This window comes from Gimesia aquarii, from assembly GCF_007748195.1.
In the GTDB taxonomy this organism is placed as follows: domain Bacteria; phylum Planctomycetota; class Planctomycetia; order Planctomycetales; family Planctomycetaceae; genus Gimesia; species Gimesia aquarii.
Map to the genome: position 1 here is coordinate 5,681,858 of NZ_CP037920.1, position 57,671 is coordinate 5,739,528.

46 protein-coding genes (1 of these 46 cut by a window edge) are annotated in these 57,671 nt (G+C 44.4%); 22 read left to right on the forward strand and 24 right to left on the reverse strand.

Going from position 1 to position 57,671, the window contains the following annotated elements:
• Positions 1-112: 112 nt before the first annotated feature.
• Both V144x_RS21670 and V144x_RS21675 read right to left on the reverse strand, forming a co-directional pair.
• On the reverse strand, positions 113-1,303 hold the full coding sequence (locus tag V144x_RS21670; RefSeq protein ID WP_144988083.1) for a hypothetical protein: 1,191 nt from the start codon (positions 1,301-1,303) through the stop codon (positions 113-115).
• Positions 1,293-2,474 carry a hypothetical protein gene (locus V144x_RS21675; protein ID WP_144988084.1) on the reverse strand — a complete coding sequence of 394 codons (1,182 nt, stop codon included), beginning with the start codon at positions 2,472-2,474 and terminating at the stop codon, positions 1,293-1,295. Before V144x_RS21675 ends, V144x_RS21670 begins: the two co-directional genes overlap by 11 nt.
• Positions 2,475-2,828: 354 nt before the next feature.
• Here V144x_RS21675 and V144x_RS21680 point away from each other — a divergent pair, with 354 nt between their 5' ends.
• Complete coding sequence (locus V144x_RS21680; protein WP_144988086.1) at positions 2,829-3,062, forward strand: hypothetical protein; 234 nt, start codon at positions 2,829-2,831, stop codon at positions 3,060-3,062.
• Between the two features lie 88 nt (positions 3,063-3,150).
• Entirely contained in the window at positions 3,151-3,294 is a 144-nt protein-coding gene (locus tag V144x_RS29055) for a transposase (protein ID WP_390620820.1), read from the forward strand.
• Positions 3,295-3,690: 396 nt separating this feature from the next.
• Here V144x_RS29055 and V144x_RS21690 read toward each other — a convergent pair whose 3' ends face one another.
• Positions 3,691-3,957 carry a hypothetical protein gene (locus tag V144x_RS21690; protein WP_144988088.1) on the reverse strand — a complete coding sequence of 89 codons (267 nt, stop codon included), beginning with the start codon at positions 3,955-3,957 and terminating at the stop codon, positions 3,691-3,693.
• A 504-nt stretch (positions 3,958-4,461) separates the two neighbouring features.
• Between V144x_RS21690 and V144x_RS21695 the strand changes: the two genes are divergently transcribed.
• Positions 4,462-5,499 carry a fatty acid desaturase family protein gene (locus V144x_RS21695; RefSeq protein ID WP_144988090.1) on the forward strand — a complete coding sequence of 346 codons (1,038 nt, stop codon included), beginning with the start codon at positions 4,462-4,464 and terminating at the stop codon, positions 5,497-5,499.
• A 34-nt stretch (positions 5,500-5,533) separates the two neighbouring features.
• Here V144x_RS21695 and gcvT read toward each other — a convergent pair whose 3' ends face one another.
• From gcvT to V144x_RS21725, 6 genes are all read right to left on the reverse strand, one after another.
• Positions 5,534-6,631 carry a glycine cleavage system aminomethyltransferase GcvT gene (gene gcvT / locus V144x_RS21700; RefSeq protein WP_144988092.1) on the reverse strand — a complete coding sequence of 366 codons (1,098 nt, stop codon included), beginning with the start codon at positions 6,629-6,631 and terminating at the stop codon, positions 5,534-5,536.
• Positions 6,632-6,850: 219 nt separating this feature from the next.
• Complete coding sequence (locus V144x_RS21705) at positions 6,851-7,612, reverse strand: succinate dehydrogenase/fumarate reductase iron-sulfur subunit (RefSeq protein ID WP_144988094.1); 762 nt, start codon at positions 7,610-7,612, stop codon at positions 6,851-6,853.
• Positions 7,612-9,543: a fumarate reductase/succinate dehydrogenase flavoprotein subunit gene (locus V144x_RS21710; RefSeq protein ID WP_144988097.1), complete on the reverse strand. Its 1,932-nt coding sequence runs from the start codon at positions 9,541-9,543 to the stop codon at positions 7,612-7,614. The genes V144x_RS21705 and V144x_RS21710 overlap by 1 nt, the downstream gene beginning before the upstream one ends.
• A gap of 71 nt (positions 9,544-9,614) precedes the next feature.
• Positions 9,615-10,358 (reverse strand): succinate dehydrogenase cytochrome b subunit, encoded by a 744-nt coding sequence (locus V144x_RS21715; RefSeq protein WP_144988099.1) that lies wholly within the window; start codon positions 10,356-10,358, stop codon positions 9,615-9,617.
• Between the two features lie 329 nt (positions 10,359-10,687).
• Positions 10,688-12,970, reverse strand: coding sequence for a ribonuclease R (gene rnr / locus V144x_RS21720; protein WP_144988101.1), 2,283 nt, complete (start codon positions 12,968-12,970; stop codon positions 10,688-10,690).
• A gap of 4 nt (positions 12,971-12,974) precedes the next feature.
• A complete protein-coding gene (locus tag V144x_RS21725) occupies positions 12,975-13,946 on the reverse strand; it encodes a 3'-5' exoribonuclease YhaM family protein (RefSeq protein ID WP_144988103.1) in 972 nt (323 codons plus the stop codon).
• Between the two features lie 389 nt (positions 13,947-14,335).
• Between V144x_RS21725 and V144x_RS21730 the strand changes: the two genes are divergently transcribed.
• Positions 14,336-16,090 carry a proline--tRNA ligase gene (locus tag V144x_RS21730; protein WP_144988105.1) on the forward strand — a complete coding sequence of 585 codons (1,755 nt, stop codon included), beginning with the start codon at positions 14,336-14,338 and terminating at the stop codon, positions 16,088-16,090.
• A gap of 35 nt (positions 16,091-16,125) precedes the next feature.
• On the opposite strand, the gene V144x_RS21735 is transcribed toward V144x_RS21730, so the two are convergent.
• The 4 genes from V144x_RS21735 to V144x_RS21750 are packed head-to-tail and all read right to left on the reverse strand — an operon-like array spanning position 16,126 to position 20,037.
• The gene (locus V144x_RS21735) at positions 16,126-16,458 is read right to left on the reverse strand and encodes a hypothetical protein (RefSeq protein WP_144988108.1); all 333 of its coding nucleotides are present in this window, start codon (positions 16,456-16,458) and stop codon (positions 16,126-16,128) included.
• Between the two features lie 34 nt (positions 16,459-16,492).
• Entirely contained in the window at positions 16,493-17,332 is an 840-nt protein-coding gene (locus tag V144x_RS21740) for a nitrate reductase cytochrome c-type subunit (protein WP_197998570.1), read from the reverse strand.
• Between the two features lie 16 nt (positions 17,333-17,348).
• Positions 17,349-19,757: a molybdopterin-dependent oxidoreductase gene (locus tag V144x_RS21745; protein ID WP_144988112.1), complete on the reverse strand. Its 2,409-nt coding sequence runs from the start codon at positions 19,755-19,757 to the stop codon at positions 17,349-17,351.
• A gap of 7 nt (positions 19,758-19,764) precedes the next feature.
• On the reverse strand, positions 19,765-20,037 hold the full coding sequence (locus V144x_RS21750; RefSeq protein ID WP_197998571.1) for a chaperone NapD: 273 nt from the start codon (positions 20,035-20,037) through the stop codon (positions 19,765-19,767).
• Positions 20,038-20,217: 180 nt separating this feature from the next.
• Here V144x_RS21750 and V144x_RS21755 point away from each other — a divergent pair, with 180 nt between their 5' ends.
• From V144x_RS21755 to V144x_RS21790, 9 genes are all read left to right on the forward strand, one after another.
• On the forward strand, positions 20,218-20,847 hold the full coding sequence (locus tag V144x_RS21755) for a cytochrome c3 family protein (RefSeq protein ID WP_144988116.1): 630 nt from the start codon (positions 20,218-20,220) through the stop codon (positions 20,845-20,847).
• On the forward strand, positions 20,840-21,778 hold the full coding sequence (locus V144x_RS21760) for a 4Fe-4S dicluster domain-containing protein (RefSeq protein ID WP_144988118.1): 939 nt from the start codon (positions 20,840-20,842) through the stop codon (positions 21,776-21,778). Before V144x_RS21755 ends, V144x_RS21760 begins: the two co-directional genes overlap by 8 nt.
• Positions 21,779-21,848: 70 nt before the next feature.
• A complete protein-coding gene (gene dsrP, locus V144x_RS21765) occupies positions 21,849-23,174 on the forward strand; it encodes a sulfate reduction electron transfer complex DsrMKJOP subunit DsrP (RefSeq protein ID WP_197998572.1) in 1,326 nt (441 codons plus the stop codon).
• On the forward strand, positions 23,174-23,602 hold the full coding sequence (locus tag V144x_RS21770) for an RrF2 family transcriptional regulator (protein WP_144988122.1): 429 nt from the start codon (positions 23,174-23,176) through the stop codon (positions 23,600-23,602). The genes dsrP and V144x_RS21770 overlap by 1 nt, the downstream gene beginning before the upstream one ends.
• A gap of 343 nt (positions 23,603-23,945) precedes the next feature.
• Positions 23,946-24,239, forward strand: a complete 294-nt coding sequence (locus V144x_RS21775; RefSeq protein WP_144988124.1) for a hypothetical protein — start codon at positions 23,946-23,948, stop codon at positions 24,237-24,239.
• A gap of 218 nt (positions 24,240-24,457) precedes the next feature.
• Positions 24,458-25,087 (forward strand): type I restriction endonuclease, encoded by a 630-nt coding sequence (locus tag V144x_RS28505; RefSeq protein WP_197998573.1) that lies wholly within the window; start codon positions 24,458-24,460, stop codon positions 25,085-25,087.
• Positions 25,088-25,303: 216 nt separating this feature from the next.
• A complete protein-coding gene (locus V144x_RS28510; protein WP_197998574.1) occupies positions 25,304-25,555 on the forward strand; it encodes a hypothetical protein in 252 nt (83 codons plus the stop codon).
• A gap of 215 nt (positions 25,556-25,770) precedes the next feature.
• Complete coding sequence (locus V144x_RS21785) at positions 25,771-26,772, forward strand: hypothetical protein (RefSeq protein ID WP_144988126.1); 1,002 nt, start codon at positions 25,771-25,773, stop codon at positions 26,770-26,772.
• A 961-nt stretch (positions 26,773-27,733) separates the two neighbouring features.
• Positions 27,734-28,180: a hypothetical protein gene (locus V144x_RS21790; protein ID WP_144988128.1), complete on the forward strand. Its 447-nt coding sequence runs from the start codon at positions 27,734-27,736 to the stop codon at positions 28,178-28,180.
• A gap of 235 nt (positions 28,181-28,415) precedes the next feature.
• Here V144x_RS21790 and V144x_RS21795 read toward each other — a convergent pair whose 3' ends face one another.
• The 5 genes from V144x_RS21795 to V144x_RS21815 all read right to left on the reverse strand — a co-directional run bounded on the left by V144x_RS21795 (position 28,416) and on the right by V144x_RS21815 (position 33,851).
• On the reverse strand, positions 28,416-29,084 hold the full coding sequence (locus tag V144x_RS21795) for a 3-keto-disaccharide hydrolase (RefSeq protein ID WP_144988130.1): 669 nt from the start codon (positions 29,082-29,084) through the stop codon (positions 28,416-28,418).
• Between the two features lie 106 nt (positions 29,085-29,190).
• A complete protein-coding gene (locus tag V144x_RS21800) occupies positions 29,191-30,657 on the reverse strand; it encodes a sulfatase family protein (RefSeq protein ID WP_144988132.1) in 1,467 nt (488 codons plus the stop codon).
• A gap of 166 nt (positions 30,658-30,823) precedes the next feature.
• Entirely contained in the window at positions 30,824-31,339 is a 516-nt protein-coding gene (locus V144x_RS21805) for a tetratricopeptide repeat protein (RefSeq protein ID WP_144988134.1), read from the reverse strand.
• 430 nt (positions 31,340-31,769) lie between these two features.
• Positions 31,770-32,930 carry a DUF6655 family protein gene (locus tag V144x_RS21810; RefSeq protein WP_144988136.1) on the reverse strand — a complete coding sequence of 387 codons (1,161 nt, stop codon included), beginning with the start codon at positions 32,928-32,930 and terminating at the stop codon, positions 31,770-31,772.
• Positions 32,931-33,389: 459 nt separating this feature from the next.
• Entirely contained in the window at positions 33,390-33,851 is a 462-nt protein-coding gene (locus tag V144x_RS21815; protein WP_144988138.1) for a hypothetical protein, read from the reverse strand.
• A gap of 415 nt (positions 33,852-34,266) precedes the next feature.
• Here V144x_RS21815 and V144x_RS21820 point away from each other — a divergent pair, with 415 nt between their 5' ends.
• Positions 34,267-35,898, forward strand: coding sequence for a sulfatase family protein (locus V144x_RS21820; RefSeq protein WP_232102600.1), 1,632 nt, complete (start codon positions 34,267-34,269; stop codon positions 35,896-35,898).
• A 38-nt stretch (positions 35,899-35,936) separates the two neighbouring features.
• Here V144x_RS21820 and V144x_RS21825 read toward each other — a convergent pair whose 3' ends face one another.
• Complete coding sequence (locus V144x_RS21825) at positions 35,937-36,782, reverse strand: hypothetical protein (RefSeq protein WP_144988140.1); 846 nt, start codon at positions 36,780-36,782, stop codon at positions 35,937-35,939.
• Between the two features lie 285 nt (positions 36,783-37,067).
• Between V144x_RS21825 and V144x_RS21830 the strand changes: the two genes are divergently transcribed.
• The 8 genes from V144x_RS21830 (at position 37,068) to alaS (ending at position 50,194) form a co-directional block, all read left to right on the forward strand.
• Entirely contained in the window at positions 37,068-38,189 is a 1,122-nt protein-coding gene (locus V144x_RS21830) for an MraY family glycosyltransferase (protein ID WP_232102601.1), read from the forward strand.
• Positions 38,186-40,600, forward strand: a complete 2,415-nt coding sequence (locus V144x_RS21835; protein WP_197998575.1) for an O-antigen ligase family protein — start codon at positions 38,186-38,188, stop codon at positions 40,598-40,600. The genes V144x_RS21830 and V144x_RS21835 overlap by 4 nt, the downstream gene beginning before the upstream one ends.
• Positions 40,601-40,725: 125 nt before the next feature.
• Complete coding sequence (locus V144x_RS21840; protein ID WP_144988146.1) at positions 40,726-41,985, forward strand: DUF1573 domain-containing protein; 1,260 nt, start codon at positions 40,726-40,728, stop codon at positions 41,983-41,985.
• A 190-nt stretch (positions 41,986-42,175) separates the two neighbouring features.
• Positions 42,176-43,819, forward strand: a complete 1,644-nt coding sequence (locus V144x_RS21845; protein WP_144988148.1) for a multiheme c-type cytochrome — start codon at positions 42,176-42,178, stop codon at positions 43,817-43,819.
• A gap of 1 nt (position 43,820) precedes the next feature.
• Positions 43,821-44,372: a class IV adenylate cyclase gene (gene cyaB, locus V144x_RS21850; RefSeq protein ID WP_144988150.1), complete on the forward strand. Its 552-nt coding sequence runs from the start codon at positions 43,821-43,823 to the stop codon at positions 44,370-44,372.
• Positions 44,373-44,676: 304 nt separating this feature from the next.
• Positions 44,677-45,747, forward strand: coding sequence for a recombinase RecA (recA, locus tag V144x_RS21855; RefSeq protein WP_144988152.1), 1,071 nt, complete (start codon positions 44,677-44,679; stop codon positions 45,745-45,747).
• 203 nt (positions 45,748-45,950) lie between these two features.
• Positions 45,951-47,555, forward strand: coding sequence for a trypsin-like peptidase domain-containing protein (locus V144x_RS21860; protein WP_144988154.1), 1,605 nt, complete (start codon positions 45,951-45,953; stop codon positions 47,553-47,555).
• Between the two features lie 11 nt (positions 47,556-47,566).
• Positions 47,567-50,194, forward strand: a complete 2,628-nt coding sequence (gene alaS / locus V144x_RS21865; protein WP_144988156.1) for an alanine--tRNA ligase — start codon at positions 47,567-47,569, stop codon at positions 50,192-50,194.
• Between the two features lie 20 nt (positions 50,195-50,214).
• On the opposite strand, the gene V144x_RS21870 is transcribed toward alaS, so the two are convergent.
• From V144x_RS21870 to mnmG, 5 genes are all read right to left on the reverse strand, one after another.
• Positions 50,215-51,240, reverse strand: a complete 1,026-nt coding sequence (locus V144x_RS21870; RefSeq protein ID WP_144988158.1) for a dihydrodipicolinate synthase family protein — start codon at positions 51,238-51,240, stop codon at positions 50,215-50,217.
• Between the two features lie 90 nt (positions 51,241-51,330).
• Positions 51,331-53,493 (reverse strand): Na+/H+ antiporter NhaC family protein, encoded by a 2,163-nt coding sequence (locus tag V144x_RS21875; RefSeq protein WP_144988160.1) that lies wholly within the window; start codon positions 53,491-53,493, stop codon positions 51,331-51,333.
• A gap of 184 nt (positions 53,494-53,677) precedes the next feature.
• Complete coding sequence (locus V144x_RS21880) at positions 53,678-54,922, reverse strand: sensor histidine kinase (protein WP_197998576.1); 1,245 nt, start codon at positions 54,920-54,922, stop codon at positions 53,678-53,680.
• Positions 54,923-55,003: 81 nt separating this feature from the next.
• Positions 55,004-55,588, reverse strand: coding sequence for a response regulator (locus V144x_RS21885; RefSeq protein ID WP_144988164.1), 585 nt, complete (start codon positions 55,586-55,588; stop codon positions 55,004-55,006).
• Positions 55,589-56,141: 553 nt separating this feature from the next.
• Positions 56,142-57,671, reverse strand: the 3' portion of a protein-coding gene (gene mnmG / locus V144x_RS21890; protein WP_144988166.1) for a tRNA uridine-5-carboxymethylaminomethyl(34) synthesis enzyme MnmG. The gene runs 303 nt beyond the window's last position; only the last 1,530 of its 1,833 coding nucleotides appear in the window; the start codon falls outside the window, past its right edge; the stop codon is at positions 56,142-56,144.

Here is a 57,671-nt window from a genome sequence, read left to right on the forward strand (position 1 = left end):
GTTAACCCCAAAAGTAATATCGGCAGGTATTTATTAAATTTCATAACTGTCCTTTTTCGCTTAAATTATTTTAGTTATAGAGGCTGAATCTACGTGATGATAAATTAAAAAACTATGTTGTTTTTTTTCTGTACATCATAATCCCAATAATAATGAATACGAAGAGGATGTTTCCAATGATAAGTATCAATACCATCGAGGAACGATCATTTTCTAAATTAACTGGCTGAGCACGTGAAGCCGGTTTTTCTTTTTTACCAAACCCTGGTTGCTCAGAAAATTTTTGTATATCGGAAATTGGTTTTTGAGCACTGGCCATAGGAGGTCTCTTGCCACCCTTTGAAAGAGGAAGATAAGATTCCGCATTCTCAAATTTGACGACGTTGACTCCAGCAGGAACAGCGATCTGAAATATTTCTGGGCTTAATTTGGGATTTATCTCAATGTGACTAAACAGAAACAAATCCAAAACTTTGATCGTCGGGGAGTTTTTGAAATAACTTGCATCCGCAATTATTCGCGGTACCGGGACGCCTTTGGGTGAAACTATTTCATTTGACTGAATTTTTTCAGACCGGTAGTCACCATTTAGAGATCGTCTTGCATAGTAATATACAAACCCTGTTTCTTTATTATATTTTAGAAGCCTCGTTTTGGATTTCATCGTACAAAAATTCAATTGTGGGCAGCTATAGTCAACATTTCCTTTGAAAGTTGAAGATGGTACCTGGTAGAGATAGTTTGAACGATTGGCAGAGATCAGTCCGGAATAGGACCCGTGGACATTTGCTTGTTTCTGACCCTCATAGTAATCTGATTCTTGACCATTGTTGCGAACTACTGTATATGTTTTACCCTGTATTACATCTTCTATACGTAAGGAATCCGCAGACATTACAATAGAAAATGGTCTCCAATATCCCCCTGAAGGAGTTGTGATATTAAGCTTTGATTTTAAGTTTTCTAAGGTGATCTCATTTTTATCAATAAATGGGATCATTTGATTCTGGACCAACTCTTCAAATTCAGTATGAGTAAAAACAGTTCCTTTCTGTTCGAAAAGACCGACAAACCTGAACCCTTTCAGCTCAAATGATGTTACTGAAGAATCCCAAGTCTTCCAAAGAGTTTCTAAGTGTTTGAGTTCAGCCTCTGCTTTATTGCCAGATTCGTTCTGTTCAACAGCCTCTGCATTTTGGTTTAGTAAAAAAACAAAAGTCAGGATTAATAAGAAATGGTAAATTCCGGTAGAAGGTTTCTGCTCTTTCTCATTTTCTGAACGCTCAAAAAGACTATTTCTCATCTTTGATTACCTTTGCAAAATAGCTAATTCTTGTGGAGTGATATTTTTGATTCTCAGGGGTAATCGTAAATGTTCCGGTATAGGTTCCCGGCTTATCTCCACTGAACTTTGTAGTAAGAATAATCTGCTGGCTTGGTTCATTGGTGTTTTTTTTGAATTTAAGCACTCCAGGACCATCCTGTTTTCCAGTTGCAAAAAAGAATGGCTCTTTATCAAACGTAGAAATGAGGATTGATCTGGATTTTGGAGTATCCGGATTCACAATGCCAAAATTGATCGAGCGTATTGTATCGAGTTGGCTTGCATCTTTAATGGATACAGGAATTCGCAGATTTGGTGATTTATTAAGAGCCGATGACGCAGTGCCGGATGGCGTTGACATTTGAACATATAGACTCTCTGTTTCATATTGAATTTGATTTAGTTTAGCAAGCTGCTTCAGCGTAAACAAAACTTTGTATTCGTGACGAAAAAAACGGGTAGAGATCATCTTGGAGTTACCTTGAGGGACGATTTCTATATCAAGGTCATCCTTTAGAATATCAGAGGGATTTGCAATTAAAGCATTCTTAGGGTCTTCTATTGGAGTAGTCACATACATGAGAGCTGAAGACTCATTTGCAAGTCGTTTTTTGGAGTTTATTACAAACTCAACTTCTTGAATATTTGTGCTAAAATTCTTATAGACACCAAATTTCGAGAACATTTTTTTTTGCAGAAGAACTTTCTCTTTGGATGGTTCTTTCGCGATCAACTCAAAAGATCTATTAATTGTTTGTGGTGAGGACGGAAGTCTTGTCTTCAGTCCAATCACCAACGATGTTCTGGTATTTAGTGAAATACCTTCGTTGACTTTTAATAATTCCCCTTTGGCTAAAAATGAAATACATCCGCAGCTCGGAGACGCAACGGAAACCTCGATTTCATTTGATGAATTATTCGTCACACGAAATTCCTGGATACGTTCCAGATTAAATCCCTCTCTTCTTAGATCCGATTCTAGAAATTCATTCTTTGATGGAATTTTTGTAATGTCAATTTGCAAGTTAGTTGGGAAATCAGATTTTACTTGGGGCTTATTCGAAGTTCTCTGTGACTTAAGCGAGAAGAATAAAATGAACTGCAAAATCATAAGTACACTAAGCAAGGCTACAATTAGATTAGATCGCATCTGCGTCTGTTTCCAAAGTTTAAGTGTTTATCTGACAGTATTGAATGCATGACCACTTTCTGTTGATTGTAATAGTCTACAAATTATAACTCAACCTTTCTTAAAGTATTTAAATTAAAATAGTAATTTATTTTAACACCTAGCAATGACGTGATACACCGATCGCCATGTCAAGACATCTCCTTAAAACTCTAAAATAAGTGTTCAGATTATTTGTGTTCTAATCACTTAGTAAAGGAGACAAACCCATGTGGCACATTGGTATCGATCTTCATCGGAGAACGGTTATCATGTCGACGTTCAATGATTTTGGAGAAGCTGTCTCTGCTGTGACAATCGAGTGCAGGAATACCATTGCTATTCTTTGATTTTCTGCAACTACTCAAACCGTTCCGGGCGGTTGTGAAGCCTGCTGCGAACTCTCGCTGGATATATAATTTACTCCCTGAGGAAGGAACTATCCTGTTGGCCCATCCAGCGAAATTATGCTTGATGATTCAACGACGAGCCAAAACAAATCGTCTGGATTGTCAACTCCTGGCAAACCTATTACGGATTAACCAGATCACACCCTTAAATCCTCCCTAGACGATTATCAGCAACTGGAAGAACTACGGGGATCCTTTTCTTCAAGTAGAAGCATTACTTAATATTCACGGATATATACATTACGGCTCTGGTCATTGTCGCCGAACTGGGGAAGATCGAACGATTTCGCTCTGCGAAACAAGTAAGGGCTTATGCAGGATTGACATCGAAAGTGAATCAATCGGGAGGTCGCTGTTATTATGGTTCCATTACCAGGCAAGGACCTCCCTGATTACGTTGGGGTCTTACCGATGTAGCGATTCATGTGATCCGGCGCGATGCCCCCTTGAAAAAGTTCTATAACCGAATTCGTAAACGATCTGGAGCCGAGAAAGCTTGGATTGATGGAGATTTTATATAATAGGTCCAATCAGTTTTGTGGTCGGAAAGAAATACAGGGATGGTGGCTATCGCTTTAATTAAAGGAGGATTAACTAACTCTCCGAGCGTCTGTGGATAGATGCCAAATCTTTTAGCACATTTAGTATGAATCGGCATCAAGTAACGTATGGACTATTTGTTTGGAATTGTGTCACTTCCTTTGCTTGATTATCAAATGTTCTCCTCGTCAAAAGGATGTTAAAAACCTTCGTTAAGATTGGAAAAGTTTTTGAAAATCAATACACCATTAATGGATGGATCCCGATTCAAGGTCTTTGACAAGTTCTGCCAAAACCGCGGGGTCTTCCGACGTAAGAATATGATCAATCCGCGAGGCAGGAATTTCCAAACGTTCCATGATGTCACGGGCTTTGTCCCAAAGCTTTGCTTTTTTCTTGCCCTCTGCCAAATAGAGATTTGTGCACAACTCGGCTAATTTTTGCTGGTCGATCGATTCGCGGTTATCATAGTAGCGTTTGATCACATCTTTTTGATAATTTGAATATTCTGCCATCTGAGAGGATTCACTCCTGAGCTTGTTTTACGAATTTATAAGGGAATATTGTAGTATCTCCCTGCCAAATATGGATAATGAAGATTTTTATCGGTTTGAAAGACCACTTTGCTGACTAAAATCTATGCTAAGTCTCAACTATTTAATAACTATGAATCTGGTCGAAATAGCAATATTTTTAAAGAAATTATTACTAAATCTTGCAATAATTTAAGAACTCGAAATCCTTGCAATCAACTTAAAACTCCTATTGTATATATTAACCCCAAATCATCCGACTTAAAAAAATAATGCTACTAACGATCTGAGGTTACAAGACTTAGTACAGCAATGAGTCAAAAAGGCCGAAAAATCAGATAAGTTGACTCTCAAAAATAGTCTGAGTACATTTTATCTGAGATAAGATAGAGTAATAATATCAGCTATGAGTTGCCTCTATCAGGTAAAACACAGAATAAAATACTAGAAAAAGTGCTAGCAGTTTAAAAAGACCGGAGCTACAACGTGTCCGTCACACAATTCACTGAGCAGGAATTAAAGGATCTTGAAGAAAAATCCACTATCCCACGATTTTTATTCTTACCGTTGGGAGCTGTTGGACTTTGGTGCATAGCAGCTTACTGGCCCAATAATGCGATCGGCTGGCAAGTATTCTGGACACTCTTTACTTCTTATTGTCTCTTCTGCTGGACCAGTTGCTTTCATGAATGCTCGCACCACACACTTTCTGGATCTAAAAATGCAAGTATCTGGTTAGGTCGTTTTCTGGGAACAGCGATGTTTGTGCCTTATTCGATCTACAGAGAAAGTCATATTCGCCATCACGCCTACTTAAATAAACCGAGTGACTGGGAACTATGGCCGTACTCAGACCCCAATACGTCACTCCGCTTTCGAAGAGTCTTTATCTGGTTCGATCTCTTCCTTGGCCTTTTCATGGCACCCTACATTTATGGACGTATTTTCTGGCATAAAGACTCACCGATCAAAGATCCGAAATTACGAAGGGCCATCCGCTATGAGTATTCGTTTATAGTACTGTTCTGGGGATCGATTATTGGGGCCTGTGCCTATTATGGCACGCTTTGGGACTTAGCACGTGTCTGGTTCCTGCCCCACTATCTGGCGGGAATTTATCAAAATACACGTAAGTTTACCGAGCATTTGGGAATGAGCAGCTACGACCCTATGTTGGGAACACGAACTGTCGTTGGCTCGAATATCATTACCAAGTTATGTACGTATTTTAATTTTGACATTTTTGTACATGGTCCCCACCATCGTCATCCCAGAATTGCTCACAACTTACTTCTGCAAAAAATGGATGACTATCAGGAACAAAACCCGGACGTCAAATATCCCGTCTTCACGACCTACTGGGGCGCGATTCTCGACATGGCTCCCTCGTTTATTTCCAACCCGGGAGTTGGCATGAATGCGGGCGCCCCGCCACCGGCCAAAGAGAAAAAACAGATCGACAACTTCGTGCAGGACGTGGCACAGGAAGTCCTGGCAGATACTGACCATGTCAGTAAAAAGTGATCCTGAATTGTTTGTATTAGGACTCACTCATTTATTAGGTGTCGCGTTGATAGAATGGTAACGCAGCTACTTTCACAGGATATCGTTTCCCACGAATATCAGCTTCCAGCGTCTGACCTGCTTCTGCAAATGACGGCTTCACATAAGCCATTCCAATGGGGGCTTCGAGCGTGGGAGAAAAAGACCCCGATGTGACTGTTCCCACTTGTTGATCCCCCTGAAACAAGGGAGAGCCTTCCCGGGCAGCACGTTTTCCGTCCAATATAATACCCACACGGATCTCTTTGTCGTCGCGTGCTTTTGCTGCAATTAAAGCTTCTTTGCCAATGAAATCAGCGCCCTTCAGCTTCACAGCAAAGTTCAGACCAGCGGTAAACGGATCAATTTGCTCGTTCAACTCATGGCCATATAAAGGCATTGCCGCTTCCAGTCGCAGTGTGTCCCGACACCCTAATCCCGTGGGAACCAAACCAACCGCCTGCCCATCAGCAATCAACCGCTCCCAGAGTGTAACAGCATGCGTTTGATCAAGCACGACTTCGAAACCGTCTTCGCCCGTGTAACCGGTTCGGCTCACCAGGGCATCCACACCCAAAACTTTGGTTTCGATTCCGAAATAATATTTGATCTCGCTTAGATTCGCGTCTGTGATCGGATTAAGCACATTCAGTGATTCCGGCCCCTGTAAGGCCAGCATGAACTTTTCAGTGGTTTGGTCTTCAACTTGAACATCAAACCCCAAGCGCTGTTGTTCAATCCAATCCACGATCTTCAATCGATTTGAAGCGTTAACTACCAGCATATAAAAATTGGAAAACCGGTAAACAAGCACATCATCCAGAATTCCGCCTGATTCATTTGTCACCAGTGAATAGCGAATCTGACCTGGTTTAAGAGATTCTACATTGTTCGTCAGTAATGTATCCAGAAAACGACAGGCATCCGGGCCTGTAAAAAAAAGCCGTCCCATATGGGCAATATCAAAGAGACCTGCTGTTTTTCGTACGGCATGATGTTCTTCGGTAATGTTGGAATACAATAAAGGCATGTCCCAACCTGCAAAATCAACCATGCGGCCACCATGCTCAACATGCCATGCATGACAGGCAGTGAATAACAATGAATCAGACAAGGGACTTCTCTCTTTTATCTCGGTTGAAAACAGATTTTTTGATCAAAATAGAATCAATTATTTTTTTGAAACGAGGCTGGTCTATTTTGAAAGCTTATGTTCCAACACGCAATCATCAGACAGCGGGAATCCCAAAATTTCAGAACTCTTCGCGCATTAAAAAAGCGAGGTCATAAACAGAATGCCTCGCTTTCATGAGTTGATATTGAACTGGGCCGGCTATTCTTTGGAGCAAAGCTGAGCCCGCAGATACTCTCGGTTGAGCCGGGCAATATTCGAAACAGAAATTTCAGCAGGACAAGCAGCCTGGCATTCTTCTGTATTCGTGCAGTTTCCGAAGCCTTCCAAATCCATCTGTGTCACCATATTCTGTACGCGTGACGCACGTTCCGGTTTGCCCTGAGGCAGTGTTGACAAATGCGATACTTTCGCAGAAACAAACAACATTGCGGCTGCATTCTTACAGGCCGCCACACAGGCGCCACAACCAATACAGGCAGCCGCATCCATGGCTGTTTCCTGAACTGTTTCAGGAACCAGGACCGCGTTTGCATCAGGCGCATTACCGGTATTTGCAGAAATGAATCCGCCCTTCTCAATAATGCGATCAAAGGCACTTCGATCCACGACCAGATCGCGTACTACCGGAAATGCCTGCGCGCGCCATGGTTCGATGACAATCGTATCACCATTTTTGAAGCGACGCATATGTAATTGACAGGTTGTCGTACCAGAATCTGGCCCGTGTGCCTGGCCGTTGATCATCAGGCTGCACATACCACAGATGCCTTCGCGGCAATCGTGATCAAAGGCAATCATTTCTTCGCCTTTTTCATTCAACTGCTCATTCAGGACATCCAGCATTTCCAGAAATGACATGTGTGTGGAAATCTCTTTCAATTGGTATTCCACATAGCGTCCCGGTGCATTCGCTCCCTCCTGCCGCCATACTTTGAGCGTTAGATCCAGTGTCTCGCTCATTATTTATAACTCCTCGTAGCCAGAGGTACTTCGACAAATTCCAAATGCTCGCGATGTTCGACAGGGTCGTTTCCAACTCCAGTGAACTCCCAGGCAGACACATGACAAAAATTGTCATCATCCCGTAACGCTTCGTTTTCTTTGGTCTGATGTTCCTCGCGGAAATGCCCGCCACACGATTCTTCCCGAACGAGTGCATCACGAACCATCAGCTCGCCAAATTCGAGGAAGTCAGCCAGTCGACCTGCGTGTTCCAGGTTCTGGTTAAGCTGTTCGCCCTGCCCCAATACTTTGATACTGGACCAGAACTCATCTCTCAGATCACGAATTTTACCCATTGCAGATTCCAGTCCCTGTTTCTCACGCGACATGCCACAATAGTCCCAGAGAATGTGTCCCAATTCCCTGTGGATGCTGTCTGAAGAACGCGTCCCCTGCACACCCAAAATTTTGGCATTGCGATCCTGGGCATTCGCCATCGCTTCTGAAAATGCTTCGTCTTCAGTGGAAACATCAGGCAAACTCTGAGAGCCAAGAAAGTGACCGGTAGTATAAGGAGCGACAAAATACCCATCCGCCAATCCTTGCATCAGTGCCGATGCGCCTAAGCGATTCGCGCCATGGTCCGAGAAATTGGCCTCTCCCAGTACGAACAACCCAGGAATGGTACTTTGCAGGTGATAATCAACCCATAAGCCTCCCATTGTGTAATGGACGGCAGGATAAATTCTCATCGGCACCTGATAAGGATCTTCGCCGGTAATCTTTTCATACATATGGAACAGGTTGCCATACTTTGCTTCGATTACATGTCTGCCATCACGGGCGATCGCGTCACGAAAATCAAGATAGACGGCCTGCCCTGTTGTCCCTACTCCAAAACCAGAGTCGCAACGTTCTTTCGCAGCTCGAGAAGCAACATCTCGTGGTACTAAGTTTCCGAACGCAGGATAACGACGCTCCAGGTAGTAGTCGCGCTCGTTTTCGGGAATTTCAATTCCGCGACGCTTATCATCCTGTGCCTGAGGAACCCAGACACGGCCATCATTTCGGAGGCTTTCACTCATCAGGGTCAGTTTGGACTGATAATCACCACTGACGGGAATACAAGTCGGATGGATCTGCGTGTAACAGGGGTTGGCAAAATAAGCGCCCCGTTTATGACAACGCCAGGCTGCCGTCACATTGGAACCTTTGGCATTCGTGGAAAGATAAAAGGCATTTCCATAGCCTCCCGTGCAAAGCAAAACACAATCCGCAGAATATTTCTCGAATTCCCCGGTGATCAGGTTCCGAACGATGATCCCACGTGCGACACCATCTACAACGACCAGATCCAGCATTTCCCGTCGCGGAAATAGTTTGACACGTCCTGTCCCCACTTGTCGCATTAATGCGCTATAGGCTCCCAGTAACAATTGCTGTCCGGTCTGACCACGGGCATAAAAAGTACGTGATACCTGAGCCCCACCGAATGAACGGTTCGTCAGTAATCCACCATAATCACGTGCAAACGGAACCCCCTGAGCGGTACATTGATCGATAATGTTATTGCTCACCTGAGCCAGACGATGTACATTCGCCTCACGGCTGCGGAAGTCTCCCCCTTTGACAGTGTCGTAAAACAAACGCCAGACACTGTCGCCATCATTCGGATAGTTTTTAGCGGCGTTGATTCCCCCTTGGGCGGCAATACTGTGCGCACGCCGCGGAGAATCCTGGAAACAGAATGACTGAACCTGATATCCCAGTTCAGCCAGGGAAGCAGCGGCCGAAGCCCCTGCCAAACCGGTTCCCACAACGATAATTTTGTGCTTCCGTTTATTGGCTGGATTCACCAGCTTCATTTCCTGTTTACAACGGTCCCATTTCTCAGCCATAGGCCCTTCAGGAACACGAGAATTCAGAACCGTAGTAGCCGCCTCGGCCATGATGTTAACCTTCAAAACGGAAACAGTTTAACAATTGCGTTTTCTGCAACAATGAATGAAACCAGAAACAATTAACGAATGAAATATCCCCAGATCGGTAGACTCACAAAACCAGCGGCAATGACAAACGCGAATATGATCGCCAGCTTTTTAATCCAGGGCATGTATTTGGGATGATTCAGCCCCAGTGACTGAAAGGCACTCCAGAATCCATGTGAGAGATGAAAACCAAGCACGATGGTTCCCACAATATAAAACGGAGCGCTCAGACTACTACCGAGTACTTGAATAATAATGTCATAAGGTTTTGCATCCGTATAATCGACAGTGGGATTCGCTTGCAATTTCATATCGATCATATGGATGACTAAAAATCCGAGAATGATTGAACCGGAAATAAACATCCAGGAACTGGTTTCCCCCATCGGAGTCCTGCTAAAGAGGGAAGGCTTTTCCTGAATCTTCGTTTGAGTCTCCCGATAACTGATGTGCCGCGCCCGTTGATTGTCGCGGGTTAACTTAAAAGCCAATGCAATGTGAACGAACAACAACAGAAATAAGCCTGTTTCTGCCACAGGTAACAGCATCATACTGTGTAATTCTTTTGCGTATGCGTTGTATTCCTTTGCACCAACATAGACCAGTAAATTTCCCGCTAAATGCACGACCAGAAAGCCACACAGCAAAAGTCCGGTGATGCCCATCACGAACTTTTGGCCAATGGAGGAGGAAAGAAGAGTCATGATCCACTTAGTGGCCGATCTTCCGCTTCCCGGAGAAGAGGACTGCTGTTGTTCTGCCAGTTTCGTCACCATAATTCAGCTTTCACCCGGTTACCCTAAGGCGATCCCGCAAATAATGTTGTGAAATAAAATTTCGTTAAAGCGGTGGCTTCTTCAGCCCCACATTTGAACTTCTTTGCTTCTTTAAAGACAGGTGTTTCAATTCGTAATACAACTTAAGTTATTATATTTCTTTACCTTGGAACATCAATCTTCACCCGATTATAAACTACATCCCTTTTTGAAATTTCAAGGACTTCATCCAGATTGATCACAAAAAAGTCTCTTCACATTAATATTATACGCTGCTACTTATCATCGGACAGTCAGCAAATGATCTCCGCTCTCATTGTTCTTTACTGCTATTTTCTTTTTTTCTTTTTGCCTCGTTGTGATTTCAGCTTGCGGCTGTTCTTTTTTGTATTTCCTTTTACTTTTGAAAAGGACTTGGACGACTTCCCTCCTCGTTGTGAAGCACCGTTCTTTGCGGGTTTCCCCGCTTTTTTCGAGTTCGGCAGACGAAAGTCCAGTTCGCGACGGTCCAGATCAATCTTTTCAACTTCGACAGTCAATAAATCACCGATTCGATATTCCTGTCCTGTTCGTTCACCGACAATACTGAATTTAGCAGAGTCGACGTTAAAGTAGTCATGCTTTCCCAGTCGGCTGATATGTAACAGCCCTTCAACTGGTACATCCGTCCCTCTGCAAAACAGACCAAAAGTTTCGACTCCTGTGATCATCGTATTGAGAGTTTTAATTTCATTATCGATCATCCAAGTAAGTAGTTTTACTTTCGTCAGCTCTCGTTCTGCCGCTTCTGCCCGTCGTTCCCGCAAGGAAAGTTCCTGACCTAACTGCCTTAATCCTTGTGGACTTTGTCCTTTGCCCTTCTCGGGTCGTTCTATAATTTCGTCGATCATCCGATGAATGGTTAAGTCGGGATAGCGACGAATGGGACTGGTAAAATGACAATAATGATCTACTGCCAGTGCATAGTGACCTAACTCTTCGTCTGTGTACTCAGCCTGCTTTAAGCTACGAAGCAAAGCATAATTAATCGCCTGTTCAACGGGTGTGCCATGCACCTGCTCAACGATCTTCTGAAGGTCCTTACGACTTTGCGCCTTTTTCAAAGTGTACCCCAGGGCATTCACGAAGTCTGCAAATGCCAACTGGCGAGGCAACTCAGGAGAGGGATGCACGCGTCTCAGAAATCGAAGTCCGCGGTCATTGAAGGCTTCTGCCACCGCAATATTTGCTGCCAGCATAAACTCTTCGATGATCTGGTGGCTTTCATCATGTTCACGCTCAACCGCACCACTCACGCGGTGTTTGGCATCAAATGTAAGCCTGACCTCCGAAAGATGTAACTCCAACGCCCCCGCTGAAAATCGGCGTCCACGCAGGATCATAGCCAAATGATGCATATTTTTCAGCAAACTACGAACGGGAGTGGAAACGTTACCGCCTTCCTGATCACGCCCTTGTACGATTGGCATGACCTGTTCATAGGCAAAACGCTGAGTGACTTTAATAACCGAATTTGCAAATTCCGTATGTACGGGAATTCCCTCTGCCGTGAATTCGATCAACGCAGATTTGGTAAACCGTACCTGCCCCTCCTGCAAACTCGCTAATCCATTCGAGATGACTTCTGGCAACATCGGAATGACTCGTCCAGGCAAATAGACACTAGTGCCACGATTTTTCGCTTCACGGTCCAGAGTAGAACCTTCTTTGACAAAATGAGCCACATCTGCAATATGAACTCCTAACAGCCAATGACCTCGTTCGTCTCGGCTTAAAGAAATCGCGTCATCAAAATCCCGCGCGTCTACAGGATCGATTGTGACAATGGTCTCTTTTGTCAAATCTCGTCGATCACCCCATTTTTTTTCATCAAACAAACTGGCTTGTTCGCGGGCCGCTTCGAGTACTTCCTCTGGAAAATCCATTGGAATCCCAAATTCATAAATAATCGAAAGTAGATCAACGCCCGGTTTACCATGGGGACCAAGTACTTTCGAAATCACACCCTGGCCAAGATAATTCTTCGAGGGAAACCGCAGGATATCGATCACTACTTTATCATCTGAGCGCACCCCTTTGGCCCCCGGGTCACCCACGTGAATCGGAGAATTAAAGATTTTGCCATCAACGTGGACATAACCTTCTCCTTGAGCCTCAAAATACGTTCCCACAAATGTGGTCGAAGCCCGCTCGATGATCTCTACCACCCGGCCACAAATCTGGCCACCACTTCGCCTGCGATTGACAACGGTAGCGTAGACTTCATCTCCCGTTTGAGCATCACCCAAATCACGTTCGGAGATATAAAGATCTCCCGCGTGACGTTGATCGTGGGCAATATCATCGGGCTTATGATGGGGAATCAGGTATCCCGCACCGGAATTGGTTTTCTTGATCGTGCCCGCGATCCATCCTTCTTTCTTAACAGGACGGATTAAGCCGGAATCAGAAACCAGAATATCCTTTCTGGCACGCAGACTCTCCATGGCCTGCTCAAATTCCGCAGCCGTTGATTTGGAGCCTCCCACTTTTTTGAGTAGCGATTTTTCACGCACAGGTGTGTAACCGGGCCTGGTAACGTAATCGAGAATTTTCTTCTCAAAATCGGGCATCACCTTAATCCTCGGTCATTCCCTTAAATAATTTTCGCTGCAAGCGGGGCGAATAAGGGGTCCAGCTTGATGTCGAATTCAGATCATCATCAATAAATCGTGCGAACTCATTTACCTTGGCGTCTAAATTATCAAGATGGTGTAATGCCACTGCTTCGGGGGTCATCGGCAAGCGAGCACTGCCAAACTCATAGGTACCATGATGACTGACGATCATATGTTTCAGTCGAAGTTCCGCCTCCCGCGGAAACGATTCTCCCGTCATTTCCTGATAGGCATTCACCTTTTCCGTCAACATCTCCACGCCGATGATCAAATGACCTAATAGCTGTCCTTCATCGGTATACACGAATTCGTTTTCATAACCGAGTTCACGTACTTTTCCGATATCATGTAAGAAAATCCCCGCTAACAGGAGACTGAGATCAACTTTGGGATATAAATCGGCCATTCGCTGAGCAGTTTCCATCAGATTAACGACGTGCTCAATCAAGCCACCATGATAAGCATGGTGAGTTTTGACCCCGGCAGGTGCTTTGCAAAATTCTTCCATGAGCGTTTCATCAACGAGAAAACACTCCATTAAAGTCCGAATCTCATTATTATCGATGCCCAGTAAGATCTCACGCAGTTGAGCCAATAGCTTTTGCACATCCTGTGAGGCTTGAGGTTGAAATTCAGCCGGATCCAGGTTTTCTGCAGGTACAGGTTCGATATAGGTTAAGATCACCTGTAACGCGCCTTGAAAAAGATGCACCTTCCCCTTCACCTGCACATAGTTGCCTGCCTGAAAATGCTGCATGCGTTCTTCAAGAACATTCCACATGCGGGCATTCACAACTCCTGTACAATCTCTTAAATCTGCTGACAAAAAAAGGCTGGCATTGCGATTTGCACGTAACTGCTTATCAACTAACAGGTAAACTTCATTTACCGTATCACCATCCTTCAATTGATTTATATATTGACGAGACATCTCGAATCGGCTTTCAGAATCACACAAAAAAACGCTGTTATCGATCTTAAGTTTCTCTAAGAATCACAATAGAAAGATCTTAAGCCGTTCGATTCTGCTCAACAAGTCCGGCACCTGTCCGTTCTGAAAGTCTGTCCTATTTGCTTTTCGTGGCTTTGCTTTAAATCCGAAGAACAGACTCAGCTGATTCGATGAAAATCAAACAAGTCAATTATGAGCACAGACTTAGGTCAATTTGAATAATTTCCTTCGCACTGAAGCCGAACCTTTTGAATACGATTCTGTTCTGCTAGAATACGCGGCCATCCACAAGGATGGTGTCCTAACAATTAACTTAAACAAATAATATTCACGTAAACACATTCAAATAAAACACTTAAGGAAATAACGTGCGCTGGACGAATACCCTGATCCCCACCATCAAAGAAGTGCCCGCCGATGCAGAAATCCCCAGTCATCAACTAATGTTGCGGGCGGGACTGATTCGTCAATTGATGGCGGGTGCGTACTCCTATCTCCCGCTCGGCTGGAAAGCAGTGCAAAAAGCGGCCCAGATTGTCCGGGAAGAAATGGACGCAGCCGGCGCCGCGGAACTTCATATGCCTGCGCTGCAACCACTGGGGTTGTTCGAACGCACCCAGCGCAAAGATGCCTTTGGCTCCGTGTTGATTCAGTTCGACGTTCCACGAGGGAATCGACTCATTCCCATGGCATTGGGTCCCACCCATGAAGAAGTCGTCACCGAGTTGATGAGTCATTGTATCAGCAGTTATAAACAGCTGCCTTTGACCGTGTATCAAATTCAGACGAAATTCCGCAATGAGGAGCGGCCTCGCTTCGGTGTTTTGCGCACGAGCGAATTTTTGATGAAAGACGCCTACAGTTTCAGTTCCTCAGTAGAGCAACTCGATGAAATCTACGACCGCATGTATCGCGCTTATTGCCGGATTTTTGCGCGTTGTGGATTGAAATATATACCAGTTGAAGCAGAAAGTGGCCCCATCGGTGGTGATGCCTCGCACGAATTCATGATTCCCGCGGATAACGGTGAAGACTCGATCGTTTACTGTGAAGCTTCAGGATATGCAGCGAACCTGGAACGCGCAGATACGGGTCGTACCACTCCTGATATCAAAGTCTCTCAAAATGCGGCAGCGGTGGAAAAGAAAGCCACACCGGAAGCTACCAGTATTGAACAGGTCAGCAAATTTTTGGGATGCGAACCATCTCAAATGATCAAAACGCTGATTTATCTTGCAGATGACGAACCGGTTGCCGTCCTGATTCGCGGAGATCATGAAGCCAACGAAGGTAAAATTCGACGTGCTTTGGAAGCCGAATCAGTAGAACTGGCCGACGATGCAACCGTTCAAAAAGTCACAAACGCTCCCACAGGGTTCGCCGGGCCTGTAGGTATTCAGTGTAAAATTATCGCGGATCACGACATCCCTGTGATTGAAAACGCCGTCACGGGCGCCAACGAAAAAGATGCGCATTTATTGAATGTCAATGTCGGTCGAGACTATGAACTGGAAACCACGTATGACCTGCGGAATGCGGAAGCTGGCGACCCCTGCCCCAAAAGTGGTGAGCCACTCAGTATCGTGCACGGCATTGAAGTTGGTCATGTCTTTAAGTTGGGCACAAAATATACCGAAGCGCTCGATGCAGAGTTTCTGGATGAAAAAGAAAAACGGCATCCGATTATCATGGGCTGTTATGGTATCGGCGTGAACCGCATTGTCGCTGGTCTGGCGGAAACGCGACACGATGAGAACGGCCTGATCTGGCCTCTCTCCATTGCCCCTTACGAAGTGCTCGTCATTCCACTGAATACCAAAGACGACGAAGTCATGCAGACCGCGGAACGTTATTACGAAGAACTCAAAGCCGCAGGCGTGGATGTGCTGTTTGATGATCGTAATGCGCGGGCGGGAGTCAAATTCAAGGATGCCGACCTGATTGGAATTCCCTATCGAGTGGTCATTGGTGGTAAAGGTCTCAAGAACGGTGAAATCGAAACCAAATGGCGGACTGCGGAAAACGCAGAAATGATCGCCCTTGATGCTGGCATTACACCCATCCTCGAAGCCCTTGAAGCTCGTAAAGCCGAGGAATATCAAGCCGCCAATGTTCCTGAGTAAGATTGGCTTCTTTTCTGATAACGAAATTGGCGGTTTCAATCTTCCTGAATGGGATGTTGACACCGCACGATTTTATAGTCACTCGCTAATTTAAAGACCGTATCAGTCCAGTCAAAACCGTTGTGATGATATCGAATCTGAACTCCACGGACTGCCCCTTTTCGAAACGTAGTAAAGGCATGATCCAGCTTCAGTTGAGATTCATCGGCATACAACGTTTCGCCCCCTTTCGTCTGAACCGCTTGAATCTGAGTACAATTTTTTAAATCGCTGATATAATCGGCAAACTGTTTCTCTCCAAAAATGATCTCACGCATTTCAGGAATCGGAGGCCCTTCTTCAAAGATATGGTGCGTAGATGAGTCCATGCCATGCCTTTTTCATTGTAAATGGAGACAGATGCTATTGTTTTGTTATGGATGATTGTTGATTCATTTCATGACTTTTACCGGTGCGACGATGCAGTTTCACAAAGGAATGTTGATCCAATACGGCTGAGGGAGCATGACATTGCAAACAGTTCGTGAACCAGGGATGTGTGGTTCTTAATCCAGGGCGTGTGAGCAATCCGTGACAGCTCATACAATCTTCCCGCATAAAAGTCGCATGTGGTACGCTTGGCGGAGCAGTCGGATGTGCACGTAAACCAGGTCCCGGGCGCGCAACTCCCACAAACTGGTTTGGAGTATTCAACGGCGCAGCTTCGAAAGGACCGTCACTCCGCATTTCGACATGGCATTGCACGCAATTGTTAAAACGAGGGTGACTCATCTTACTTGCCGTTCGCTTACCAATCCGAACTCCCTCACCATGACAAACCAGACATTTTTCTGCACGAACATCATCAACAAGATGCGGGATCGTCGGGGGAGCACCTTCAAAGGCCCGTGTTTTTACTCGATCCAGAATTGCCATGTTTTTCATTTCTGGCTTTTTAATGACAGGATCAAAAATCCCAGGTTTTTGTTGCTTTAACTGCGAAAAGTGCATTGCCAGTTTGGGGTTCATCTTGAAGTCTGCAGTAGCGATATCAGAGTAGGAAACGACAAGAGGAACTGTTTCCTGATTATTTGATCGTTGATTCTGCGCAGGTCGTTCTTTCCAGGAAGCACGCATTGGGACCTGCTCTTCAGAAATACCTAAGAGGAAACCGACGAAGGCGCACCCCGTCAGGAAGACACCAGCCAGTAAAGGAAATCGTCGGTTAATCCAATCTGGAGTGGAACGTTCTTGCTCATTCATCGGTTCGATCATTTCCTTAACCAACCTTACTGATCCGCACAGCACATTTTTTGTAATCGGGTTGTTTACTGATCGGACAATGTGCTTCCAAAGTAAGCTGATTGATGAGCCGTTTTTCATCAAAGAAGGGAACGAATAAATGACCCGCGGGACAGCTTCCCCGCCCATCGATCCAGGCATTCAACTCCAACACTCCTCGACGCGTTTCAAGCTTGACCCGATCTCCCGTGCGAATTCCCAGCTTTTGAGCATCGTCTTTATTGATTTCCACATAGGCACTCGGCATCGCCTTGCGAAGCGGTGGCACTCGCATCGTCATGGTCCCCGTATGCCAGTGTTCTAAAACCCGGCCTGTATCCAACCAGAAGGGATATTCGTCGTCGGGTACTTCTGGTGGAGGAACATAGGGACGGAAAAAGATCATTGCCCTGTCGTCTCCCGTAGTCGAATGATAGAACTGGAACTTTTTCCCCTGTTCCACAAACGGATCGGATCCTTCCACAAACCGGTAAGCGGTATCCTTCCAGACTCCGTGTTTGTCCTGTGTCACCGGCCAGCGCATGCCGCGTGCCTTGACGAGTTCCTGATACGGGGCCACATGTTTGTGCTTGATTTCAGTGAACTGACGGTATTCTTCAAAGAGAAGTTCATCAACGTTGTAGTCGTAATACTTTTCCCAATCCCAGACAGGAACGGTCTTTCCCTTTTTATCTTTAAAGTGAAACAGGAATGAACCATCTTTTTTCTTCATCCCTTCGAAGCCATCCAGGAACAAACGGTGTGCCACTGCCAGTGTCTGCCAGCAGTCATCACGGGCCTCACCGGGTGGCTGGACCATCTTGAACCACTGTTGAGTGCGACGTTCCGAATTTCCAAAAACGCCATTTTTTTCAACCCACATCGCTGAAGGCAGAATCAGATCAGCTAACTTTGTGGTTGCTGTCGGGTAGACATCGGAAACAATGAGGAATTTGTCTTTCTGTTTTTCTTTCTCGTCAAATAGCTTATGCAAGTTGGGAAGAGTTTGACCTGGATTGGTCACCTGGACCCAAATCGTATCGAGCGAGTCTTTTTCTGCTGATGGCGAACAGAACTTTTCCCACATCTTCACCGCATGGTAACCGGGTTTGGGATTGATTCGACCTGGAGGCAGATCCCACAGTTTCTCTGCCTTGGCCGCGTGTTCGGGCTTGGCGACTAGCAAACCTCCAGGCAAGGCATGTGCCAGCGTCCCCACTTCACGGACTGTTCCGCACGCGGAGGGTTGCCCCGTCAGACTTTGAGGACCATCGCCGGGTTTTCCCCAATGACCACTTAATAAATGAACGGCATGCACGAGATTATTAATCGCAGTGCCCTGCGTGTGCTGGTTCATGCCCATACACCACAAACTCGTAATCTTAATATCCGGATTCCCGAATAATTCTCCCAACCAGACCAGCTCTTCTACAGAGAGACCACTGAGCTTAGAAACTTTCTCCGGAGTATATTCTGCAACGAGGGACTTATACTCATCAAATGTGATTGGCACTCCCTTCAGTGAAGCAGGACCTTCAGGACCACGGAAATTACAATATTTCTCGACAAACTCGCGCGAATAGGTTTTGTTTGCTATTAATTGATTGGCGATGCAATTCGCAATCGCCATGTCTGACTGGGGCTGCATCATCAACACATGGTCGGCCATCTGGCTCGTGCGGGTCCATCTGGTCGTCATGTCAACCAGAGAAATTTTATCGCCACGTATTTTGCGATCCATATATCTGCTGAAGAGAATCGGATGCATTTCAGAAAGATTGTTGCCCCACAATATCACACAATCCGCATGATCTAAATCACTGAAACCATTATAAGGTTCGTCTACTCCATACGTGCCGATGTATCCCGTCACCGCCGATGCCATACAAAGCCGGGCATTCGGGTCGATCATATTATTGGCAATTCCGGCCTTGATGAATTTGTTCGCGACATAGCCTTCCGGAATGGTCCATTGCCCTGAACCATAGATGGCAAACTTTTCCGGCGCTTTTCGGATGCGATCAGAAATAAGTTGAATCGCTTTGTTCCAGGAAATCGACTCCAATTTACCATTCACCCGAAGTTGGGGTTGGGTTAAGCGATCTACTCCATAGAGAATCATGCCGACATGGTAGCCTTTGACACAAAGCAGCCCTTTGTTGACGTCTGCCTTGCGGTCTCCTGTGATCGCGACAACTTTGCCATCCTTAACGCCAACTTGCACATGACATCCCGTTCCACAAAACCGACAGGGGGCTTTGTTCCACTCTACATCTTGTAAGACAGGTAGTGCGTCACCCCCCGGAGGCGTCGAAGACGACTTTGCGACTCCGGTAGCCAGGACTGTTGCTGCCGCCATCGCAGTTGACTTGAGAAAATAACGTCGGTCTGCCTGCTGATTCTTCATGAAACAGTCACTCCTGAGGTTCCACTTCTTGAGATGTAACGGGATTCAAATCTTCAAAACTGACAAAGGCGACTTCCACTTTGAGCACACCCGGTAATTGGGCGATTCTCTGAAACCATTCTCGTGAGTCGAATTCATCCTCAGCTTCGAGAACTATCGGGATTTTCGAACCATGCCTGTGCCCGACTTCAACGCAAGGAATCTGTGCAAGAGATTCTTCAACGAAGCTGTTTTCAGCGACATCATTAACGAGTGTGATCACCATACTGCTAATATTCATCCTGAGATACTCTCTTCTGAAAACCCGTTTGTTGCGTAAAGTTATCGACATCTTCTTCATAATTCAAGAAATAAAACTCTTTAATTCTTGAATTAGTTTGATAATTCCTATATCCTCAGCCGACACAAGAGTTAAACGGTGGTTTTTGACTGGGTCCAAAGCGAAGAAAAGGAGTTTCAGATGAAAATTTCGGCTGGAAAAATGCTCTTCTTCGTGGGGCTGATCATCATTTCCGCCATTGCCGCACAAATGTATGCAAGCGTGAAACAAAGGGAACGAATAGTAAGTCCTCCCCAAGCTGAATACTCAACTCTGTTTCCTGTGAAGATCAATGCTCCCAAGCCGTTGGCAGAGATTGCGACAGATCAGAAAGATGCGAAGGGGAATGCGATTCTCGTTTCCTGTCAATCTTGTCACAGCGTGCGCAGTCCGAATCCCCAAAATGGCTCAGCCGGGCCTCTGATTTCTTTTCACCAAGACCTGGATTTTGTGCACGGAAAACTTGTTTGTATTTCGTGTCATAATCCGGAAGGATACTATGCCGACTTTCGACTGGCCTCCGGAGAGAGCATCAATCCAGAGAACGTGATGACGCTCTGTGCTCAGTGCCATGGACCACAATTTCGTGATTATCAAAATGGGTCCCATGGCGGAATGACAGGACATTGGGATTTACGAAAAGGGCCGCGGCAACGAAATCATTGCGTCGACTGTCACGACCCGCACAAGCCTGCCTTCCCTCTGTTTCGCCCTGTTGCTGGACCGAATGATCGTTTTACTCCCCATCAGACAAAGGGAACACATGAGTGATTCAAACGCTTCGTTGCCAATTATTGACAATCCCGGAGTGAATCGACGCAGGTTTCTGAAAACCGCAGGGGCTACATTAGGCTTAGCCGCCTGGGCTGCAGCGATGAAACCGCTTTTGGATCTGACTCCTGAAGTCAATGCCGATGAGTTTTTACAAAAACATTACCGCGAACTGACCCCTGAGCAAAAAGCAGTCGTATTCAAACGACTCGAAGAAGAGGCAAAAGCAGAATACGACGTGGATGTCACCATCTCTGACCCACCGCCAATGGAAAACGTGCTCTTTGGATATGCCCTGAATTTGAGTGTTTGTATTGGGTGTAGAAAGTGTGCGGAAGCATGTCATATCGAGAACAATCACGATCGCGCGTCCAATAATTCTTATATCTGCGTCTTTGAGATGGAAAAGGGAGGCATTGATTTTGAAAAAGGAAATGCCACCTACGACCATCCGGTTCCTGCACCTGGTAAATATTACATGCCGGTGCAGTGCCAGCAATGTGAAAATGCACCTTGCGTCACCGCTTGTCCGATTGAAGCAACCTGGAAAGAAAAGGATGGAATTGTTGTCGTCGATTACAACTGGTGTATTGGTTGCCGCTATTGCGAGGCAGCATGTCCCTATCACGCGCGCCGCTTTAATTGGGAAAAGCCAGAAATTCCTGCAGAAGAAGTAAATCCGGACCAGTCCTATCTTTCGAATCGAATTCGACCGCAGGGTGTGATGGAGAAATGCACATTCTGTCTGCACCGAACACGTGAAGGTCGATTACCCGCCTGTCTGGAGGCGTGCCCCACAGGCGCCCGCGTGTTCGGAAATCTGCTGGATCCTGACTCTGAAATCCGCTGGGTCATTGAAAATAAACGAACATTTGTGCTCAAAGAAGAGCTGGGTACCAAACCCCGTTTTTTCTATTACTTCGATGAATAAAGCCACTAACAAACAAAGCATGAAAACATCATGAATTTGATCTCGATAAAACAGAATGGGAGTTCCTACAGTGGTTGAGGCTCAAATTCCATCCCCCCCTGCTCCACAAAAAAACTCAGCCGTATTGAGCTATCTTGGTTTTCTCCGGCGTGCCACCGGAGTTGCCACTGATGGGGAATGGTACTTTTATGTCTGGATGATTGTCTTATCGGGCATCGCACTAGTTGGAGCAAACGCCTGGGCACAACAGGTTCGCGATGGAATGATCGTGACAAACATGTCGGATCATGTGAGTTGGGGACTCTATATCGCAAATTTCACATTTTGTGTCGGCCTTGCAGCAGGAGGCGTCATGATGGTGATTCCCGCCTACCTCTATGATGATGAAGAGATGCATCAGGTTGTCATCATCGGCGAAGCAGTGGCCATCGCTGCGATTTTAATGAGTACATTGAGTGTGGTGGTCGATTTAGGGCGTCCCGATCGCTTTTGGCATTTGATACCAGGAATCGGTAAGTTTAACTGGCCTCTTTCGATGCTGACGTGGGATATTATCGTCCTTAACGGATACCTGCTGATCAATTTACATATCGTCGGGTATCTCCTCTATATGCGATACCTGGGCCGTAAGCCGAACCCCAAATGGTATATCCCCTTTGTATTCCTTTCCATATTCTGGGCCATCAGCATCCATACCATTACCGCATTTTTATATTGCGGTTTGGGGGGCCGCCCTTTCTGGAATACGGCGCTACTTGCGCCCCGTTTTCTGGCCTCTGCCTTTGTCAGCGGACCGGCATTCATTATCTTGTCGATGCGTGTGATGCGTCTGCTGACCGATTTTCATTTTTCGCCCAAACCTGCCAACACATTGATTCGAATTATCCGTGTGTCGATGTGTGTGAATTTGCTGATGTTATTCAGCGAAGTGTTCACACTCTTTTATACTGGTGGTTCTCATGCTTCCTCGGCCCAATATCTCTTTTTCGGATCACATGGAGCGAACGGGCTTGTTCCCTGGATGTGGGCCTCCATCGTTTTAAATATCGTTGGTGCCATCCTCTTTTTCACTCCTGCAGCCCTTCGAAGAGAGAACACCAGAATTGTGGCCTGCCTGTTTTGTATCGTTGGAATCTGGATTGAGAAAGGTATGGGTTTGATTATCCCCGGATTTATTCCATCAACGCTTCATGAAGTTGTAGAATATTCTCCCAGTCTCATAGAATGGAAAGTCACCGCCGGAATCTGGGCGTTTGGACTTCTCATTCTTACCTTGATTTTAAAGCTGATTGCCTCTGTTTTTTCTTATGACTTATCCAGGAAAATTTCAATGAAGCAAAACGTCGTTCCGGAAGAAACTCCTGCTACTACATCCATGCCGGTCGAGACAACGTAATGACACCATACGGAAAAACTGCACAAAACGCGATTGCCGCAATGAGCTTGATGGCAGAGGTCTATCATGATGATCCACCTGTCCGCCTGAGTTCCTTGCAGATTGCAGAGGAACGAAAGCTGATGAAACCCGTTGTCGCGAAAGTATTAACCGTACTTTCACAAGCCGGACTGGTGACGGGATCTCCCGGCCCCAACGGAGGATACCGCTTAACAAAGTCACCCGATTTAATCTCACTCTTCGATATCTGCATTCAATTTGATCGGCTTGAGGAATCATTGAATTGTCCCTTCGGAAAGGAATGGTGCGGAAACGGACCCCAGTGCCCGCTACATGACGAGCTTAAAGCACTCCGTGAAAACACGAATCGATTTCTTCAAGAGAATACGCTCGCCCTCTTCCGGACAAACAAAGAAGAGGTATCGTAAAAGCCGAAGAATATTGAGCCGCCAACGTTCCAGCTTGAGGTTTTTACTACCACGAAATTCACGAAAAAGCACGAACAACAGTGACGCTGCCGAGATCACTCATGTCGAGTTTCTAAATCGAATGCTGCTGCTTTTTGAATACTCTTTCATTCTTATATGGAATCAAACGTTGGTCTCTCTTGCCACTTTTTACGTTGTGATCGCTTACAATTTCTCTGCAAAACCAATCTGAAAACAAGAACATTATTGACATGGGAATACCACGTGCCATAATGTTTATTTACACTATGTTATTTAATGAAAATCTAATTGCTTGTGTATTTAATACTTCGGAGAGATCACATTGGAAGGCATCGGTACATTTGTAATAACACTAGTTGGTGGTCTTGTCATGTACGCCATCATTAATTGGGTAGTAAAAGAACCAGGTCGTCAGCTTCAAAGAAAATTCATCAAACTTGGTGACCTTCGCGGAAAGCACAAAGACGAGATAGTTCAAGTGGTGGGGCCACCTCAAAGTATTTCAGCGGTTGATGAATCGACGATTCTTTTACAATGGACGGCGACAGGTTATCTCATTGCACTGATCTTTGAAGCAGATATTTGTAAAGGCATCAACCAAGAAATTGCCACTTAAAACTGATTTGGTGATATTCTTGAGACGATCACTGAGTAGTTCGAAAGCGAGTATTATGCAAACAGTCGGTCTGATGATTAAACCATTGGCATTGCTCTCTAGACATCCCTTACTTCGATTCTTCCAGAACTCCCTCACTGCGTCTTAGTTGATGCGGCAAGTGAAATAAATAGCAGGCAGATAAGTAACTTTATTCTTGCTCTACAACAGGAGGAACAATGGATCTGACTGACCGTATGAAAGACATTGCTTCAAGAATCCCCAAGCAGATGGATTACACTCAGACTGAAGAAGCAACCAAGAATGCATTCATCATGCCCTTCATTAGTGCGCTGGGTTACGATGTGTTTAACCCTCTCGAAGTCATTCCGGAATATACTTCTGATATCGGAACCAAAAAGGGCGAGAAAGTCGACTACGCGATCAAGAAAGATGATGAGATCATTATCTTAGTCGAGTGTAAATGGTCTGGGGCCGATTTACATAAACAACATGCGTCACAGCTTTACCGTTATTTTTCCGTCACATCAGCACGGTTTGCCATTCTGACAAATGGAATTGAATACGAGTTTTATTCAGACATTGATGAAACAAACAAAATGGACTCCAAGCCATTCTTTGTATTCAATATGCTCCAGTTTGAAGATCATCATATCAACGAACTCAAGAAATTCACGAAGTCAGCTTTTTCTCTGGAAGATATCCTCACAACAGCGAGTACACTGAAATACGCCGGTGCAATTAAGAAAATTTTGCAGGAAGAACTCAAAAATCCTTCAGAAGCATTTGTCCGCTTTATCACGAATCAGGTTTATGATGGTCGTTTGACTCAGCCTGTCATTGAGTAGTTTACAAAGATTGTCAAAGACGCACGTAGTCAATTTATCAATGAGCGCATTAATGAGCGCCTCAAAACAGCCCTGTCTGCCAATCAGTCTGAAGCCACAACTGAAGAAGCCTCAGAATCAGAAGAAACAGACGAGAGCCCTTCTGAAAGAAATGGCGTTGAAACTACTCAGGATGAAACAGACGGTTTTAACGTCGTCAAAGCGATTCTCCGTGAAGTGGTTGACGTTTCCCGTGTCACAATACGAGACACCAAAAGCTATTGCGGCATCCTGCTCGACGACAACAACCGCAAACCGATCTGCCGACTTCGCTTTAATACTTCACAGAAATATCTGGGAGTCTTTTCAAACAAAAACGAAGAGCGTGTTGAGCTTGATAGCATTGATGACATTTTTAAATATGCGGATCGCGTCAAGGCTGTGATTTCAGAGTATGAGGGAAATAGTGGCAATGGGGTTCAAGAGTAGTTGATTCACCCTCGTATTTAGTATCTTTATTTAATAGGAATCTTAGTATTCAAATACATTCTTTGAATACTAAAAGGTTAGATGAAAAATAAATGATTTTGCACTGATAATTTTTAAAAGGCACTCTGGCTTAATCACGTAATGCACAATGATCAAAAATTATTAGATTTATAATTTATTACAAATGGTGGATGGATTGCAAAAGGAAATTTATTTTGGGTTGGAAAAGTACACTAAGAAGCATTGAATCTGGAGTTCGGCGTATAGAACGAGAATCGAGAAAACATCAACGTGAACTCGAAAAACAACGTCAACAAATAGAAAAGATGCAAGAGTTGGAACGGGCTCAGTATGAGGTTGAGTTATATGAGAACTATGTTGAACTTTTACTATCTGTTCATAAAGAATGCGGTCCTATTTGGGATTGGGAGAAGCTCCGTTCCGCAGAATCTCCTTTAAAGCCAAAAAGATCGAACGCCAATCAAAACGCTGCACAAGCTAAACTTTATAGATTTAAACCTACAGTATTAGACAAAGTATTTAAGCGTAATAAAAAGAAGCGAGCAGCTTTAGAACTAGCCGTCGAAGTGGCAAAAAAAACGGATGTTCGTGAATATAAAAAAGCACTCAAAGCTTATGAAAATGAGTTTGCAAATTGGAAAGCAATTTGCAAATTAGCGGAAGATGTTCTCGCTGGAAATACAAAGGCTTATATTGAATCCATTCACAAAACAAATCCATTTAACGATATCACAGAACTTGGATCATCTATTAAGTTTCATGCAAAGAGTAGTTCCTGTATTGAAGCCATATTATGCGTGAAAAGCGAAGAAATAATACCAACCGAAACTAAGAGCTTACTTAAAAGTGGCAAGGTATCAATAAAAAAGATGCCCGTAACTAAGTACTATGAATTATATCAAGATTATGTTTGTGGCTGTATTCTGCGAGTAGCAAGAGAACTCTTTGCATTATTACCAGTAGAATTCGTAATTGTTACTGCCGTGGCTGATTTACTTAATACTCAGACTGGCCACATGGATGAACAGCCTATAAGTTCTGTCGGGATACCTAGGGTAACTTTCGAGAAACTTAATTTTGATATGCTCGATCCTTCAGATTCTATGGGCAATTTCCTTCATAAAATGAATTTCCAAAAGACAAAAGGATTCAAAGCAGTAGATAAAATATCGCTAACAGAAATTCAAAAATCTTGATTAGAAAATCACAAAGCTTAGTAAAACACTGGAAGTATACCATCGCCTGACTTGTCTGATGGTGCTATTACACGAGGTTCGTGATTAAAGTGAGCGGCACGGCGCTAGCCGCCGGTTTTGTTGATGTCATTACAAAATTTGTAATCTGTGGTTTTGATTCTACTTTTGTGAGTGAAAATGGTCTTTCGAATTACCGAGTGCTAGCGCACTTTCGCTCATGGAATTTCGTGAGTTTCGTGTCTTTCGTGGTAATCCTGATTTCTTTTCTTTAGACGAAAGCGTTTTGATGCGGTTTATCCACTTCCCAATTTTCAGCTAGGTGTGGTGGACGCTATTCGGTATGGTGTGGTTTGCTGTTGCTCGTTGGCTTCTTTCAGCAGGCTCTGGTAGGCGGCTTCCAGTTCTTCGTCGGACATGTTTTGGATGTCTGCCGGGGTCAGGTTGAGTTGCCAGAGGCTGCCGCCGGGTGCCACCGCTCGGCTTGTCCGACGGTGCTGTTTCTTATAAACCATAAGTTACTATTTGGTTCCCTGCTCTGTGGTAACTCACTCTACCAAGCATAAATTCTCTTATACCCCCAGTAAGCTGGGCTCGGCCCAAACTTTAGCTGAGCTTACTCACTTATTCTGAATGCCGATGGTGTGAGGATTGCCTCTAGACCATCACTGTCGGACGAGCCGACAGTGGCACACAGTGAATTCTGGGAATTGTGGTTTTGCATCTCATGTTGTGAGAAAAAATAGTCTTTCGCGTTACCGAGTGCTAGCGCACTGTCGCTCATGGGATTTCGTGAGTTTCGTGTTTTTCGTGGTAGTCCTGATTCTTTTCCTTAAGACGAAAGCGCTTTGGTGCGCTTTGTGCACTTCCCGATTCTCAGCTAGGGGTGGTGGGCGCTATTCGGTATGGTATTGTTTGCTGTTCTCTGGTGAGTTTTGTTTTCCCTTGAGAGGTGAGGATGGTCATGTTCGTTATTCCTTTATTTAAACGCGAGCTTACTTTGTTGAGTGGGTCTCATGATGCCCAACGGCACACACGAGTCAATAGAGAGATTTGCGCAGTTTTGTCTGAGATGTGGTATGAAATCGCGGTTTGGTTTTACTTGCGGATTCAGAAAGCGTGCTCAAAAGGAGTGACTCGATACGAGGCAAGGAGAACCGGTTCTGGTGCTTCAGGTGAAAATGTGGAAAAAACGATGCTTTTTCGCATGCACAAACTGAGGTGGTGCACGGTGAGCAGTGCTCAGAAAAACGTGCCTCGCGCGCGCGACGCAGAATCAGGGAGTTTCAAGAACGGTGCGACGGCGTCAAGTGCGAAAATTTCACCGGGATACAACGCGCGAAAGCGAAGAGGTAACTCGTCGCGGGTGAGTCAAGTGGATCTTAGTCTGGTGGTGATCTTGATGAACTGATTCACAATATCCACTATATCTCATGATGACTGTTTTTAGTTCAGTCTCACAGGTTGTCAGCTCTGTCTTGTTCAGAATGATTGTCTTTATTGAATCATCACGATCTCAGGGATGGCCAGAGCTCATCAATTGTCAGACGAATGAAATACAAAAGGAGAGCCTGATTGACACAGACTCTCCTTGATTCATTAACGCGAAACGAGACTCGGATGCTTTTAAAAAACATCCTGAAAGTCTAGTCTAGTGTTTTAATCCGAATATTTTTCCAGGCAACCGAGTAAGGACCGGTTCCTTTTTTGATGCCGTGAACTTGAAGACCAATGAAGCCTGTTGGGTGAGTTTTATAAATTGCTTCGTCTGTCAAGTCTTCAATTTTTTTACCGTTGATCCAAGTCTGAATCCGTGGGCCATTGGCGATGACCTTGAACTTGTTCCATTCACCATCTTTGAGAGTCTTGTGCGGCTTGCGTCGTTCATCTGGTGTGAGCCAACCGCGGCCCGTTGCTTCGCCATAGATATAACCGGCCTCAGCACCATTGTTGCCGCTGGCTTCGATCTCGACCTGAGGACCATTCACGCGACCATTTCCATCTTTCTGCTGGCTACGAATCTGCACGCCAGAATTGAGCTTATTATGAACTTTGACTTCAAACTCCAATTCGAAATTTCCGAAGTTCTTCTTAGTACACAAGAAGGAATTCGGACTCCCTTCTGAAGTCGTCCCCTCAATCGTACCATTCTTCACTTTATAAGTGGCGGTCCCATTATGCTGAACCCAGCCATCAAGTGTTTTACCATCGAATAGATTCACCCAGCCAGACTTCTCTCCAGCTTGCACACTTCCTGTCAGACAAACAGCCGCTAGAACGGCCAGGCTCAATCCCCAGACTCGATATCGTGTCATTTTTTCTCTCCAAGTAAAATCATATTGTTGTCATATCATCTCAAGCAAAAAGTATCGTACCAAAGCCGTAACATCAAATCGAGCAGGCAAATCTGAATCCAGCAAATTAGCGGGCCAGAACGGGGCCTGGTGCATTAATGGCATGCGCCTGCTTTGCATCTCCCGGCATTTCACGGTGTTCAAATTCAGGCGGCTTGGGTGCACCGGGTCGCTGATTTCGATCCAAAGTCGGATTCTCTGGAATCGTATCCCCTGTCTCCTCAGTCCATTGATTTAATACGCCTCTCAGCCGTGCCAGTTCATCAGCATACTCTGGTTTCGTGGCCAGATTGTTAAACTGATATGGATCTTCCGTAACGAGATATAGTTCTTCTTTAGGTCGAGGCTTTAAAAAAACATCCTGTTGATATTGGTTCAATTTACCCGCCTTAAATCGCTGCCAGAGAATTTCACCTGAGGGAAAATCAATCGATTCGACGCAGAGGTTTCGCTGTTCCGGCCACGCATTCCGGATGTAGAGCCAATCTCCTGAACGCACCATGCGTTCGTGTGCTTTGAATACATGCCAATTGTGTTCAGCAAAAGCATAGTCACGAGTGATTGCATCAGGTTGAGTGAGTAATTTCTGAAAACTGACTCCCTGAATCCGCGGATCAATGGGGACTCCTGCGAGTTCCAAGACTGTCGGTCCAATGTCAATTGAACTGACTAGGCTCTTACTCACTGTCTCTGGCTTTACGACAGCAGGCCAGCGTATCATCATCGGCGTTTTAATACCGCTGTCGTAGAGTCTGGTTTTACAGCGGGGAAAGGGACGACCATTGTCAGCGAAAAAGAGAATTAATGTGTTGTCGTCAATTCCCTGTGTTTTGAGTTCATCAAGAATTTTGCCGGTAAAGAAATCAATCCGACTAATTTCATCATAATACTGCGCCAGGTCGCGGCGGGTCTCAGGGGAATCGATCAGGTAAGGAGGGACGACCACTTCGGAAGGTTGATGTGGTTTATATTCTTTGGATGCCTGCCAGGCCCTGTGTGCATCTACCGAGGCGAACCAACAAAAAAAAGGTTTGTCCTTTGGTCTTTTTTTGAGAATGGGAACCCAATCGGCCTCTCTGCCCGGCCCCTTTCCTTTCGAGACATGATCAAAGGCAGTAAGTGCATAATTGCCCATGTGTTGTTTGCCGGAGATAACCGTATAATATCCAGAATCTCGCAGCAATTGTGGAAACAAAACCTGACTTTGGGGAAGCGGCGTATGTAATTCGGGAGCGCCCGTATTATGCGGATAGCGGCCTGTGATCACACTACAACGACTGGGACTACAACTGCTGGTCGTGAGATACGCGTTATCAAACCGCAGCCCCTCTTTCGCGAGGCGATCGAGATTCGGAGTTCGAATGGTGGGATGCCCATAACAACCAAGATCATTCCAGGAAACATCATCTGCAAAAATCAAAATGATATTGGGTCTGGTTGGTGATGTTTTATCCTCTGCAAAAGCAGATTGATTTAATAGAATTAAGGAAAAAAGAAAACAAAGCCAGTTAAACGAACGCAGTAAAACGCACATTGTGCACGCAACCTCAATCAAAAGAATCAAAGACAAAGAATTGCCATTTTAAATTGGCAATCACTACCGTACAAAATCAGGCAAGACTTCTCAATCTTAAGGTTACAAATTTGTTTTAGAGCTAATTAGAGAGGTGATTCATAAAGAATCATTAATAATGATTCTTCTATTCCTCATCAGGATCGAGGCCAAAATCTTCCGACTCTTCATCGAGCAGGAAATTTTCATCAGAGTCTGGTTCGTCTGCTTCTTGAGCAGGCTCAAATGAAATCGTGAGATGAACTTCGTGATGGATGACGGGATTAAACTGTGTTCCGAGCGGATCAAATCGAAGATGGATATTTGCTTCTGAAGCGATTTCATCAGCGGTGCGTTCTGCTGTGTCGGCCAATTCACTCTGACCACTTTCCCGATAACAGGTCTCTAATGATTTCCAGGGTAGCTGGCTATGTGGAATGGGTAACAAATCAGCAGCATATTGTAATGGTTTGATCGCTTCTGAATAGCGACCGACTCGTTTCAGTGATTCTCCTCGTAGAAAGGAATAGGAGGCCGTTAATGATCCCGGATCAGTGACTTTATCTAACTCCCTGAGTGCTTGTATTGGCATTCCCAGTTCTAAATAGCCTTCAGCTGCAATCAATTTGCGAACCGTTTTTTGAGGAATTCGAGGAATCATCATTGTAACCTCCCGTTCCACCTCACTGGGTGAATCTTCTGGTTGAACTTTTGGGGAATTAAAACCTCTGAGCCTTCTCATCTTAGTTAATCCCCTATTTTAGAAAACGTAATTTAAAGTCTTCTGGTTCAATTTTACCGCATAGAATGTGCCAAACCTGCCTTCCCTGACAAACAAAGACTATAACCTATTGAATAACAAACACTTACACAATAAATACTATCGTATAGCTAGAGGTAGACAGTGCCACTTTGACAGCCAAAATGCTATCACTTTATAGGCAGTTCTCTTCAATTCGACACCACCAGGAGCCATATATTTAGACAAGTCATATGACAACCCGGTTCGTGTTAAACAAACTCGAATCACCTTCAGAATAACCTGGGAACATTTATCGTTCCTCTGTCTGAACCTATTACGTAACAATCAGGTATTATTCAGAAAGAATTTTGCGAAACGTGTCATCAAATTCAAACTTTTCTGTTGCGTTTGAATCTGGGGAGATCTCAGGAGTCTTTTTAAGCGGCGGTTTGGGATCCTGGGGCCAGACTGTTGAGATTCGAGATGAGTCCCCTTGCAACCAATCCTGATAGCTTGTTGCTTTTCCCGGCTTCAGGAAAAGAACCGTTTTGATCTTCGCTGGATCAAGTTCAGCTTTCGCTTCAGGAATAGTCTGTGCTTCCTCAACGGTTTTCGTTTGTGTGCCTACAGACTTGGTTTCTACTTTTGGCGCGTTTGAAGTGGCTTTTGTTTTCTGCTTTTCTTTTTCTTTAGTCGTCTCTGCTTGAATCCACTCTTCCAGTGTTTTCACTTCACGCTTTTTAGTAGTGTCACCCTTATTTGAGGAAGACTTAGGAGTTTCAATGAACCGTGCAGATTCCTGGTAATCGACTGTACTCGCATTAGAAAATTCATCTCCACCTGACAATGGAATCTCAATTTTCGAACCCGCAAACTGAGTTCCATCTTTGTAGATTGTTCCCCGTTGAAATGGTCCTGCTCCTAGAATCCAAGTGTTGCGAGCCGTGCTCTTTGCCTGGAGAACACCAGATTGCCAGACACGCTCACGTGTTTTCTGGTTGTAGGCAAACACGCTAATCTTGGCAGCGGCACTATGGTTATTCTTCTTTGCTAACGAGATTTCAGGAATCGTTGGAATACTAGGGGCTGTGGGAACTAATGATGCTGCGGAAGAAAGCATATTACTGGCAGGAATTCCGTAGTTCACTTCATGCCCATTGGTGGCCAGGGTGCCAACACGCGCTTCGATCACATAATCAGCATCTTCTTTTTTTTCTTGGATCAAACAGTTGGCTGCGACGATCTGCTGTCGTAATGAACTGATAATATAGTCGCCATTTACAAACCCTACTCCTTTGATGTTTTTGATATACGACGTGTCAAAGAAAACTTTTTTATTTGCCAGATTGCTGAAATCGATTTGTGAAATCGTCTGATCAACGGCATCGGAAGTCAATAACTGCTCGGTCGCACTATTGGTAATCATCTTGCCACACCCTTGTGAGAGGGCCAGCAGCATAATCAGCAAAAATGCAGAGATGCCGTTCTTGATGAACAAATTAAAATCAATCATGAGTTTTGAGCGATCGTGTTTCAGCACTTACTTTGTCGACACGTCTCCCACAGATCTTTCAGAGAATTCCGATCGATTGTAGCCCGGAAGACAATGTGAAATGGAACGTCTATACGTAGTGAACTTACTATCAAGGTCAATGCGAACATCGATAGTCTCATCCGTATTTCTGTTTGATTGTGTGGGAATGGTGGTCAGAACCAGGAAGGAACTTTGACCAGGAGGTAACCCTGCCTTGATCTATGTGATTGTACGATCAAAGACACTCGTTAATCAAAGTGAACCCTTAATTGAGAGTAGTTAAGGAATCAAATTGACAGGCGGAGTATAGCGAACACATGACAAAACTCAAATATGACTTTGGTTTCTGAAAATATCTCTTTAATATTTGCTGTAAAATGACTTAACAACATTTAACGTCCAAAATCCAAGCAAAAAACTATCCAATTTTGAGATTTTTCACTTGGGATTTCGTGGAAAATGAATTCGATTTGGCTCCGCAAAATCGGTCATTCTAGATGAAATATCAGACCAGTCGATAAAAGGACGACGGATTTGTTCGAGGTAAAGCGCCTCGTAGTTTTCTTCGATTTCTTCGACCGCTTCTGCTGTAAGCGACGCCACCTCCGCCAATTCCAAATACCCCCCCAGACGAAAACATTCACTCAATGAAAACCAGGCTTTTCGGCTTTCCATGACAGGAAAAAGACGAGCCGCTTGATGTAAAGGTTCGATTGCCTCATGGTATTTTTCCTGCCGACGATAGGCTTCGCCAATCAAATAGAGACGCATAGCTTCGAGCAGACCTGCATCTTCCAGCGCGTGTAATGCTTCAAGTGCCTGAATGGGCATTCCCAATTCGAGATAACCTTCAGCGGCCATGAGTTTGTGAATTACTTTGGGAGAAACGTTTTCTAACATGATCAATTCCTTTTTTAACCGGTGGGGCAAGCAATCCATTGCCCGGCTGCAGTTGTGTTTCTGTAACTGGTCTCAATCCTCTGAGACATCATAAATTTACAGAGATTCTCAAAAGCAACCCCCGTACCAAATGCGAGGCAACTGTTTCAGAATTCACCTATCTCACTGTCAATAAACGTTTTTTAACAACAATAAATTTCCTTCGTATCGAAAGTATCAGAGAAAAGTGCATTTTCTACTTCACATTCAGCTGTAATTTCTACATCGCTTCTTTTTGATCTATATTCATTCCGTCAGCTCTTTCGAATATCACAAAACTTGCACTTCCTCTACCAAACCTACATGATAGAAGAAAATTGCATATCTACTCTTCTGATTTAATACCAACCGTTTTCCAAAACTGAGGACGATCCCCATGCTGGCTCTTTCTAATCTCTCAAACCGATTCTCTATTCCAGTGATGCTGGGCGCACTCATTAGTTCTCTGCTCTTAATGAGCTACGACCTCACAGAAGCGAATGGTAATGAGCATAAGCGACCGAACATCCTGTTTATTTTTACGGATGATCATGCTTCACATGCCATGAGTTGTTATGGATCAAAAATCAACCAAACTCCCAACCTGGATCGCATCGCTCGTGAAGGGATGATTTTTAATAACTGTTTCTGCACAAACAGTATTTGTGGCCCCAGTCGTGCAGTAATTCTGACCGGAAAACATAGTCATCTGAATGGCTTCAAACAAAATGGCAATAAATTTGATGGTTCACAGCAAACGTTTCCCAAGATCCTGAGAAAAAATGGCTACCAGACAGCCATCGTAGGAAAATGGCATCTTGCCACCCAACCCACCGGTTTCGACTATTCAGAAATTCTGATTGGCCAAGGTCCCTATTATAATCCCCCCATGATCAAAAACGGGAAACGTGTCAAACACGTTGGTTACACGACGGACATCATTACTGATCTCGCACTTGACTATCTCAAAAATAGCCGAGATACGGACAAACCATTCATGCTGATGTACCAACACAAAGCACCACACCGCAATTGGCAACCGGGACCGAAGTATTTACATATGTACGATGATGTGACCATTCCCGAACCCGATAACCTGTTCGATAACTATGAAGGGCGCGGGACCGCAGCCAAACAACAGGATATGACCATCGCGACCACAATGACCCCCTTCGATTTGAAATTAACGCCTCCCAGAAATCTCACTCCCGAACAATTAAAAGTCTGGAATGCCGCTTACGAACCCAAAAACACAGCATTTCGCAAGGCAAAGCTCACGGGTAAAGATCTGGTCCGTTGGAAATACCAACGTTATATGAAGGATTATCTAAGGTGCATTGCTTCGGTCGATGAAAATGTGGGTCGCATGCTCGACTATCTGGAGGAGTCCGGACTTGCGAAAAATACGGTTGTGATTTACTCATCGGACCAGGGGTTTTATTTAGGAGACCATGGCTGGTTCGACAAGCGTTTCATGTACGAGGAATCTTATCGCATGCCGTTTGTGGCACGCTGGCCAGGAGTCATCAAACCAGGCAGTGTGAATAATGATCTGGTTTCCAATCTCGACTTTGCAGAAACATTTCTCGATATTGCAGGCGCAAGAATACCAGAAGATATGCAAGGAGTCAGCTTAATACCACTCTTTAAAGGAAATGAAGTCGCGTGGCGTAAAAGCCTCTATTATCATTACTATGAATTTTATAACGATCGTCGTTCAGCCCATATGGTACGCCGCCATAACGGAGTTCGTACCAAACGTTATAAACTAATTGATTTCTACAATCTGGGGGAATGGGAACTCTATGATCTGGAAAAAGATCCCCATGAAATGAAAAGTGTCTATCATGATCCCGAATATGCACAAGTTGTTACTGATTTAAAAGCAGAATTGAAACGACTCCAAAAGCAATATCAGGTCCCCGATGACAGAGGATCAGTGCAAAAAGACCCACCATCACTTTACATCAAACCCAACCCGCGAGCCACCGGTGCAGGACAGAGAAAAAAATCTGCGCCCAAAAAATAAGTGCTCGTTGAAAGAAGCTAATCATCACTTTGATCAGATCAATCTCTTTTGAGTCCATAAAATTGGATCGCGGCTACTGCATACTGCCGCGATCCAAGGTTCCACCGCCAGGGAGGTAACATCTCGACATTGCGTACCTGCTGCGCGAAAGGAGAGTTCCCTACCAACAACGAAAACAAGACTCCCGGGTGCACGCCATGAAAAAAGTTCTGGGATGAAAGTAGCTGCGAAAGATATTGCTCGAATTGATGGTCGGGTACATGTGGTAAATCTGGTGCGGAGGCCGAAGAAACAAAATCACTTACCAGCAAACCAACCCGGCGCTCGCCCATCAAATCGATCATCGTTTGCAAATGCTGAGAGCGAATGGCGATCATTGTCTCTTCAAATCGTGGATGGGTATCACCCACAGCTTTGACAACCAGATGAATTAATTGACTTAGCAAACAGCTCGAACAGACAACATCAAATGGGTTCAGCAGATTCAAATTCACCGGCTGAGATAATTTCAATATAATATCAGTCAGATTAGAATCGGCATTACTGTCGTCTTCATTCCATGCGGCAAGCTGTTCACCAATTCCGGTCAAATCACTTTTGTGTAGAAAAATTGAGGACTCATTTTCTAACGACTGAGACAGAATTGCACGTTCCAATGCAACTCCATCAATGTCAATCAGGTGTATCTCACTGAATGCATGTAATAATTGTTTCAAATTCAGGTCATTACAATTTCCTGCTCCTAAAACACATAACCGACCTCGATTCTCACCTGCCAGGTCCTTCAGATGACCTGTAAGCATCTCCCGGTGTGTGGCCCCCTCTTCCCAATTGGGAACACTATCCCGATTGAAACGAAACTGTTCCTCAAATAATTCGTTCATTGCAGAAGTTTTATGACTCCGAAATCCCTGGCAATTGCTCTGGTTATATTGATAGAGTCAACTGTACGCCATACATCAAATATATCAATCGAAAACTGATGAGAATCGCATTTTTGGCTACCACTAAATCATTTCGTTAGCCAAACTAGTGCTTTATGAGTTTTTTATTTTGATCTTTTTGAATCTTTTAAACTTTTCCAACTGATCACTTTAGAAACTATGAGAACTAATAAAAAATAGCTTCTCATCCAAGAGTTTCTATCGTTTTTCTGAATGCCATTTGTAATGTTATTTTTTGTAATTGCGTGCCTGGCTCCTTCATTTCTGATTTCTTTTCTGGCAACAGCTGCCATGCGCAAACTGGCCCCCAAATGGGGACTTATTGACCAACCTGCACAAAGAAAAGTACACACAAATCCCACACCGTTGGGAGGTGGTGTAGGTATCTGGCTTGGCGTCGTTGTTCCCATTGGTATGGCCCAGTTGATAGTTTTGATTCTCTTGAAATCAGGCGCGACTCCCTCCTGGATCCCACAGGAACTAGCCCCGCATTTAGAAGGAGTGCTCTATCGCTCACAACTGTTATGGGCAGTGCTGGCAGGGGGAACGATCTTATCGGTCATGGGACTACTTGACGACAAAATCAATATCTCATGGAAGCCTCGTTTGATCATTCAATTACTGGTCGCGATTGGTTTAGTTTTTGCAGGTGTGCGAGGAACGCTTTTTATTCAGCAGCCATGGATCGGCATGTTATTGACTGTGGCCTGGATCATTGTGCTCGTCAACTCTTTAAATTTTCTGGATAACATGGATGGATTGACATCGGGGATCGGTTTAATCGCCGCGGTGCTGTTTGCATTGATTATGTTGCGATTTACCAGTGAACCGCGATGGCTCGTTGCTGGTGTGTTACTGGTTCTCGCTGGTTCAATTTCTGGTTTTTTATGTCACAATTGGCCTCCTGCTAAAATTTTCATGGGAGATTCCGGGAGCTATTTTATTGGCTTGATCCTCTCCACAATGACGATCCTCGGCACATTTTACTCCGGCAATTCAGTACAGGGAGAACCAGTTGCCAGCCGACATGTCATCCTGGCCCCTCTTTGTATTCTGGCAATTCCGCTCTACGATTTCTGTACGGTTATGGTGATAAGACTAAAAGAGGGACGCAGCCCTTTTCATGCCGATAAAAGCCATTTCTCACACCGCCTGGTGGAACTTGGTCTGAGTAAACGAAATACTGTTCTTACCATTCACCTGGCAACATTGACAACAGGAGTCGCGGGGCTGATTCTCTATGAAGTCTCATCATGGAATGCAGCATTACTCGTCATACTGCTGATTGTGTGTGTGCTTTCTATTGTCACAATACTAGAAAACGCAGGTCGGAAAAACCAGGAATGAGTAAACGCCGAAAACAACATCGGTCACAGTCATCTCATACCAAATCCAGTCCCGCTGCGCCTGAACTCCACCCACTACTTTCGTTGTTGACCGGAGTTCAACTGTTTCTTGTTGGCACATTGATCACAACACGTTATTTGCTTCCTGCAGAATCAGCTCCACAGGGGGACACACTACACATAGCTCTTGGCTGGTTCATCGTCGCCATTCTGTTTTGTAGCTCTTTACTATTGGATCGTTACCGGACGCCTCATCTTGACCGCTATGATTTTGGGGTATGGCTACTTGTCTCAGGTCAGGTAATCGCAGCATTAGTGATGATCTTGATTACTGACGGACAGAAAAGGGCCGCTTTGAATCTAATGTGGGAATGGGTGTCACTCGGGCTCTCCTTCTCGTTAATTCGACGAATCATTGCTACAACACAATTGCGCACAGTCTTATTACAAGGACTCTTAACAACAATTGTCCTATTATCGGTCTATGGAATCTGGCAACACCATTGGATGTATGGCCAATTAGCCGAAGAGTATCTCTCCGCGCGGCAACAATTTGATACGGCTACCACGCCGGCCGAGCGTTCCGAATTTCAGAAGAAACTCCTTTCAATGGGTGTCCCCGCCGATGCCTTATCAGGCAGTGGCCAACAGCTATTTGAACGACGTCTGCTGGACAGTACAGAGCCATTAGGTATGTTTGCATTGGCAAATACGTTTGCCGGTTTGCTCGCAGTCGGATTTCTGATTGCATTTTCACAAACGGTACATGCCCTTTTTGACAAAACCAGACATGTCACTTCAAAAGGAAGTCGATTCAAATCCTGGATCCTGTTGCTTCCCACAATTCTCATCGGCTATTGCCTGATCCTGACGAAAAGCCGCACTGCCTGGGTCGGCGTGGTGGGAGGCCTCGTTAGTCTTGGTATACTGAAGCTGATTCGACACAAAGAACAAAGTCAGGCATGGAAAAAGCATGCTATCAAATGGGGAAGCATGACTGGAATCATATTGCTTGGATTTTTTCTTCTGGCAACATTCAGTGGTGGTTTTGATAAAGAGGTTTTGACAGAAGCTCCCAAATCACTGAAATATCGGCTGGAATGGTGGACCGCTACCTGGGATCTGATAAAAGAATCCCCGCTTTGGGGAACAGGTCCGGGAAACTTTCGCGAGCATTATTTGAAATACAAGCTTCCTGGCTCTAGTGAAGAAATTGCCGATCCTCACAACCTGTTTCTCGATGTATGGGCCAATGGTGGAATGATTGCTTTCGCTGGTTTATTAACCGTTCTTATGCTGGCCTGTTATCATTGGGTCATCAAACCATCAGCTTCCAGTAACGAATCCAAGACTGAAATAGATTCGTTTCAAAATGAAATGTCAACCAGTCAAGTGGCTTTGCTACTCGGTTTTATATTCGCATTCCCCTTCTTGTGGGGGATTCAATTATTTCTACAATCCATTGATGAAACTCTGCTCTGGATCTTCTGCCTCGGTTGGTTGGTACTTTATTTTGTGTTGAATTTGGGTTGGAAGACAGACGATGAATTCCAGCAGATGGAGGACCGCTCCTCTTTACTTTCGCTGTCGTTAGCAGCCGGGTTTGTTGCTCTCAGTATTCATCTGCTGGGAGCAGGTGGCATTGCCATGCCAGCCATCACACAAACGTGGTTTTTGCTCCTGGCATTGGCTGTGCCTGTTACCTGTCAACAGGCACATGAAAGTGGAATCCTGCCACTAAAGAGCAGTTCTGGTAAATCTAGGCCTCTGAAATCTATACATTTGAAAACCTTACTCTTATTTGTCTGTCTTTTAATGATCGTTTTCTTCGTCTGGTCATCATTTGCGCCAACAATCCACCGAAAAAGACTCGTAATAAAAGGCGAACAGGCACTTCTGCGTGGTCGGTCCGCCCAGAGTGCTCAACGGTTTTTCAGACAAGCAACCCAGACAGACCCACTTTCACCTGGTCCCTGGCAAGCTTTGGCACAAATTTATTTTAACCAATGGGCTCAGAGCGAGCACGATGACCGTGACGCATTTGATCAAGGGGTAAAACAACAAAAGGAGGCTATCAAGCGGAATCCGTTCAATCCACTCAATTACTTTGAGTTAGGGCAGAAGTTTTTCCAACAATATCAAGTATCAAAAACACAAGCTGACTTAACTGACGCCATCGAAAACCTGAGTCTGGCAGTCACTGGCTATCCTAATAATGCCCGTTATCGAGCTGTTCTCGCCGAAGTTTTATTTGAGGCAGGCCAATTAAATGAGAGTCAGGGTGAAGCAAGGCAGGCTATTAATTTAGACGAGGCGAATCATCAAGCTCAGCATATTGACAAATATCTGACTGAAAAGACTTTAAATAAAATGAAAGAGATAATTAACTTAAGTCATAGGAATCAGAATTGAACTCCGACAAACTTAGGTTCATAATATCATTGGGTATCATTTACCAAGTGATTTGAAATGTATCTGCTACCTGATTTTGTTTCCGTATTATAATCTCAATTAATAAATTCATCGCTGGTGTAAATATGAATCTTCGAGCTATTCTCACAACCATTGTTGTTTTAATTGCTGCTCTTGCAGGAACTATCTGGTTAGGAAGAGGTAACAGCACACTAGAGACCGGAAATTCTGGGAACCGACCAAAAGCGGTAGAAGATGACCGACCCAAAGTTTCAGAGACCGGTCCCTACCCTAAAGCAGTTGTAGATGAAGAACTCTATAAATTTGGAGAAATGGCAGTCGGGCAATCTCTATCGCATAAATTTGTGCTAAAAAATGAGGGAGAAGCTCCACTGGAAGTGAAAAAAGGAAATACAACCTGCAAGTGCACACTCAGTGAAATGAAAGACAATGCGGTCGCACCAGGCGAGTCAATTGAAATCGAACTCATCTGGACACCGAAGACCCCACAAGAAAATTTTGGGCAAACTGCGACGATTTGGACCAATGATCCTAAAAACCAGGAAATGAAATTACAAATCGAAGGAACAGTCAATAACCTGATTTCCTTCACTGGTGATTCACTGGGTAGTCCGAATTGGTCTCTCCCTATAATGTCAACTGAAGAGCCTGTATCGTTCACGGGAAAAATTCATACCAAGTATCTAGATGATTTTAAAATCTTAGAGATTATCTCTAGCAATCCCGGTTTAAGTTCTTCCTCGAAACCACTCACTCCAGAAGAACTAAAAGAAGTTGACGCCAAATCTGGATATGGAATAAAAATTACTGGAGACCCCAATAAATTTCCTCTCGGTGGATTTATGGAACGGTTGACTGTCAAAACAGACATTCCTAATAATCTGAAATCTCAGGAGCAAGATAATGCACACAAACATGCTGATCATGAAGGCCATGATCATAAACATGGGGAACAAGAACAGTATAAGGAATTTGTGATTCAAGTCTCAGGAAATCACACGGGCCCCATTCGCATTGTGCCCACATTTGGAGTTCACTGGAATCCCAAAACCATGGTTCTCAATTTGGGTGAATTTGCTTCTAAAGAAGGAAAAGAAGTCACACTTTCCATGTTCGTGGAAGGAACAGAACAACCTTTAAAAATATTGAGCCAGAAAATTGTGCCTGATTTTCTAGAGTTCGAACTCAAAAAAGATGACAAATTTCAATCAAAAACAAAACAACGCTATCAACTGAAATTTGGAGTACCAGCTGGAAAACCTTCCATGTCATTTGGTCGAGGGAATTTAGCCAATGTAAAGTTGCAGACTAACCATCCGAACGCAAAAGAGATCAACTTCCGTGTTCAGTTTATCTCGCTATAGGCTAAATATCTTTAACATTGTAGATCTCCCTATTGAAGACACTTCATTTTTTTGGACTTTTGTATCTGAACTCTCCGGGGCTGGGGCCAGATCCACTTTGACGCAATACTATGCTATGAGCTAAAATAGATAAAGAGGGCTCCCTATTATGTCTATTCCCCTCATAAACTCCCATGGAAGGTTGCATTGAATGTTTTATAAAAGAGATTCCGAGCATCATTATCAGGTTGCCCTGCTTGTTAGCATTCTCTTGCTGACTGGTTGTGAAAAGAAAATATCCCAGTCCCCTACAGCAAAGAATTCAAATTCTTTAGTAGCTGAAAACCAGTCAGCAAATTCGGACTCAAAAAAACCTGTTACGACCAACACTGGTAAAGAAACTTCTGCTGCACAGACACATCAAAAAACTGAAACTGGCCATCACAAATCAGCGTCCAAAAGCTCACCTAGACCTCTTTTTAAAGACTGGCCTGCGCCCAAGCTGGCAATCATACTTACCGGTGAACGTCGTGGTTACCTCGAACCTTGTGGCTGTACTCAAAATCAAACTGGAGGCGTTTCTCTACTTGCTAATCTTGTCAAAAAAATCGAAGATCGAAAATGGCCAGTGACTGCCTTTGATCTAGGGGGGCTTGTCAAACGAAACCGCCGTCAAAGTCAGATCAAATACGAGACCATTTTAGCATCGCTAAAAGACATGAAGTATGCTGGTGTAGGTTTGGGGCCTGAAGAACTCAGGTTTGGTGCTGATATTTTCCTGCAACTGCATAACCCAGAACCTGCCTCTCCTAACACAACGCCCACATTTCTGGCAGCCAACATTCTCATCCTGGAGACACCTGAGTTAGGTAAAAGCCATTTCAAAATTATTGAAGTGGGTGGGGTGAAAATTGCTGTGACTTCCATCATTGGAAAAAGCCGGATGGAAAAAGTTCCCGATATCATTTGGCAAGAACCAGTTAAAGTACTGCCAGAGGTCATTAAAAAAATGCAAGCAGCGAAACCTGATTTGATGGTTCTGCTTTCTCAATCGGATAAGGAAGAATCAAAGTCCATCGCTGAAAAACTTCCCGTTTTTGATATTCTGTTGACCGCCGGCGGTGTCGAAGATCCTATCGGGGAACCGACGTTTATTGGCAAAACGATGATGGTCGATGTTGGTCATAAAGGAAAAAATGCCGGCGTCGTTGGTTATTATCCACAGGACGCAGCCAAGGATGATCGATCCAAACGATTCCGATTCACAGTGATCGAACTTGATAAGCAACGCTTTCAGGACACACCACGTATGGCCGAGCATATGCAATTCTATCAAGATCGGCTGAAACAAGAAGATTTGGCTGCGAAGGAACTGCCCATTGATCATCCACGCGGTGCAACATTCGTTGGTGCAGAAACATGTGGTGAATGCCACACAAAAGCATATGAAAAATGGCTCACTACCGCGCATGCTCATGCTTACGAAAGTCTCATCACCGGCCGAGAAGACCAGAAAGGCCAGAACGTCATTTCACGTATCTATGATCCAGAATGTCTTTCCTGCCATGTCACCGGCTGGCATCCACAGGATGTAATCCGTTACAAAAGTGGTTTTGTCAACAAAAAAGAATCTCCGCATTTACTGGGGCAGCAATGCGAAAACTGCCATGGTCCGGGAAGTGGACACATCGAACTAGTCGATATGGACAAACTCGAAGAAGCCAAAAAAGTCATGCGGGTTACACTGGCCGAAGCCAAAAAGAAGACCTGCTATCAATGTCACGACCTGGACAATAGCCCCAATTTCGAATTTGACTCTTATTGGGAAAAAGTCAAACACCCCTGGCGGGATTAAAATGCTGGAAGTAGAACAAAAATTTGCCATCTCTGACAAAAACGATCTGTTACATCAACTCGACCATATTGGCGCCAGACGTGGAGATTGCCTGAAACAACAAGACCACTATTTTGCACATCCTATTCGTAATTTTGCTGAGACAGACGAGGCAATTCGTATTCGCTGTAACGGGTCCAATAATCGAATCACGTATAAAGGCCCAAAACTCTCAACAATCAGCAAAGTGCGTCAGGAGATTGAACTTGAATTTGAGTCAGGTCAACGCGCATTTGAACAATTGGCGGAAATGCTTGAAATTCTAGGGTTTCAACCTCTCAAAGCTGTCAAAAAAGTACGCACCCCCTTCAGCTATTCACACGGCCAACATACTTTTGAAATTACGATAGACGAGGTGGAAGAACTCGGAACCTTTGCAGAAATTGAATTAATGGCAGAGGAATCTGAACTCACCAATGCGGAAGAAGCCATCATTGAATTGGCAAGATCTTTGGGATTATCCAATCCGATTCGGCATTCTTATTTAGGGATGTTGCTTGAAAATGAACCTTAAATCTGGCTCCACAACAGTGTCTTGCAAATTTTGAATCTTTCCTGTGATTTATTCCTTTTCAGATTCGCAGAATTCTGAAATAATTGCTGCCAGACATATTTCTCTTATGTTTTCTATTGTGACAGGAGAAAAACTTGTTAGTATATCTTCGTCCACAATAGACATTTCCTTTTAAATCCATGGGTCGAGACGGCGTTCAATAATGACGTCCCCGCAATTCTCGACAAATTAGGCACTTGCTTCGCCTGACGAACTCGAACTCAATTTTGCGGGGCAACTGTCATATTATTGAAGGAAGACCTCAATGGCTGCAAAGGCACGATCAAAACGAGCCGCTAGTACAAACACAACTCAAAACAACGGTTCCGCCACTCCTGATGGAATGCTTGATAATGCTCTCGGGCAAATTGAGCAGGCCTTTGGTAAAGGCGCCATCATGAAATTAACGGGAGACAATGCGCAAGTTGTCCCCGCCATCGCTAGCGGTGCCCTTTCACTCGACTTGGCTCTAGGTGGTACCGGCTTTCCTCGCGGACGGATTATTGAGTTATATGGCCCGGAATCAAGTGGTAAAACCACACTGGCCTTACATGTGATCGCAAATGCACAAAAAGAAGGAGGCATCGCTGCCTTTATTGATGCCGAGCATGCACTCGACCCAATCTGGGCTAAAAAGCTCGGAGTCAACATCTCGGAATTATTGGTTAGTCAGCCTACTTATGGTGAAGAGGGGCTGCAAATTGCCGAAATGCTGATCAAATCAAACTCTGTGGATGTGATCGTCGTCGACTCGGTCGCTGCATTAGTTCCCAAAGCAGAACTGGATGGCGAGATTGGTGATACCCACGTTGGTCTCCAGGCCCGCATGATGAGTCAAGCCATGCGAAAGTTGACAGGAGCGATTTCTAAGTCCAAAACGACCGTGATATTCATCAACCAGATTCGTGAGAAAATTGGTGTCATGTTTGGTAGCCCCGAAACAACACCCGGTGGGCGCGCCCTGAAATTTTATAGTTCGGTACGTGTTGATGTTCGTCGAGTGGCAACGCTGAAAGATGGAGATACGATTACCGGCATTCGTATGAAAGCCAAGATCGTTAAAAATAAGATCGCCCCACCGTTCCGAGTTGCTGAATTTGATATGCTCAGTTCAGGGGGAATCAACTTCGAATTGGACCTGCTGGATTTAGCTGTTGAAAATAAAATTGTCAAAAAGAGTGGTAGCTGGTTCAGTTATGGAGACACGCGTCTTGGCCAAGGCCGGGACCGTTCTAAGGCCGTTTTGGAAGAGAACCCAGATCTCTGCCAGGAAATTAAACAGAAAGTACTCGTGGCTCAAGGGCTGGTCCCTTCTCCGGAAGCCGTTGAAGCTTGATCTGGCAATCTTTCTGCAAAATCAGTAATTCATAAAATTCCCTCAACGACCTTGATTCCGACAGTGGTATTCAAGGTCGTTTTGCATTGGGTTCTCCCTTGAAACACTGTAAAATTGGTATTTATTCTAATCAGCTCAGGTGAGAACAGTAATTCTACATCACTCATATAAGAAGTTTCTTTTGATTTCGTCTAAGGCAACAAATGTTCGATGATCAATCAACAAAATTTGCTCAAAACCAAGTGGTGTTCATCACAACCTTGGTAATCAGTCTGTTTTTATTCTCATTTCAAAAAAGTAATTCGCTTTATGCGCAAAGTCTCGACGCACGGGCTGTTGCTATTGCCGTCGAAAAACAATTGATCACAGCCATTGAAAGGTCTGAAAAGTCTGTCGTTGCGATATCAAAAATTAAAACTAAAAAACAACAGATCCAATCTCGAATTCCCGCTCCTTTTGGGCTCGACCCTAATCAACAGTTTAATGAATCACAAAACCCACAAAACCTGAGTTTTATCCCTAACGAATTTGGTTCGGGTGTAATAATCCCAGATCCAAAAAATCAGAAGCGAACTCTGATACTCACGAATTATCATCTGACACAGGGGGGCCCCGTCTCAGGACAAAAGACTATTCCTGAAAATCGTATTTATGTTCACACAGTTAATCGCCGGGGCTTTTATGCGGAAATTATCGCTGCTGACCCGCGTAGTGATTTAGCCGTTCTCATCCCGGCACGCACACTTACTCGTGAGTATGCACAATCACTGGCCCCCATTAAATATGGGAATGCTGAATCGATTCGAAAGGGACAATTTGTTATTGCTTTGGGGAATCCTTATGCCATTGCCCGCGATGGTTCTCCCAGCGCCAGTTGGGGAATCTTAAGTAACTTTCATCGATTTCCTGTTCCTATTAGAAAACATTTTTTTGATCAAGAAATTGCCAAAGAAGAAACGCTGCATCATTTTGGAACTTTATTGCAGGTTGACACACGCCTTGATTTAGGAACAAGTGGTGGTGCATTACTGGACCTCGATGGAAATCTGATTGGAATTACAACATCACTGGCAGCATTAGATGGATATGAAAAGTCGACAGGCTATGCAATTCCGATCGACAAAGCGACAAAGCGTATCATTAATAGTCTCTCTGCTGGACTGGAAGCAGAATACGGTTTTCTGGGTATCCAGCCAGAAACGATTGAACGAAATAGAGCAAGACACAGTATTCCTGGGAGTTCAGCTCTCCAAGATCCCTTCTACGTGTCAGCCGTCAATGTGAAACAACATTCCCCTGCCCATTTGGCCGGCATGCAACCGCGTGACTTGATTCTTTCAATCAATGGTAAAAAGTTGACAAATCATTTGGAACTAATGCGGGAAGTAGGTAAAGCAGGAGCGGGAAATGAAGTAAAGCTTCAAATATTAAGAGGAAGAAAACCGCGTGAGTTGACTCTGACAGTGAAACTAGGAAAATGGCCAGTGGTTGACGATGAAGGGATAATTCAAACTCAATACCGGCACCCTCTCTGGCGCGGACTGAGAATCGATTACCCCACAGCACGCAGCAAATTTACATATAGTCCATTCAGTTACCCGCCGGCAGTCGTAGTGACGCATATCGCTCCAGAAAGTCCCGCTCAAGTGGCTGGTCTTAAAGAAGGAACATTTATCAGCCATATTAATAATCAAGCAATCAAGACACCTGATTTGTTTTATCAGGAAGCACAAAAAATAAGCAATTCACAACAAGTAACATTACAACTTTTGGATGGCCGAAAAGTTATCCTTCCCCCAATTAAGTAATCTTAAAAGCAATGAAAACAGACGAACTTCGCGAAAGTTATCTCTCCTTCTTTGAAGAAAAAGGATGTGTTAGACGACCTTCAGATGTATTGGTGCCACGTGATGACCGTACCGTACTATTCACTCCCGCAGGAATGAATCAATTTAAGAATCAGTTTCTGGGTGTTGGTAAACTCGAATTTACCCGAGCCACAACCTGCCAGATGTGCCTGCGCACTGGAGACATTCAAAACGTGGGAGTGACTCCCTACCACCATACCTTTTTTGAAATGCTTGGAAATTTCTCATTTGGCGATTACTTTAAACGTGAAGCGATTCACTGGGCCTGGGAGTACCTGACTGATAAAAAATGGTTGGGTCTGGATTCTAACCTGCTGTCTGTAACGGTCTACCAGGACGATGATGAAGCTTACAATATCTGGCACGATGAAATTAAAGTTCCCTCGAATCGAATCAGCCGTGAAAACGAACACGAAAATTTCTGGCCTGCAGGTGCTCCCTCCTTAGGCCCTGATGGTGTCTGTGGTCCTTGCAGTGAAATTTTTTATCATCCTAATGGTGGAAAAGATAATGTAGAAATCTGGAACCTTGTTTTCACTCAATTCAATCGCGTGGGAGATCCCCCTGATAATTTAAAACCACTTCCTAAACAAAATATCGATACTGGCATGGGATTAGAGCGTACAGCCTCAGTCCTGCAAGGAGTTCCCAGTAACTTTGAAATTGACACTCTCAAAAAACTCTGTTTGGCAGCCGGTGATGCTGTCGGAACGAATTATCAATTCGAATCAGCAGCAGGTCGCCCGCTCCGCCGTATTTCAGACCACGTTCGCGCCGTCACCTTTAGTATCCATGAAGGCGTGAATCCCGGCAGTGAAAAAGAGAGTTATGTTGTTCGACAGTTACTACGACGTGCACTCTTAGAAGGCTATCTACTAGGCAAACATGAACCATTTCTATTCCAGATTGTTCCGTCTGTTGTAGAGATCATGAAATCACCTTATCCGGATATTGCAAAAACGGTTGAAAATGCGCAGCGCATCATTAAAGAGGAAGAAGAACAATTTTTGGGTGTCATTGGAAAAGGACTTACGCGTTTTGAAGGATTCGTCAAAAATGCTGAAAAGAACGGGCTTTCAAAAATTTCTGGCGAAGAGGTCTTTGACCTTCATCAGACAGATGGATTTCTAATCGAACTTACTGAAGCACTCGCTGCCAAAAATAATCTTTCCGTAGACCGCGCTGAATTTGATACCTTGATGCAGCGACATAAAGAAGGCAGTGGTAGTGGTGCCTTTCTAGACTCGGTCATGTCAGAAGGTCCATTAACGGCATTACACAAAACGACCAGCGATACGGTTTTTAAAGGCTACGAAACCACAGAAGAAAACGCAAAAGTTGTTGGGATTATTGCTGAAGACAGGCTAGTGGAATCACTCGTTGAAAAAGGACACGCCCACCCTGTTGTACTAGTGCTTGATCAAACCCCCTTTTATGCAGAAGCAGGTGGACAAGTAGGCGATACTGGTTTCATAGAATCAGATGGCATACAATTTGAAGTCATTAACACACAGAAAAATGGTGGATTGATTCTTCACATCGGACACCTTTTAAAAGGTAAACTCGATCAGGGACAAACACTAAAAGCAACAGTAACTGAGCCCCGACGATCAGGAATTCAACGTGCCCATTCGGCAACGCACTTGTTACACCATGGTCTTCAATCAGTTTTAGGCCAAAACGCAATGCAACGCGGCTCGAAAGTTGAAGAAGATATGCTCCGCTTTGACTTCTCGCATAGCAAGTCACTGACTTCAGAAGAAATAAGTCAGATTGAAGATATCATCAATCAGCGTATCTCAGAAGGTGCCAATGTCACGACAGAGCTGATGAAACTTCAAGTTGCCCGCGATCTTGGTGCAATGGCTCTGTTCGGTGAAAAATATCCAGACAATGTGCGTGTCGTCAGAATGGGAGACTTTAGCATTGAACTTTGTGGGGGCACTCACCTGTCTAATACAGGGCAAGTGGGTCTCTGCAAAATTGTGAGCGAAGAACCTGTTGCCAAAGGCGTTCGACGTATTCACGCCCTGACTGGTCCTAAAGCACTGGAAAAAACGAGAAATACTGAAAAACTGCTCCAGGAAATTGCCGTGCAACTCAAAGCACCGCGAGTGGACGAACTACCTCATCGCATTGCACACTTGCAGGATGAACTTCGCGAAACTAAAAAGCAGCTCTTGAAGTTTTCCAGCAAATCACTGGCCGGTACTGCTGATGAACTACTGGAAAATGCTGTCACTGTAAACGATGTAAAAATTGTTGCATATTATGCAAAAGATGCTTCGCGAGACCAGCTACGTGAATTAGCAGATCATCTGCGTAAAAAAGGAAAACATGTTGCCCTGATCTTAGGTACCGTTATTGATGATAAGGTTGCTTTAATGGCTGCCGTCAATCAAGATCTGGTCAAGCAGGGACTCAAAGCCGGTGATTGCGTTAAAGCCGCTGCGCAAGTTGTCGGAGGCGGCGGTGGTGGACGTCCTGATATGGCAGAAGCCGGCGGTAAACATCCCGAGAAGTTGGAAGAGGCGCTTTCTACAGGCTCAAATTACTATCGCAATAAGCTGGAAGGCTAGTCGTTCTCAGTAGAAATGGCTTAAATCAGCTTACGCCGATTGAGTTCGGCCACGACACGTTGCACAATCTGAGAAACATCGCTGTTACTTAGGTCTTCAGTAATTCCCGTAGCACAGCCTCCAATCGGTTCATTTGTAAAACCGTGCTCTGAAAGCATGCATTGCAGTGTTCGGCTCAAGGTAGAGATATCGGTTTGCTGCTCTGGTGTAATTGGCTGGCGTCCCTCTCCCATGCTAAAGCCACGTAATTCCACTGCAGCGCGGAAGCCTTCGGGAAACTCTGCCGAATAAATCATCGTATCAAATAATGTCAATAAGTCATATTGAATACGACGTGCTTCATCTAGTTGTCCTGAGAGGGTCATATCATATAGCTTACGAGTTAATTCAGGAACAACTCCTGAACTGGCATTCGTTCCACCATCTGCTCCGCTAAGCAATAAGGGCATTAGCGCCGCATCCCAACCAGTCAGAAATGAAAACTCCGGACGGTTAGGCCGCACAGCCTGAATCATACGAATCATGTTGGGAATATCACCCGATGAATCCTTAATCGCTACGATACGCTCAGATTCTTCAGAAAGGCGTTGAATTGTGGGAACATCAATCGGGCTGGCAAACATCGGAATGTTATAGAGCGTTACATCGATGGGGGTATTATCACCAATTTCCTTAAAATAGGCATAAACAGAAGCAGGACTCAACTTGTAATAAAAAGGGGCAACAATCGCGACAGCTCGAATTCCCAACCCATGGTAATACTCACAGGCTTTGATTGTCTCACGAACATTCGCTTCAGCGGCCCCCGCCAGAATAGGTACACGACCTTTCGTCTGGTCGGCAATGATGGCGACAATCCGACGTCTCTCTTCGGGAGTAAACCGAGTGAATTCACCGGTAGAACCATTGGGATAGAGGCCGTGGACACCTTTTTCAATAAGCCAATCAATATAGCGGCGTAATTCTGGTTCGTTAATTTCGCCTTTAGAATCGTAGGGAACAAGGTTTGGAGTAAAAATTCCACTAAGTTTTGACTGGGGCTGCATCCTGAGGGTTACCTATACATAAAAACAAAACTTGCTAGTCTATAGAGTATAGGAGAATTATAGCACACAAATCGATGAGAGAACACAGTTTCAGTCCGCTTCCGTTGGCTCTTCTTCAGACTCATCCTGCTGATCAGGTTCTTCCTCATCCTTATTCGTTAATTCACTCTGCTCTTCGTCTTTTTCATGTTTAGTATTATTAAATTCCTCAGCGCTGATACCAGCCTCTAGAATCTTTTCGGCTTCCGCCTCTGCAGAGCGGCCATAAAACTGCAGAATCAGGAATAATACAATGAGACCTACAGGCAAGAGTATGTATGGCTGAATACCAAAACCAACGGGAATATAACCAAATACTAATGAGATAACAGCAACAGTAATCGCATAAGGCATCTGTGTAAGAACGTGGTCTAGATGGTCCGATCCAGCTGCTGCGGATGAAAGTATTGTCGTATCAGAAATGGGAGAACAGTGATCACCAAAAATAGCACCTGCCAAAACTCCTCCAATCGTTCCTAACATCAAATGATGGTTGGGATCGACTTCGTTCAAGGGAACTAAAAGACTGTAGGTCACAGAGATCGACAACGGCATCAATAGTCCCATGGTTGACCACGAACTGCCGGTGGCAAAACTGACTGCCGCAGCCAATAGAAATGTAATTGTTGGCATCCAGTTCGGAGAAAGGCTTCCTGAGAGTAGCTCCACTAAAACTCCGGCTGTATCTAGATGGCTCGCATCACAAATTGTGGCAATGGACCATGCTAATACCAGGATCAAGATTGCCAGAAACATACTTTTAGCTCCAGCTGACCAGGCTTCAACAGATTCATTTAATGAAAGCACTCTAGTAAAACTACAACTTGCAATAGCGGCTATTGAAGCCAGGAACGAAGAGATCAGTAAGACCCGATTTGGTGATGCATGTTCTAAAACAGTTCGAAAATTCTTTTGCAACAAAGTTTGTCCCGACTCGAACCGCTCAACATTCAGGCGTTCGATTTCAATTGTCCCTGTCCACATCAGCCCAACCATTACTAGTCCCAGCAAGACAAATAGAGGAATCAATGCATTTCGCAATAACAGGCGATGTGCCAGTTGCCCCTGCTCTGCAACTGTTTCTGCTTCAACGACATTGACTCGCCCTGGCCGAATGACCTGGTCGAATGCAATTGCTCGTACTTCTGCTTTCAACATCGGACCATAATCGTGCCCCAAATAGGCAACCAGCCAAACAAAGGCTAATAGTTGTAACGGATAAAAACGATACGGCAGGCTATATAAAAAAGTTGTATAATAGTCTTCTGCCATTCCCAAACTAGCATAGGAATCTGCTATATAACCAATCTCCACCCCAACCCACGTTGAGATAATGGCAATTCCCGATACAGGTGCAGCAGTTGAATCGACGAGAAATGCAAGCTTCTCCCGAGAGACTTTCATGCGATCAGTCATTGGCCGCATCGAACTTCCCACTAACAATGAATTTGCATAGTCGTCAAAAAAAATAATGAGTCCCAAGAACCAAGTCATGAGCTGGCTGTGTTCGCGTTTAGACGCGTATTTTGACAGCCTGTTTACTAACGCAGCGGAGCCTCCCCCCACAGACATGACTCCTACCATTGCACCAAGGAACATCGTAAACAGGATGATCATCAAATGGGAATTGTCAGGATTGCCTGGCTCTACAATCTCATGGATTACAAAAGTGTCCAGAGTATGTACAAATCCGAGAAACAAGTTCCCGTGCGCTAAAATAACGGCACCACTCCAGACACTTACCAGCAAAGCAAGAATGATATTTCGAAACCAGATGGCCAGTACAACAGCTAAGACAGGAGGCAATAAACTCAGCCATTTTGAGATACGATAAACCTCTAACGAACCTGTACCTCGAATGTCAGGATCGACAATAATCAGATCCTGAGTAATGAAGACCTTCTGGTTTTGTGTCAGATCGGTCTTTAATTCTAAAATACCGTTCTTAAAAGGAGGTAACGCAGTATCAACCCCTTTAACCCAAAGCTCCAAACCAAGAATTTCCTGGGGATGACCAGAGAATTCCTTATCCAATTCCCCTTCTACAGTGAGAGCACGAATAGTTACTTTACTGACAGGGATACCGATAACGGTAACATCCGGCGCTTCAATAGCATATCTTGCAGGCTCTTTCTGTAGAGGCACATCCGAGATCTTCTCAGACTGCCCTAAGAAGCTGGCCAAAATTATCAGATAGGATTGAATCGCCGCCATCGTCCCTCAGGCTGCTTAATCAAATAAAGGAAGGGTTCAAAAAGATCAAGCTCGCGCGAAATCATACTTTCCAAACGTCCTGCTGGCTATATTGAAACCGATCCCTGTCTGATCTGCAAGCGATGATTTGGAGAAAGTCGCTTGATTTATATCCCTTTAAGCCTTTTGTTACTTAATGAAGCCATTATTCTTTCGGACCTTCAATTGGCCAGAAAAGATGAAATGTCATTCCTCGGTCTGCATTCACTTCCGCTTCTATTGATCCACCATGAAGCGAAATGATTCGCCAACACTTCGATAAGCCAAATCCTAACCCCCGACCGGCTTGTCTTGCAGAAAAGAATGGATCAAACAAATGCTCTTTCTCTTGTTCTGTTAACCCCGGACCGTCATCAACAACTCGGATATACATAATACGAATCGAATTTTGTGTCATTTCCTCTGCAAAAATCTCAATACCATCACCAGTTTTAAGAACCTGCAAGCTGTTTAGAATCAAATTACTGAGAACGACCTTCCACTGAACTTCATCAGCCCAGATTGTAAGTAAACTCGAAAGCTTTATAGAAACATTAACGCCAGCTTTGGAAATTTTTTCGTTCAAACTGTTTAAAACTTCCTGAGTCATTTGCTGCAAATTGAGTGAAACGGGGTGAGGCGCAGGCGGTCGAGCGAATAACATTGCATCACCAATCATATCCCGAATGCGGTAAGCTTGCCCTCCAATTGTTGCCAGAGACTGTCTGCGCTGTGGGTCTGTCTCCTCTTTCAGCAGCATCTGCACACGCCCCACAATCGTAGCAACGGGATTGTTAATCTCATGTCCGGCGCCGGCTGCAAATTCAGCCATCGCTTCCAGCTTATCAGAACTGGGTAAAATTTTTTGTCCGATGCTTAAATTCTGATTCGACTCAGGAAGATTCCCACTTTTTAAAGCAGAATGCTTCTGTAGTCTTTGTTCCAATGCTTGAGATAACAATCGCTGACTCAAATTTATCAACTGTGAAATAACAGGAACGTCATCTGTTAATTTCGTTGAAGAAAAAACATAGATTCCTGCAATCTCAGCTTGATCACATGAAAATGAAAAAAAATCGAATGCTGCTTGGGAAATCTGACTCAATAACCGCCCTTGTTCAAATACAGACCGAGTCTGCTCTGTAATCGAACGATCTTTTGAGAGCCTTATGCTATCCGTATTAAAATAATGAGCTACATTTTCAGAAGACTTAAAAACACCAGCAGATAGTCTTAAGTTCTCACGCTCTAAAACAGCAAGATAAACTGCTTCAGCAGTTGTTGCTTCACACCAGACTACAGACAATTCGTTGATCACGGAGCTGAGAGATCGCACAGGAACCAGCGAAAACAAACGTCTATAATAAGCATCCGGTAATTGAACACCAGCGATACCGGCTTCGCTCGACATCTGATACTCCATACAACAGAATTCATGACGATCGGAATAAGAACCGACCATCATGAAACTGATGACTGTGTGATCCAGAAATTAACCGGCAGCGTGAACTGATTCCAGATTCAGAAGCGTGCAAACACGGTCTGCTAATTGTTCTACTTCAAACGGCTTCTGCATGAAGTCATTGGCACCTGCAGCTTTCAGGTCATCAATTTTGTCTGCTTCAACCATACCGCTGATACAGATAATTTTCACATCATCCATAGAGGAGTCAGAGCGAACTCGCTGGCAAACTTCCTTACCGTTAATGTCCGGCAGCATAACGTCCAGAATAATAATATCAGGGTGATATTCCTTCACCATCATCCCAGCATCAAAACCATTATTGGCGACTCGAATCTCAAACCGGGAATCGGCGTCCAGTACATCTCGGATTAACTCTACCAGCTCTTCATCATCATCAACGATTAAAGCTTTTCGCTTTCCGCTTTCCAAGGCATCGGTAGGAATTCCGTTGTCCTTCATAAATTTAAACAAGACGTCGCGCGGAATTCTGCGAAAGCGAGAACCGGGCACCCGAAACCCTTTTAATTGGCCCGAATCAAAACAGCGGATAATCGTCTGTTGACTCACTTTGCAAATCTTTGCGGCTTCGCCTGTGGTAAAAACCGTTTTCATATTGCTCATCCATCCTTTGAAGACCCGCTCAATTGAGCAGGAAAGACCAAGCGCTTTAAGGCTATTACAACATGCAATAACCGAGCCCCTGCGCATTGATAGCGATGACCCGTTCATCATTACCTCTGCATGAAACTGACATCTCCATAATCAGCCTCTTATCTATTCACCTGAATCCAAGTAAACTGATAAAAAACCGCATCCTCCAAGGTGCAGTCATGTGGCCCGTTTACTTGCCAAACACTACTGATTTTCCAGACGTCACAAGTATCCTACATAGATACAAACGCCAAAACTTTCAATACCGCTTGACTTTACCAGTATTATCAATAACTCCGATTGTATCTATTCTGACGATATGGTCAACACGCATTCCGGGACTTGAGTCAATAATTGAAATAAATACATACAAAGTAATCACTTACACATAATTAGACCTGTCATTCCAGACTATAAATTCAAATAGACTTTCTCAAGACTCACCTGAACATATCAAAAAAATCAGATGTATCTCGAGGCTTCAAACAGAAATATGTTACTAAATTGTAAGGATTTAAGTCGCCATTCGACTAGAGCTATTTAGATATAGTACAAGCACTGTTAAATCAGCCGGGGTGACGCCACTGATTCTACCTGCTTGTCCCACGTTTCTGGGTTTAACGCGAGATAATTTTTCCTTAGCCTCATTACGCAAATTAGGAACAACCTGGTAATCAATATGGTCAGGTATGTGCAGTGCTTCAACATTTTTCTGCTTCTCAATCTCGGCAGTTTGACGACGGATATATCCGGCATACTGCACTTCAATCAGCGTCTGCTGTATGGCACGTTCTGAAAAGTGAAAGTCCTCCAATGCTGGTGCAAACTCACTAATTTGAGTCCAACCAATATCTTGACGACGAAGCCACTCTTCCAAAGTATTGCCTTGATAACGAGTGCTCTGAATAAACTGTGCTGCCTTTTTGAGTTCTGTGTCATACTCTTGGTATTTCTGCCAACGTTCGTTAGAAACAGAACCAATACGACGACCAACAGGCGTCATACGACGATCGGCGTTATCCTGTCTGAGTAATAAACGAAATTCTGCCCGAGAAGTAAACATGCGGTACGGCTCATCCACTCCTTTCGTAACAAGATCGTCAATCAGAACTCCCAAATAAGCTTCATTCCGATCTAAAATAAAATTATCTTTGCGAGCAATTTTCAATGCCGCATTTAACCCGGCTAACAATCCTTGACCAGCGGCTTCTTCATAACCAGTTGTGCCGTTAAGCTGGCCTGCAAAGTAGAGGCCTTCTACTTGTTTCGTTTCAAGGGTTGGGTTCAACTGAGTAGGAGTCGCAAAATCATATTCAACAGCATAGCCATACCGCATAATCTCGGTATTTTCCAGCCCTCGTATAGAATGAATCATCTTGTCTTGCACATCACGCGGTAGACTTGTAGAAATACCATTGCAGTAATACTCGTTCGTACAACGCCCTTCTGGTTCAAGAAAGATCTGATGAGAGTCACGTTCTGCAAAACGTACTACTTTATCTTCGATCGAAGGGCAATAGCGTGGTCCTGTAGAATTGATCTGACCAGAATACATCGGTGCTCGGTCGAGATTTTCATTAATCAACTTATGAACGTAGTCATTCGTCTCTGTCAAATAACAAGACATTTGCGGTTGATTTATTTTTTCTGTCATAAACGAAAACGGTTGGGGATCTTCATCTCCAGGTTGTTCATCGAGCACTGAAAAGTTAATCGTACGACCGTTCAACCGCGCAGGAGTTCCTGTTTTAAAACGCTGAAGCTCGAACCCAAGATGAACCAGGCTATCTGAAAGAGTTCCTGTTGTCCCTTCACCAGCGCGGCCCCCTCTGGTCTTCGCTTCTCCCGTATGCATAATTGCCTGCAGGAATGTCCCTGTTGTGAGAATCACAGCACGACAATGATATTGTGCGTCGCCATGAACTATCACTCCCGAAATCCGGTCCTGTACTACAATCAGCCCCTTGACCATTTCCTGTCTGAGAGTCAGATTTTCCTGTTGCTCAACCTTCCACTTCATGCAGAATTGATAGGCCTTTTTATC

What these genes read in the sequence shown, in the direction of transcription:
- V144x_RS21830 (WP_232102601.1), top strand. Translation starts at nt 37,068, where the DNA reads ATGTTATTTTTTGTAATTGCGTGCCTGGCTCCTTCATTTCTGATTTCT.
- V144x_RS21710 (WP_144988097.1), bottom strand. Translation starts at nt 9,543, where the DNA reads ATGGCCGAGGCGGCTACTACGGTTCTGAATTCTCGTGTTCCTGAAGGG.
- V144x_RS21860 (WP_144988154.1), top strand. Translation starts at nt 45,951, where the DNA reads ATGTTCGATGATCAATCAACAAAATTTGCTCAAAACCAAGTGGTGTTC.
- V144x_RS21745 (WP_144988112.1), bottom strand. Translation starts at nt 19,757, where the DNA reads ATGAAGAATCAGCAGGCAGACCGACGTTATTTTCTCAAGTCAACTGCG.
- V144x_RS21845 (WP_144988148.1), top strand. Translation starts at nt 42,176, where the DNA reads ATGTTTTATAAAAGAGATTCCGAGCATCATTATCAGGTTGCCCTGCTT.
- V144x_RS21825 (WP_144988140.1), bottom strand. Translation starts at nt 36,782, where the DNA reads ATGAACGAATTATTTGAGGAACAGTTTCGTTTCAATCGGGATAGTGTT.
- V144x_RS28505 (WP_197998573.1), top strand. Translation starts at nt 24,458, where the DNA reads ATGGATCTGACTGACCGTATGAAAGACATTGCTTCAAGAATCCCCAAG.
- V144x_RS21835 (WP_197998575.1), top strand. Translation starts at nt 38,186, where the DNA reads ATGAGTAAACGCCGAAAACAACATCGGTCACAGTCATCTCATACCAAA.
- V144x_RS21715 (WP_144988099.1), bottom strand. Translation starts at nt 10,358, where the DNA reads ATGGTGACGAAACTGGCAGAACAACAGCAGTCCTCTTCTCCGGGAAGC.
- alaS (WP_144988156.1), top strand. Translation starts at nt 47,567, where the DNA reads ATGAAAACAGACGAACTTCGCGAAAGTTATCTCTCCTTCTTTGAAGAA.
- cyaB (WP_144988150.1), top strand. Translation starts at nt 43,821, where the DNA reads ATGCTGGAAGTAGAACAAAAATTTGCCATCTCTGACAAAAACGATCTG.
- V144x_RS21880 (WP_197998576.1), bottom strand. Translation starts at nt 54,922, where the DNA reads ATGTCGAGCGAAGCCGGTATCGCTGGTGTTCAATTACCGGATGCTTAT.
- V144x_RS21815 (WP_144988138.1), bottom strand. Translation starts at nt 33,851, where the DNA reads ATGTTAGAAAACGTTTCTCCCAAAGTAATTCACAAACTCATGGCCGCT.
- V144x_RS21735 (WP_144988108.1), bottom strand. Translation starts at nt 16,458, where the DNA reads ATGGACTCATCTACGCACCATATCTTTGAAGAAGGGCCTCCGATTCCT.
- V144x_RS21840 (WP_144988146.1), top strand. Translation starts at nt 40,726, where the DNA reads ATGAATCTTCGAGCTATTCTCACAACCATTGTTGTTTTAATTGCTGCT.
- V144x_RS21750 (WP_197998571.1), bottom strand. Translation starts at nt 20,037, where the DNA reads ATGAATATTAGCAGTATGGTGATCACACTCGTTAATGATGTCGCTGAA.
- V144x_RS21790 (WP_144988128.1), top strand. Translation starts at nt 27,734, where the DNA reads ATGTTCGTTATTCCTTTATTTAAACGCGAGCTTACTTTGTTGAGTGGG.
- recA (WP_144988152.1), top strand. Translation starts at nt 44,677, where the DNA reads ATGGCTGCAAAGGCACGATCAAAACGAGCCGCTAGTACAAACACAACT.
- V144x_RS21755 (WP_144988116.1), top strand. Translation starts at nt 20,218, where the DNA reads ATGAAAATTTCGGCTGGAAAAATGCTCTTCTTCGTGGGGCTGATCATC.
- V144x_RS21705 (WP_144988094.1), bottom strand. Translation starts at nt 7,612, where the DNA reads ATGAGCGAGACACTGGATCTAACGCTCAAAGTATGGCGGCAGGAGGGA.
- V144x_RS21795 (WP_144988130.1), bottom strand. Translation starts at nt 29,084, where the DNA reads ATGACACGATATCGAGTCTGGGGATTGAGCCTGGCCGTTCTAGCGGCT.
- V144x_RS21875 (WP_144988160.1), bottom strand. Translation starts at nt 53,493, where the DNA reads ATGGCGGCGATTCAATCCTATCTGATAATTTTGGCCAGCTTCTTAGGG.
- V144x_RS21805 (WP_144988134.1), bottom strand. Translation starts at nt 31,339, where the DNA reads ATGATGATTCCTCGAATTCCTCAAAAAACGGTTCGCAAATTGATTGCA.
- rnr (WP_144988101.1), bottom strand. Translation starts at nt 12,970, where the DNA reads ATGCCCGATTTTGAGAAGAAAATTCTCGATTACGTTACCAGGCCCGGT.
- V144x_RS21740 (WP_197998570.1), bottom strand. Translation starts at nt 17,332, where the DNA reads ATGAATGAGCAAGAACGTTCCACTCCAGATTGGATTAACCGACGATTT.
- V144x_RS21810 (WP_144988136.1), bottom strand. Translation starts at nt 32,930, where the DNA reads ATGATTGATTTTAATTTGTTCATCAAGAACGGCATCTCTGCATTTTTG.
- V144x_RS21885 (WP_144988164.1), bottom strand. Translation starts at nt 55,588, where the DNA reads ATGAAAACGGTTTTTACCACAGGCGAAGCCGCAAAGATTTGCAAAGTG.
- V144x_RS21675 (WP_144988084.1), bottom strand. Translation starts at nt 2,474, where the DNA reads ATGCGATCTAATCTAATTGTAGCCTTGCTTAGTGTACTTATGATTTTG.
- V144x_RS21690 (WP_144988088.1), bottom strand. Translation starts at nt 3,957, where the DNA reads ATGGCAGAATATTCAAATTATCAAAAAGATGTGATCAAACGCTACTAT.
- V144x_RS21770 (WP_144988122.1), top strand. Translation starts at nt 23,174, where the DNA reads ATGACACCATACGGAAAAACTGCACAAAACGCGATTGCCGCAATGAGC.
- V144x_RS21760 (WP_144988118.1), top strand. Translation starts at nt 20,840, where the DNA reads ATGAGTGATTCAAACGCTTCGTTGCCAATTATTGACAATCCCGGAGTG.
- V144x_RS21800 (WP_144988132.1), bottom strand. Translation starts at nt 30,657, where the DNA reads ATGTGCGTTTTACTGCGTTCGTTTAACTGGCTTTGTTTTCTTTTTTCC.
- V144x_RS21870 (WP_144988158.1), bottom strand. Translation starts at nt 51,240, where the DNA reads ATGCAGCCCCAGTCAAAACTTAGTGGAATTTTTACTCCAAACCTTGTT.
- V144x_RS21725 (WP_144988103.1), bottom strand. Translation starts at nt 13,946, where the DNA reads ATGTCTCGTCAATATATAAATCAATTGAAGGATGGTGATACGGTAAAT.
- V144x_RS21670 (WP_144988083.1), bottom strand. Translation starts at nt 1,303, where the DNA reads ATGAGAAATAGTCTTTTTGAGCGTTCAGAAAATGAGAAAGAGCAGAAA.
- V144x_RS21820 (WP_232102600.1), top strand. Translation starts at nt 34,267, where the DNA reads ATGCTGGCTCTTTCTAATCTCTCAAACCGATTCTCTATTCCAGTGATG.